Genomic DNA, 57,671 nt, shown 5'->3' with positions numbered 1-57,671 from the left:
CAACAACCCGGCCCTGTTCGAGAAGTTCAAGAAGGCTGACAGCACCGCCGACATGGCGGAGCGGGTCGCGCTCTACAAGGAGCTGAACGCCGACATCATGAACTTCCTGCCCGGTGTGCCGATCTCGCACTCGCCGCCGGCCATCGTGTTCGGCAAGGACGTGACCGGGGTCAAGGCGAGCCCGCTCACCGACGAGCGGTTCTCCACCGCCGAGTTCAAGTCCTGACCTGAAGCACCGACCGCGGGCGGGCGCTGTTACCCACAGCGTCCGCCCGCGATCCTCAGCACCCCTCCGAGGCCGCCGTGTTCCGGTTCATCATCAGACGCCTGCTACAGCTGATACCCACGCTGTTCGGGCTCTCCATTCTGTTGTTCATCTGGCTCCGGCGGCTGCCGGGCGGCCCTGAGACCGCCATCCTCGGCGAGCGGGGTACGCCTGAGATGCGGGCCGCCATTCGCCGTAACCTCGGCCTCGACGAGCCGATCCTGATCCAGTACGGCCGGTTCGTGAAGCGGATGATCCGCCTCGATCTCGGCACGTCCATCTCCACCAAGCGCGAGGTCACCACCGAGTTCCTCCAGCGCTTCCCCGGCACCATCGAGCTGACCATCACCGCCATGGTGATCGCGATCGGCATCGGCATCCCGCTGGGCTACCTGGCCGCCCGCAAGCGCGGCCGGTTCCTCGACTACGCGTCCGTCGGTGGATCGCTGATCGGCATCTGCATCCCGGTCTTCTTCCTGGCGTACGTGCTCAAGGCGATCTTCTCGGAGAACCTTGGCTGGTTCCCGTCGAGCGGTCGCCAGGACCCGATTCTCGGCGCCACCCGGATCACCAATTTCTTCGTCCTGGACGGGCTGATGACCCGGGAATGGGACGCCGCCGCCGACGCCCTCTGGCATCTGGTCCTGCCGGGCATGGCACTGGCCAGCATCCCGTTGGCGATCATCGTCCGGATCACCCGGGCCAGTGTGCTCGAAGTGCTGGGCGAGGACTTCGTCCGCACCGCCGAGGCCAAGGGCCTGACCGAGAACGTCGTACGCCGCCGGCACGTGCTGCGCAACGCGATGCTGCCGGTGGCCACCTCGATCGGTCTGCTCACCGGCGGACTGCTCTCCGGCGCGGTGCTCACCGAGACGGTCTTCGCCTTCAGCGGGATCGGGGCCTTCCTCGCCGAGTCCATCAGTAACCGTGACTATCCCGTACTGATGGGCTTCATCATGATCATCGCAGTGGTCTACGTCATGGTGAACCTGATCGTGGACCTCTCGTACAGCCTGATCGACCCGAGGGTGAGGGTCCGATGACGATCATCAGCGGGAAGAAGCGCGAGAAGATCGACCGGCTCGCCGAACTGGCCGCCCGGGAGGACGAGCGCGGGGTCAGCCTCTGGCAGGACGCGTTCCGTCGGCTGCGACGTAACCCCGCCGCCATCGTCGGCGCGGTCATCCTGGCCATCTTCGTCCTGGTCGCCATCTTCGGGCCGTTCTTCGTGCCGTACGGACCGAAGGACACGATGGGCATCCGCGAGGGTGTGGTCAAGGTGGGGCAGGGCCTCATCCCCGGCCCCTCCTCCGAACACTGGCTCGGCTACGACCACCAGGGTCGGGACGTGTTCAGCCGGATGATCATCGGAGCCCGGCAGACCCTGCTGGTCGGCGTGGTCGCCACCCTGATCGGTCTGGCGCTCGGCGCGCTGATCGGTGGTGTGGCGGGTGCCGCCGCCGGGCTCGGTGGCCGCTGGGGCCGCATGGTGGACGCCGTCCTGATGCGCTTCATCGACATGCTGCTGGCGCTGCCCAGCCTGCTGCTCGCGGTGAGCATCGCGGCGCTGCTCGGGCCGAGCCTGATCACCGTCATGATCGCCGTCGGTATGGTCTCGGTGCCGATCTTCGCCCGGCTGCTGCGCGGCTCGATGATCGTCCAGTCCAACAAGGAATACGTGCTGGCGTCCACCTCGCTCGGCGTCAGCAAGTCGAGGATCGCGCTGGCGCACGTGCTGCCGAACTCGCTGGCCCCGGTCATCGTGCAGGCCACGCTGACGCTCGCCACCGCGATCATCGAGGCCGCCGCCCTGTCGTACCTCGGCCTCGGTAACCCGGACTCCTCCGTACCCGAGTGGGGCGTCATGCTTGCCGACGCGCAGCCGTGGCTCGGCATCCGGCCCGCACTGGCCATCTACCCGGCGGTCGCCATCATCATCACCGCGCTGGGCTTCACCCTGCTCGGTGAGGCGATGCGTGAGGCCCTCGACCCGAAGCTGCGGAAGTAGAAAAATGGCACTACTTGAAGTGGAAGACCTCTCGGTCAGCTTCGCCCGGCGTGGTCAACGCACCGTACGCGCCGTCGACGGGGTTTCCTTCACGGTCGACACCGGTGAGGTGGTCGGCCTGGTCGGTGAGTCCGGCTGCGGCAAGTCGGTGACCTCGCTGGCCATCATGGGGCTGCTGCCCAAGCAACCCGGCCTGACGGTGGGCGGCAAGGCCGTCTTCGACGGCACCGACCTGCTCCAGCTCGACGACCGGTCCCGGCGCGACATCCGGGGTCGGGACATCGCGATGATCTTCCAGGACCCGCTGTCGTCGCTGAACCCGGTCATCCCGATCGGCCTCCAGGTCACCGAGGTGCTGACCCGGCACCGCGGGATGAAGGGTGACGCGGCGGCGAAGGAAGCCGCTCAACTGCTGGACCGGGTGGGCATCCCGGATCCGAAGCGGCGACTGAAGGAATATCCGCACCAGCTCTCCGGTGGGATGCGGCAGCGGGCCCTGATCGCCATGGCGGTGGCCTGCCAGCCGCGCCTGCTGATCGCCGACGAGCCGACGACCGCCCTCGACGTCACCATCCAGGCGCAGATCCTGGAACTGCTCAAGGACCTGGTCCGCGACTCCGGCACCGCGCTGGTGATGATCACCCACGATCTCGGTGTGGTGGCCGGCATGTGCGACACGATCAACGTCCTGTACGGCGGCCGGGTGGTGGAGACCGCCCGACGCCGTCCGCTGTTCCGCGAGCCCAGGCACCCGTACACCGTGGGGTTGCTCGGGTCGGTGCCGCGTCTGGACGCCGGACGTGGCGAGCGGCTCACCCCCATCCCGGGCTCGGTACGGGATCTGCTGCCCTGGGCGGAGGGTTGTGCCTTCGCCCCGCGCTGCACCCGGCGGGTGGATGCCTGTGTGGGTCAGCCGCCGGAGCTGGTGACGGCGCACGACGGCCGCAGCTACCGTTGCGTCAACCCGGCTCCGCCGGCGGGCGCGACCCCGGCAGCGGCACCCGTCGACCCGGCGGCATCGGCCGATTCAGCGGCTACCGGCGAGGCGGCCTCGGCCGGTGGCCAGGTGCCGGCGCCGCGCGAGGAGGAGAAGCCATGACCGACAGCGACATCCTCGTCGAGGTACGGGACCTGAAGGTGCACTTCCCGATCAAGCGGGGAGTGCTGTTCGACCGGACGGTCGGCTACGTCAAGGCGGTCGACGGCGTCGACCTGCGCATCGCTCGGGGCAAGACCTACGGGCTGGTCGGCGAGTCGGGTTGCGGCAAGTCCACCCTCGGGCGGGCGCTGCTCCAGCTCAATCCGCCGACCGCCGGTCAGGTCAGCTTCGACGGTGTCGAGCTGACCACCCTCGCCCCGAACAAGCTGCGCGCCATGCGCAAGCGGATGCAGATGATCTTCCAGGATCCGATGTCCAGCCTGGACCCCCGGCAGAACATCGAATCGATCTTGACCGAGGGTCTGCAGACGCACGGCATCGGCGGCAACCGGGAGGAACGCCGGAAGATCATCTCGGAGACGCTGGACAAGGTCGGGTTGCCCCGCTGGGCCCTGTCCCGCTACCCGCACGAGTTCTCCGGCGGGCAGCGGCAGCGCATCGGCATCGCCCGTGCCCTGGTGCTGGGGCCGGAGCTGATCGTCGCCGACGAGCCGGTCTCCGCGCTTGACGTGTCGATCCAGGCACAGGTGGTCAACCTGCTCGACGAGTTGCAGGACAGCCTCGGCCTGACCTATTTGGTGATCGCACACGACCTGGCGGTGGTCCGGCACATCTCCGACACGGTCGGCGTGATGTACCTGGGCGCGCTTGTGGAGGAGGCGCCCGGTGACCGGCTCTACACCGAGCCGCTGCACCCGTACACCCGGGCGTTGATGTCGGCGGTGCCGGTGCCGGACCCCGACGTCGAGGACCGGCGCGAGCGCATCCTGCTCGCCGGTGACCTGCCCTCACCTGCCAATCCGCCGGCGGGCTGCCGCTTCCACACCCGGTGCCCCTGGGCCCAGCCGACCCGCTGTGCGGACGAGCGTCCCGTGCTGCGGGAGATCGGCGAGAGTCGGGTCGCCTGCCACTTCGCGGAGCGGATCGCCAGCGGTGAGCTGCGTCCGCACAAGGTGAGCGTGGAGATCGTCCGGCCGGCGGGTGAGGGCGAGGAGCCCGGCACCGTCTCCGCTCCCACCGAACCCGGCTCCTTCGTGTAAGGAAGGGCCCCTTCCTAACGCCTGGCGTATAGGAAGGGGCCCTTTCTAACGTCTGCGGCCCTGCGCTGGCACGCTCCAGCGGGCCCGGGCGGGCTCGGCGCTCGGGCAGGCTGAGCGTCCGGGACGGGCTCAGCCCTCGGGACGGTTCAGCAGGCCGACCGCGATGCTGTGCACGGCGTCCAGCCCGGCGGCGTCGTCCAGCGGGGCCTTGCCGCCGCTGACCACGTACCACTCGTCCGCGTCCTTGTACTGGACGTGCAGCGTGACCTGGCCGTCGGCGAACTCGGTGCGCAGGGTCAGCTCACCGGTGACCACGCCGACCTCGTCGGTCATCACCCCGCCCGGCCCGGGCACGATGTCCGTCGTGCGGCTCTGCGGGCCGCTCGCGCCCCCGGCGTCGGCGATCATGCCCGCGCCCGGCACCTCGACCTCGCTCGCGGCAGCGCCGTCGGCGGTCATCCCGGCCGTGGTCGGGCCCGGGCCGCCGGTCGCCGCCGCCTCCGCTGCGTCGGCGTCCGGCGTACGCTCGGACGTCGGGTCGTCGGCCGCTCCGGTTACGGCTTGCTCTCCCATGTGCAGCCCTCCAACATGTCGGTCAGTGCGGCCTTCTCGGCACTGGTCACCGTCAGCTGCCAGTGGTGCTTGACCGCCACCCAGTCGTGGGCGTATTGGCACCAATATGACTGGCTTGGCGGCTTCCACTGGGACGGATCCTGGTCACCCTTTGCCCGGTTGGAAGAGGCGGAAACCGCGAAAAGCTGCGGCCGGTCCAGATCGTTTGCGAAATCGCCCCGCTTGGTGTCGTCCCACTCGTCGGCTCCGGAACGCCAGGCGTTGGCCAGCGGAACCATGTGGTCGATGTCGACCTGCAGGGGATCGGTGAAGCTGCGGCCGTCGTACACGCTCTCCCACTGGCCGCCGACGACGTTGCAGCCGGAGCGCTGGATGCCCTTGCCATCGCGCTCCAGCACCGTGTCGCGGACGTCGCAGTTCTGGCCGGTCTTACGCCAGTGCGGGAAACGCTTGCGGCTGTAGCCGCGCATCGGGTTGGCCTCGGCGACGGTCAGCTCGGAGAGCATCTGGTTGGCGGTGCCACCGCCGCTGCTCGACGAGGTGTCCGGCACCTCGTCGAGCGGAACACACCCGGCCGCGCCGAGGGTCAGCGCCGCGACGAGCGCGAGCGCCCCCAGGGCGCGGGGTCCTGATCTGGTACGCACAGACGACACCTCTCCAGCTTGCGGGTATTCGCCGATCCCGCACAGTACCCGTACGGTGTTTTGGCGTTTCGTAGTGTCTGGCAGATGGTGCACGGCAGATTGGTAGGCATGCCTGAATCAGCACCCGCCCTACGGATGAGTACGGCAGCCGGCCGGGGCACCCTCGCCGCCGCCGTACTCGCCTCCGGCATGGCCTTTCTGGACACCACCGTGGTCAACGTGGCTCTGCCCAGGCTCGGCGCCGACCTCGACGCCTCGGTCTCCGGCCTACAGTGGACGGTCAACGGGTACCTGCTGACCCTGGCCGCGTTCGTCCTGCTCGGAGGCGCGCTCGGCGACCGCTTCGGCAGGCGACGGGTCTTCCTGCTCGGCGTCCTGTGGTTCACCGGCGCATCGGTGCTCTGCGGTCTGGCCCTGCGGACCGACTGGCTGATCGCCGCCCGCCTGCTGCAAGGGGCCGGCGCGGCCCTGCTGACACCCGGCTCGCTGTCGTTGCTGCAGGCCAGCTTCCACCCCGACGAACGGGCGAAGGCGATCGGCGTCTGGTCGGGCCTGTCGGGGGTCTCCACGGCACTCGGCCCGCTCCTCGGCGGCTGGCTGATCGACGCCCTCTCCTGGCGGTGGATCTTCTTCCTGAACGTGCCGTTGGCGGTGCTGGTGGTGCTGGCCGCCCTGCGCTGGGTGCCGGAGAGCCGGGACGAGTGCACCTCGCGGACCCGTGGGACCGGCGAGCGGGGCCGACGCTTCGACGTCGCCGGTGCGCTGCTGGGTGCGGTCGCGCTGGCCGGTGTCACGTACGCCCTGGTCGACGCGCCGGGTCGGGGCCTGCAGTCGCCGCCGGTGGCCGGGGCGGCCGTGGTCGCGGTGCTCGCCGCGGTGGCGTTCGTGCTGGTGGAGCGGCGACGCGGCGAGACGGCGATGCTGCCGACCGGGCTGTTCGGCAGCCGGCTGTTCTCGGTGCTGAACGTCTTCACCGTGCTGGTCTACGCCGCGCTCGGCGGGTTCACCTTCTTCATCGCCGTCTACCTGCAGAACGTGGTCGGCTGGTCGGCGTTCGTGACCGGGCTGGCGCTGGTGCCGATGACCCTGCTGCTGCTGGTCGGCTCACCGGTGGCGGGTGCGCTGTCGGCGAAGATCGGACCACGGCTGCTGCTGACCGTGGGGCCGGCGCTGGCCGCTGTCGGTCTGCTGCTGCTGCGCGAGGTCGGTCCGGGCGCGTCCTACTGGCGGCAGGTGCTGCCCGGAGTGGCGGTGTTCGGGCTCGGGTTGACCATGGTGGTGGCGCCGCTGACCGCGTCGGTCCTGGCCGCGGTCGCCGACCGGTTCGCCGGGGTGGCCAGCGGCTTCAACAACGCCGCGTCCCGGGTGGGCGGGCTGCTCGCGGTCGCCGCCCTGCCGCTGCTGGTCGGGCTCTCCGGCACCGGGTACGCGCAGCCGACCGAACTGACCGCAGCCTATCGAGGGGCCCTGCTCTGGTGCGCCGGGCTGCTGCTGGCCGGGGCGGCCATCGCCGCGGTGTTCGTGCACCGTCCACCCCGCGAGGGGTAGGGGAGGGCTCGGCGGCCCTCCCCCTGGACCTCAGCGGTGGGCGCGGTTGACGGCGCTGGTGACCGCCTTGATGGAGGCGGTGACGATGTTGGCGTCCATGCCGACGCCCCAGACCGTACGACCGTCGACCTCACACTCGACGTACGCCGCGGCCTGCGCGTCGCCGCCGGAGGAGAGCGCGTGCTCGTGGTAGTCGAGCACCCGTACCGCCACTCCGGTCGAGGCCAGCGCGTTGACGTACGCGTCGATCGGGCCGTTGCCGATCGCGGTCAGCGCCTGGGGCTTCCCGGCGACGTCGACCTGCGCGGTGATCTCGACCTTGCCGTCGGCGGTGCCGATGGCGTACTCGGTCAGGGTCACTCTCGGGTCGCTCTGGTGGTCGAGCAGGTACTGCGCGGCGAAGATCTGCCACATGGTCTCCGGGGCGACCTCGCCACCGTCGTGGTCGGTGACCTGCTGCACCACGCCGGAGAACTCGATCTGGAGCCGGCGGGGCAGGTCCAGCTGGTGCTCGGTCTTCATGATGTACGCGACGCCGCCCTTGCCGGACTGCGAGTTGACCCGGATGACCGCCTCGTAGCTGCGGCCCAGATCCTTCGGGTCGATCGGCAGGTAGGGCACCGCCCAGGTGAACTCGTCGACAGGTACGCCGGCCGCCGCCGCGTCGGCGTTCAGCGCGGCGAAGCCCTTGTTGATGGCGTCCTGGTGGGAGCCGGAGAAGGCGGTGTAGACCAGGTCACCGGCGTACGGGTGCCGCTCGTGCACGGGCAACTGGTTGCAGTACTCGACGGCCCGCTTGACCTCGTCGATGTCGGAGAAGTCGATCATCGGGTCGATGCCCTGGGAGAACAGGTTCAGGCCCAGCGTGACCAGGTCGACGTTGCCGGTGCGCTCGCCGTTGCCGAACAGGCAGCCCTCGATCCGGTCCGCCCCGGCCAGCAGGCCCAGCTCGGCGGCGGCGACCCCGGTGCCCCGGTCGTTGTGCGGGTGCAGGCTGAGCACCAGGCTGTCGCGGCGGGGCAGGTGCCGGTGCATCCACTCGATCGAGTCGGCGTACACGTTCGGCATGGCCATCTCGACGGTGGCCGGCAGGTTGATGATCAGCTTGTGGTCCGGCGTCGGGTCGATCACCTCGATGACCTTCGCGCAGACCTCCAGCGCGTACTCCAGCTCCGTGCCGGTGTACGACTCGGGCGAGTACTCGTAGTGGATGTCGGTGTCCGGGGTGTGGATCTCGGCGTACTTCTGGCAGAGCCGGGCGCCGGTGGTGGCGATGTCGGCGATGCCGTCGCGGTCCAGCCCGAAGACCACCCGCCGCTGGAGCGTGGAGGTGGAGTTGTAGAAGTGCACGATCGCCCGGCGCGCGCCGCGCAGGGATTCGAAGGTCCGGTCGATCAGGTGCTCCCGGCACTGGGTCAGCACCTGGATCGTCACGTCCTCGGGGATCAGATCCTGCTCGATCAGCTGCCGGACGAAGTCGTAGTCGGTCTGGCTGGCCGACGGGAAGCCGACCTCGATCTCCTTGTAGCCCATCTGGACCAGCAGTTGGAACATCCGGCGCTTGCGCTCCGGCGACATCGGGTCGATCAGAGCCTGGTTGCCGTCGCGCAGGTCGACCGCGCACCAGCGGGGGGCGGCCTCGACGTGCCGGGTGGGCCAGGTGCGGTCGGGCAGGTCGATCCGGAACTGCTGCCGGTACGGCTCGTAACGGCGGTACGGCATCCCGCTGGGACGCTGCCGGGCGATGGGATCGATGTCGGTGGTGCTGGCTTGGTGAGCCATGGCGAAAGTCTCCTGGGTCATGTGACGTCAGCAGTGGCTGTCGGCAGCGGTGCCGAGAGGGAAGGATCCGGGGCAGTGCTGGCGGCGCGGTTCGACTCCGCGACGAGGTGCCGGCCGTCAGGCCTCGTCGCGGCGACCAAGGAGAAGGCTCGCCTGCCACATGACAGAGTCACCCTACGTGATGGGGATGAGAGTGGGAAGGTGCGTCCGCAATATGAGACGCAATTCGCATCTGTTGGTCACCGAGGCGCATCGTCGCAGGTCAGGACCATTTCGCCGAGCGGTCGGCGGTGGCGCAGACCCGTTTCGTCGGGCACCAGGTCGGCCGGCAGGCTCAGCGGATCACCCAACTTCCCGACCGCGACCACCACGTACGGTCGCAGGTCGTCGGCCAGGTCGAGGTCGGTCGCCAGGCCCGCCCGATCCAGGTCGGTGAGTTGGCGGACGTATAGGCCGAGCGCGGTCGCCTGCACGGTGAGGTGGGCCACCGCCTGACCCAGGTCGTACGCGGCCATCGGGTGTCCGGTGCGGGGGTGTGCGACGAGCAGCAGCAGACTGGCCCGTCCGGCCCAGCGCTGTTCGCCGGGCGGCAGGTTGACCAGGATTCGTTTGAAGGTGTCGTCGTCGCGGTGACCGACCGCGAACCGCCACGGCTGCCCGTTGTCGATCGAGGGTGCCCAGCGGGCCGCCTCCAGCAGCGTCGCCGCCTCGGCTCGGGTCAGTTCGGCGTACGGGTCGAATGCTCGGGGGCTCCACCGGAACGCCAGTAACGGGGTGAGGTCGGTCATGCGAACAGTGTCCCCTATGGGGGATTTGATCACTTTGGTCCGGGCGGGTGGATGTGGTGAAAAGCACCCGTAACGGATATGCTGTCAGGGCGTTCCTGTACCGGTCGGGTCGCCCTCCGCCGTCGGCGGTGCGTCGGGGGGAGCGGTCATGCCCAGCGGCTCGCCCTCCACCACCGGCCCGGCCAACTGCACCGAGGCCGGGGCCGGCTCCGGCGTCGCGGCAAGCGTCAGGGTGCCGAACGCCGCGCGTACCGCGGTGAGGGTGCCGTCCGCGTCGAAGCAGTAGATCCCCACGTCCAGCGGCGGATTGATCGACGCCGCGGTGGTCTCCACGGAGTAGCAGGAGCCGCTGGCCCCGGCGGGTGCCATGGCGGGGGAGACGGACAGCGGAGCGCGTCGGTCGGTCAGCACGTCCAGCCAGTCAGTGAACGGGTGCTGCACCCGGGGGTCGAGTCGGCGTGGCAGGGTGTCGTCCCGTTCGCCCAGGCGTACGCAACTGGCCGGCTCCGGGCGGGTCGGCGTGGGAAGCGCGCACTGGAACAGCCCGTCGGTGGTGGCCGCGAGCGAGATGTCGGCCGTGCCGCCGAGCGCACCTCCGGGCACGTCCACCCGCCAACTGCCGTCGTTCGCGCTGGTGACCAGGATCAACCGGTCCGCCTCGCCGTCGACCCGCAGTGTGTAGCGGGCGACCAGGTGCCGATCCTGGGCGGCGGCGGCGTGCGCGGCCAACTCGTCGCGGGCGGCGTCCATCCCCACCGGGCGAGGCGCCGAGGTCGGTGGCGGCGGATCGGCGGGCGGATCGGTCGAGCAGCCGGCGAGCAGCACGGACAGGGCAAACACGAACGGGGCGACCCGGTGGGCGTACACCCGGTCATTCTCGGCGTTGAGGGCGTCGCGCGGACACCCCCCCGGCATGCTCCCGTTTCCGGCGTGTCGCGCGCCACGTCGCCCGCGTACCCGGGCCGGATCGTGGGATCACCTGACCCGACGGTCAGAGCAGACCGATACGCTGACGTCGACCGACCCGCGCCGCCGGCCACCGGTGCCGGCGGCGTCGGCACGCTCAGCCTGAGTGCCGCCCGGCAGCGGCACGCTCAGGGCAACCGGGAGGGAGTGCGCCGTCGTGGCACTCGTGGTGCAGAAGTACGGCGGATCCTCCGTCGCCAACGCCGAGCGGATCAAGCGGGTGGCCGAGCGGATCGTCGCCGCCCGTAAGGCCGGCGACGACGTGGTGGTCGTGGTCTCCGCGATGGGTGACACCACCGACGAGCTGCTCGACCTGGCCAACCAGGTCAGCCCGCTGCCGCCCGGTCGCGAGCTGGACATGCTGCTCACCGCCGGTGAGCGGATCTCCATGGCGCTGCTCGCCATGGCCATCCACAACCTGGGCTACGAGGCCCGCTCGTTCACCGGTTCGCAGGCGGGCGTGATCACCACCTCGGTACACGGTCGGGCGCGGATCATCGACGTCACCCCGGGGCGGCTCAAGGGCGCGCTCGACGAGGGCGCCGTGGTGATCGTCGCGGGCTTCCAGGGCGTCTCCCAGGACACCAAGGACGTCACCACCCTGGGGCGGGGCGGCTCGGACACCACGGCGGTGGCGTTGGCCGCCGCGCTGAACGCCGACGTCTGTGAGATCTACACCGACGTGGACGGCGTCTTCACCGCCGACCCGCGGATCGTGCCGAACGCCCGGCACATCAAGCAGATCACCTACGAGGAGATGCTGGAGCTGGCCGCCTGCGGCGCCAAGGTCCTGCACCTGCGCAGCGTGGAGTACGCCCGCCGGGCGGGCCTGCCGATCCACGTTCGTTCGTCATACTCGACAAACACCGGCACGATGGTCACCGGATCGATAGAGGAGCTTCCAGTGGAGCAGGCACTGATCACCGGAGTGGCTCACGACCGCAGCGAAGCCAAGATCACGATCGTCGGGGTGCCCGACGAGCCGGGCGCTGCGGCGCGGATCTTCGACACCGCGGCGAGCGCCGAGATCAACATCGACATGATCGTGCAGAACGTCTCCACCGAGGGCACCGGTCGCACGGACATCTCCTTCACCCTGCCCAAGGCCGACGGCCCCACCGCGATGGCCGCGCTCAGCAAGATCCAGGAGTCGGTCAACTTCAAGGGCCTGCTCTACGACGACCACGTCGGCAAGGTCTCCCTGATCGGTGCCGGGATGCGCTCGCACCCCGGTGTCGCCGCCGGCTTCTTCGCCGCGCTGGGCCAGGCCGGCGTCAACATCGAGATGATCTCCACGTCGGAGATCCGGGTCTCCGTGGTCTGCCGGGACACCGACCTGGACGCTGCGGTCCGCGCCATCCACGAGGCCTTCGACCTCGGCGGCGACACCGAAGCCGTGGTGTACGCGGGGACGGGACGGTAGGGCGGGTGGCCGGGCTGCCCACCCTGGCCGTGGTCGGGGCGACGGGAGCCGTCGGCACGGTCCTGTGTGAGCTGCTCACCGGGCGTCGCAACGTCTGGGGCGAGATCCGGCTGCTGGCCTCGGAACGGTCCGCCGGGCGCAAGGTCCGCTGCCGGGGCGAGGAACTCACCGTCCAGGCGCTGACCGAGGAGGCGCTCGACGGCGTCGACGTCGCGATGTTCGACGTACCGGACGAGGTCGCCGCACACTGGGCGCCCATCGCCGTACGCCGGGGAGCGGTCGTGGTGGACAACTCCGGTGCCTTCCGGATGGACCCGCACGTCCCGTTGGTGGTGCCGGAGATCAATCCCGAGCAACTGCGGGACCGGCCACGAGGCATCGTCGCCAACGGGAACTGCACCACCCTCGCGATGATCATCGCGGTGGCGCCCCTGCATCGCGAGTACGGGCTGCGTGAGCTGGTGCTCGCCTCGTACCAGGCGGTTTCCGGGGCCGGTCAGGCCGGTGCGGACACCCTGCACGACCAGCTCATCAAGGTGGCCGGCGACCGCGCGCTGGGCTCCCGCGCCGGCGACGTACGGCAGGCGGTCGGTGACGACCTCGGTCCCTTCCCCGCGCCGTTGGCCCTCAACGTGGTGCCGTGGACCGGCCTGCTGGCCGACGAGGGGTGGTCCTCCGAGGAGATGAAGCTGCGCGACGAGTCGCGCAAGATCCTCGGCCTGCCCGACCTGAAGGTCTCCGCCACCTGCGTACGAGTACCGGTGGTGACCGGCCACTCGGTGGCGGTGCACGCGGTCTTCGCCACGGAGATCGACACCGACGGCGCCCGCGAGGTGCTGCGCAACGCGCCCGGGGTGATCGTGGTCGACGACCCGGCGGCCGGCGAGTTCCCCATGCCGATCGACGCCGTCGGCACCGACCCGTCCTGGGTCGGCCGGATCCGTCGCGCCCTCGACGACCCCCGTGCCCTCGATTTCTTCGTGACCGGCGACAACCTCCGCAAGGGCGCCGCCCTCAACACCGCCCAGATCGCCGAACTTCTAGCCAAAGACCTAACCCACCCCTGACCTCCCCTCCCGTGACCACGACCCCCTGGTCCGCGTCGATCTTGCACTTTTCGTCCCGTCATATCGGGGCAAAAGTGGCACAACGGCGACGGGAAGTGCATGATCGCTGGGGCTGGGGCTGGGGCTGGGGCTGGGGCTGGGGCTGGGGCTGGGGCTGGGGCTGGGGCTGGGGCTGGGGCTGGGGCTGGGGCTGGGGCTGGGTGGGTCAGGCGGCGGAGAGGCGGACGCCGTCGCGGCCCTGGCGTTTGACGGCGTAGAGGGCCTGGTCGGCGCGGCGGAGCGTCAGTTCGGGCGACTCGCCGGGGCGGGGGAGGGCGACACCGACGCTGATCGTACGGCCGATCCGGCGGGCGGCCTCGGTGAGTCGCTCGGCCACTCGGACCGCTTCCTCGGGGCGGCTCACCTCGATCACCGCGACGAACTCGTCGCCACCGATGCGGTACAGCTCGTCGCCCTGCCGCAGCGCGCCTTCCAGGGCTCGGGCCAGCCCGACCAGCACCCGGTCACCGGCCTGGTGGCCGTACGTGTCGTTGACGGTCTTGAAGCCGTCCACGTCGATCGCCAGCAGGGCGGTACGCCCCGGAGTGGCGGTGGCGATCCGCTGCCCGAACGGGCCGGTGTGCCGCAGCCCGGTGAGCGGGTCGGAGCTGGCCTGCTCCCGTAGCCGGTCGAGGGTGCGCAGCCGGTCCAGGCAGGTCCACGCCTGGCCGGCCAGCAACTCCAGGAGGTTGACCGTCCGAGGGTCCGGGCGCAGCAACCGCTCGCCGGCGACCAGCAGCACCCCGCCACCCTCGGGTGAGCCGAGCGGTACCGCCACCAGGGTGCGCACCCCGGCCCGTACCAGCGGGTCGTGTTCCTCGGTCGGTGGGTGGCCCGCCTCGCCGAGGGTGTGACCGGTGCCGTACCGGTGGGCTCGGGCGACGATGGCGCGCAGCGCCTGCGGGCCGGCCTCGGCCAGTTCGGCGCGGATCCGGGTCTCCAGCTCGCCGGGGGTGGCTGTCGGCTCGCTGAGTTGCGGACCGCTGCGGCCCGACAGCAGCAGCATCGCCGTGTCGAGGGCGGACACGTCTCGGGCGGCCCGGGTCGCGGTCGCCAGCAGGTCCCACTCGGTGGTGGCGGCGGTCATCGCGGCGGCGTGCCGGAGCAGTTTCTCGCTGCGGCTCTCCGCCGGGCCGCCGAGCGCCATGATCCGGGCACCCAGCCGTCCGGCGACCCGCTCGGCGGTCGCCCGCCACGCGGCGAGCTCGGCCGGGCCGGTCCACTGCACGTCGAGTACGCCGATGCGGCGGCCCGCCGGATCGCAGATGGGTACGCACACCTCGGCGGTGACGTCGGGGCGTACCGGGATGTGGTCGGGGTCGGTGCTGATGTCCGGGACGACGGCCGACCGACCACCGGTGAAGACCCGCCCGACGATGCCGGCGTCGGGGGCGACGGTGGCGAAGACCTGCCAGGAACCGGTGGCGGCGACGCAGCGGAGTCGACCGTTGACGTGCAGCAGGACGGCGATCGTCGCGGGGGTGTAGCGGGCCAGAGCGTCCACGGTCGCCTGGCAGACCTCGGCGACGGTCGACGCCATGGGTAGGCGGACCGTGACGTCGCGGATGACTTGCTGGTGATCCACTTGTGCGTCGTCCCAGGTCGGCTCGGGTCCCGGCCGGTTCCGGGACGCTGATCAAGCGTACTCATGGTGGCGGGGAGCGGATTTGTTCGTACACACGTGCTATCCACAGGCTGTGGATGCAGCCTGTGGGCCCACGCGCGGGCCGTCGCAGCGATAGCGTGAGGGTCCCGGTCGAGTGGAGGCGCCATGCTCATCGCCCACCTCAGCGATCCGCACCTCACCACCGGCGTACTCGGTGCCGAGCCGGCGGCCGGGCTGCATCACGCGCTCGGGCGGGTGCTGGCCCTCAATCCCCGGCCCGACTGCGTGGTGATCACCGGTGACCTCGCCGACCATGGTCGGCCCGACGAGTACGCCGCGCTGCGCGAGGTGATCGGTCGTTTCCCGCTGCCGCTGTATCTGACCACCGGCAACCACGACGATCGGGAATCGCTGCTGGATGCCTTCGGCGGTACGCCCTGGCTGGGGGGCAGCTTCTCGGCGTACTACCAGGTGGAGCAGCCCGGCTTGACCCTGGTGGTGCTCGACTCGTTGGTTCCGGGCTCGAACGGCGGTCGACTCGGTGCCGAGCAGCTCACCTGGCTCGACGGGGTGCTCGCCGCGCGGCCCGACGTGCCGGCCGTCCTCTGCCTGCACCATCCGCCGGTCGAGGTCGGCATCCCGGCCGCCGACGAGATCCGCCTCGCCGACGGTGACGCCTTCGCCGAGGTGCTGCTGCGACACCCCCAGGTGGTACGCGTCGCCGCCGGGCACCTGCACCGGCCGGTGACCACCATGTTCGCCGGCACGGTGCTGACCGTCGCGCCGAGCACCTGGCGGCAGGCCACCTTGACCATGAGCGACGACGAGCAGATCGGCTGGGTCACCGAGCCGACCGCCCTGCTGCTGCATCAGGTGAGCGACCGCGGCTGTGTCACGCACACCGTTCAGGTCAGCCACACCGCCGGCATGACCTGCGGCTACTGAGCTTCCTGTACGGGTGGGGCTGGCCAACGGGGCCCTTCCTGGGCCGCGCCGATGCCCAGAGCCGTCGAGGCACCGTCCACAACGGCCGACGAAGCACCCTTCGGTCGATGTGAATCTGGACCAGGGTCGGTCCTGATCATCCAGAACGGCTGATCGATTCGAGCCGGCCGGATGTCCGATCAACCCGCGCGGATCGTATTCGACGGCACGGCGTGCGCGGGTATTCACGTCGCCCGTTCCCGTCGCTAACCTCGCTGCCGTCACGCGCGTCGGTGTGACACGACCGCGCCGAATTCGGCGCTCTCAGTGGGGGAAAGACGCATGACGAGAAGGCTTCTCGGACTCATCACCGCGGTTGCCATGACGGTGGGTGGCTCGCTGGCCGCCGCCGCTCCGGCGCAGGCCGCCACTCCGGCCATCGAGATCACGAAGGTGTACTACGACTCGCCGGGGACGGACAACCGCTCGAACTCCAGCCTCAACGCCGAGTACGTGAAGCTGACCAACCGGCGGTCCAGCACCATCAACCTGAAGAACTGGACGCTGCGCGACAAGGCCAACCACGTCTACAAGTTCAGCGGCGACTTCAAGCTCGGCAAGGGCAAGAGCGTCATCATCCGTACCGGCAAGGGCAAGAACACCGCCAGCACCCGCTACTGGGGCTCGGGCAACTACATCTGGAACAACACCGGCGACACCGCCTACCTGCGTAACGCCAGCGGCAAGCAGATCGACAAGTGCTCGTGGAGCAAGAAGGGCAAGGGCTACACCAACTGCTGAGCTGCTCGGAGCGGGCGCCGTACGGAAACGGTTCTACACTGGCCGGCGTGCGGCGCCCACGTCTTCGACAGGTACTGCTCGGCCTCGGCTTCCTGCTGTGGCTGGTGGCCGGTCTCGGCCTGTGGTTCGACTGGCTCGGATGGCTCACGCCACCGTTGCTGCTGGTCGCGGGCGCCCTCGTGCACGGCCCGGACGTCGTCCGGGCGTGGCGGGAACGCACGTCGAAGCCGCCGGAACCAGCGGAACGGGTTCTGCGGCACTACCCCACCTGGTGGTGATCCACCAGCGGCAGCGGGCACAGCCGGTAGCTGGGGCAGGCAATCCGTCCCAGGTGAGATCTAATGATCCCGTGCCCAAGCTTTTCGACAGCTCACTCAGCCACCACCTGCGCTATCCACTCTGGGTGTACGCGGTGCCCGTGGTCCTCTTCGCCGCTCTGCCCGCCTGGATCCTGATCGACGGCGACAACCTGTTCGCCGCCGTCCTGGTCGTGCTCGGCAACGTGCAGGCGATCATTATGGGCCGGATCATCCTCGCCCGAAGCCTGATAGCGAAGGGAAAGCTCAGAGCCGAGGACCTGGACTGAGCCGCCTGACACGGCGGCTGCGCCCGCAGCCGGTCGTCAGCCGCCGAAGAGGGGCTGACGGTGCACCTTGTGTTGGGCGGCCTGGGCGACCGGACGCACGACGAGACGATCCACGTTGACGTGACTGGGCAGCCCCACCGTCAGGGCGATGCACTCGGCGATGTCCTCGGCGACCAGCGGCCGGTCCACACCCGCGTAGACGGCGGCGGCCTTGTCCGCGTCACCCTTGAACCGGTTCACCGCGAACTCGTCCGTACGGACCATCCCCGGCGCAATCTCCACGACCCGGATCGGTTCGCCGCACAACTCCAGCCGGAGCGTTTCGACAAGCGCGTGTTCCGCGTGCTTGGCCGCCGTGTAGGTGCCGCCGAACTCGTAGTTCACGTGGGCCGCCGTCGAGGTCACCGTCACGATGGTCGGCGCGTCGGAGGACCGCAGCAGCGGCAGTAGCGCCTGGGTGACGTGCAGCATGCCCAGCACGTTGACCTCGAAGCTCTGCATCAGGTCCGCCGGGGACGCGCTGGCCAGCGGGTCAGCCCCGACCGCCCCACCCGCGTTGTTGACCAGGACGTCGCAGCGTTCCAGCCCGGCGGCCAGAGCCTGGGCGGACGCCTGGTCGGTGACGTCGAGCGCGACCGCCTGACCACCGATCTCCGCCGCCAGAGCCTGGAGCCGGTCCAGTCGGCGGGCCGCCACCACGACGAAGAACCCGTCCTTGGCCAGCCGGCGCGCCGTCGCCGCTCCGATGCCGCTGCTGGCGCCCGTCACGACCGCGGTGCGCTTCATGGCGTTTCGTCTCCCGTTCCCACTGTTCCGGCAGGCGTGTGCCGTCCCGGAGGACGGCACTTCGCCCGATCGCAGCCGCGTGGCTGCATCAACCGATGGCGAATTCTATCTGTGCGTTGATCGCCTCGGCCTTGGCGATCGCGTCGAGCGCGTCGGTGCCGGAGGCCAGGATGTAGCCGTTGCTGCAGTCGGCGACCGTCAACAGCGGCGCGACCTCGTCCCCCGGGTTCTTGGTGATGACGACGGCGGTGTCCTCGGCGCCCAACTCGAACAGGTACGGCATGAACACCTTGGCCTGCTCACCCGGCGGGATCCGCAGTACCTTCGCCGGGATGTCCTCGTGCACGGTGATCGACTTGATCGGTCCCGGATCCGGGGTCAGGAACAGCGCGACCGCGCCGCCGATCGGTGCCGGAGACTCCAGCGGAAGCTCGTCGATGCCAAGCGGGACCGTGAGGAACATGCGGTTGAGGTCCAGACCGAAGGCCCGGCGGACCAGTTCCGGGGCGCCGCTGCCGGCGAGCCGGGCGTGCGATTCGAGGACCCGGGGACCGTCCGGGGTGAGGACGAACTCGCTGTGCGACGGCCCTTCGGTGACACCGACGGCGTCCAGCAGCTTGGCGGTGAGTTCCCGCAGCTCGGCGAGGTACGGCACGGCGACCCGACTCGGCGTGCTGACCTCCCACTCCACGAACCGGTCGTTCATCCGGTACTCCGAGTAGCCGATCGTGAGGTGCCGGCCCTCGAAGGAGAACGAGTCGACGCTTACCACCGGGCCGGACAGGAACTCCTCCGCCATCGGGTTGGTGATCCCCGCGGCGGCCAGCTCCGCCATGGCCTCGGCCACCTGCGCGGGGGTCTCGACCTCCTTGATGTGCAGGCTCGCCGCGCCGTCGAGCGGCTTGAGGACGATCTTGCCGCCGACCTGCGCCAGGAAGGCGACCGCCTCGTCCACCGAGCTGACCACCTGGTAGCGGACGTTCTCCACCCCGGCCTTGGCCAGGCACTCCCGGGTGAGCGCCTTGTCCTTGAGCGCACGGGCGGTGAACTCGGTGACGCCGGGCAGACCGAACTGGTCCACGACGTAGCCGGACGAGATCGCGGCGACCTCGGTCGTGGTCATCACCCGGTCGAACGGGCGCTCGGCATGCAGCGGGCTCAGCGCGGCATGGATCGCCGGGCCGTCGGCCAGCGGAGCGTGTACGACCCGCTCGGTGTGCTGCAGGATGGACTGCTCGTACTTGCCCTCCTCGTGCACCAGCACGACGTCGATGCCGAGTTCCTTGGCGCCGTGGATCGGCGCGGGCATACCACCGATGACGGCGACGCGATATTTGCCCATGGTCTTCCTCCGTGTACCCAGGTCAGCTTGCATAGCAACGACGCAACCAGCGGGCGGTCTCCGTCGGGCCGGGCTGGAAGGCCCGTCGGCGGTGCAGCACCCGGTAGTTGTCGAAGATCAGGAAATCTCCGGGGCTCAGCACGAACTCCTCGGCTCGCGCCTGCTCCAGGGCCTGCACCCAGCGGTCCAGGGCCGCGGCCGCCGCAGGGGTGGTCCCGGTGACCGTGCCCCGGTCGTACCGTGCCCGGGTGCCCTCGTAGCTCTGCTCCAACAGGGCGGCGTCGGGTAGCGGCGCGGTCTCGTCGTTGGACGCGGGCGGGCCGACGAGGAACTGGGCCGACTGGAGGGCCTGGACGGTGGCGTCGTCGAGGGCGGCCACGGCGTCCTCGATGGCGAGCACCTCGGTGGGCACCTGCTCGTCGTTGCGGACCGCATAGAAGCTGAGGTAGCGCGGGACGTACCGGCGCGGGTCGACGCCCTTGCCGCCGAACGGCAGGTGCGGGTTGTCGGTGTGCCAGAAGAACTCCGAATCGGCACCCCAGGAACTGGTGGTGCCGGCCGCCGCCGGATTCGGCGCGACATTGCGGATGTAGCGGCCGTTGTTCTCGTAGTCGACCGCGAACGGCGTCAGCGAGAGCAACTGGAGCAGACCGAAGTGCAGCGCGTTGGTCACGGCCATCGCGGTCTCGTCGGTGAAGCCGTTGCGCGGTGTGGCCGGGAACTCCTGCTGCGGCAGGTTACCGATGGTCAGGACGTGCGAGCCGGTCGCCGGGTAGAACGTCAACGCTTGGAGGATCTCGCCGGGAAGATGGGTCTGCAGGGCGTGTGCGCCGATTCGGGCGAGGATCGCCTCGTGCGCGTCCGAATCCAGCGTGATGTCGCAGAGGGCGGCCGTGAGCTCCTTGTCGAGCAGGTCACGGGTCCTGTCGTCCAGGTGGTGACGGGCCACCCGAAGTGCGCGGGACATGTCTGGCTCCGATCATGGGAGTCGCCGCGAATCCCCAACTCGCGGTCGTGTCGGGTGGAACGCCCAGTCGTTCGGACACCCGAGACCCCAAGATGCCGCACGGACACGATGGGTAACAACGCCGTCGCGGAGGCCAGAAGTGGCCAGGCACCTTGCTGCCTTCCCCGGCGGTGACGCGCGCTTCTTCGGCGGTGACGCGCGAGCGGTCGCCTACCGCACCGGTGCTTGCGGGGCCTGTCGCTCGTCGCCCGAGGCGGCCGGGGAGTGCACGGCACCCCACCGCACCGACAGTCGGGTCGCGGCCCGCTCGGCACGGATCTCCATGGCGTTGCCGACGATCACCGCCCGGTCGACCACCACTGCGGTGCCGTCGAGGGCCACTGTCGTCCGCTCGCTGACGAAGACGGGACTGCCGACCGGCTGGCGCAGGTGCCCGGCCACCGGCGCGGAGAGCACGCCCGGGACGATCCGCTCCGAGGCGCGCAGGATGGCGACTCCGCAGTCGGCCAGGGCGGCGTACAGCGACGTGGTGACGAAGTCGCGCTCCCGGATCGCCGCCCCCTGCGGCGACCGCACCCAGGAGACCTGGTGGATGGCGGGACGGCCGTTGAGCAGGCGCAGCCGTTCCAGGCGCAGGGTGCGCTCGCCGTCACCACCTGCGAGCCGGTCGGCCACCCAGGCCGGCGGGCGTCGCAGCCCGCTCGACAGGACCTGGGTGACCACCTCGTGGCCCTGCTCGCGCAGGTCCTCGGTGAAGCTGCGCAGCGTGTCCACCCGGTACGCCGCCTGAACCGGCGTGACGTACGTGCCCCGCCCTGCCTGCTGGACGATGAGTCCCTCGTCGGACAACTGTTGCAGGGCCTGACGCAGCGTCATCAGCGTGACGCCGTAGTGGGCGCTCAGCTCCCGCTGGGCGGGCAGCGCTTCGCCGGGCGCGTACTCGCCCTGGTGGATGCGGGACGCCAGGTCGACTGCGATCTGGCGGTACCGCGCGGGTGGCCGGCCACCGGATGCCGGCGCACCCGCTCCGGGCGTCGTCGTCGCATCACCCATGGGAGTCTCCCGTCCACCGCACCGCCGTACCGGTGCCCCAGTCTGGCGCACCGTGGGCGGCAGCGGCACAGGGCACCTGCCCAGGCCCGCGCTTACCCGCCGACTCCCACGACCACGCCGTCCAGCGCCGCCCGGAACTCCGCGATCGTGGCACCGATCTCCTCGGGGCCGGCACCGTCGAGCACCATCCGCATCAGCGCCGACGCCACCACGACACCGTCGGCGGCGTCGGCGGCCGCCACCGCATGGGCGGGCTGCGAGATGCCGAAGCCGAGCAGCACCGGCAGGTCGGTCATGGCCCGCAGCTCACGGGCGAGCCGGAGGGCGTCCTCGCCGAGCCGGTCACGCTCACCGGTGGTGCCCATGACGGACACGGCGTAGACGAAGCGTCGACTGCGCTGCGCGATGGCGGCCAGCCGCGACGGGGTGGTGGTGGGCGCGGCGAGCAGGACGAGGTCGACCCCGGCCGCCGTGGCCGTCGCCTCCAGCTCGTCCACCTCGTCGATCGGCACGTCGGGCACGATCAGCCCGCTGACGCCGGCCGCGGCGAGATCGGCGCAGAACGACGGGTTGTGGATCACCAGGTTGTAGTACGTCATCGCGATGAGCGGTACGTCGACGTTCAGGCCGGTGAGGTCGTCGAGGATGGAACGCACCGTGACGCCCTGTTGCAGGGCGTGGTGCGACGCCTGCTGGATCGTCGGCCCGTCGAGGATCGGGTCGGAGAACGGGAGCCCGATCTCGATCATGTCGGCGCCGTGGCGCGCGTACTCCTCGACGTACCGGGTCCAGTCGGGTCGGATGCCGCCGGTCACGTAGGGAACCAGGAGTTTGCCGCTCATGCCGCTTCCCGAATGGTGTGGATGTCCTTGTCGCCGCGCCCGGACAGGGTGACCAGCACGGTGCAGAAGGGGGGCAGTTCGCCGCTCTCGGCGGCCCGGATCACCCAGGCGATGGCGTGGGCCGATTCGAGGGCCGGCAGGATCCCCTCGGTGCGGGCCAGTCGCCGTACCGCCGGGATGACCTCCTCGTCGCTGACCGTGACGTAGCGGGCCCGCCCGGAGTCGTTGAGGAAGGCGTGCTCCGGGCCGATGCCCGGGTAGTCGAGCCCGGCCGCGATCGAGTGCGCCTCGCTGACCTGACCGTCCTCGTCCTGCAGAACGTACGAGCGGAAGCCGTGCAGCACACCGACCCGGCCGAAGGCGACCGCCGCCCCACCCTCGGCCTCCACGCCGATGAGCTGCGCCGGGGTGTCGACGAAGCCGGCGAAGGTGCCGGCGGCGTTCGAGCCGCCGCCGATGCAGGCCACCACGTAGTCGGGCACGCCGGTCCGCAGCTCGGCGGCGCACTGTGCGCGGGCCTCCTCACCCACGACCCGCTGCAACTCCCGCACGATCCACGGGTACGGGTGCGGGCCCATCACGGAGCCGATGCAGTAGTGGGTGTCGTCGACCCGGGTGACCCAGTGCCGCAGGGCCTCGCTTGTGGCGTCCTTGAGGGTGCGGCTGCCGCCGGTGACCGGAATGACCTCGGCGCCGAGCAGTTCCATCCGGAACACGTTGAGTGCCTGCCGCTCGACGTCCTTGGCCCCCATGTAGACGGTTGCTTCCAGGCCGAGCAGCGCGGCGGCGGTGGCCGTCGCGACGCCGTGCTGGCCGGCACCGGTCTCGGCGATCAACCGCGTCTTGCCCATCCGGCGCGCCAGCAGGGCCTGACCGAGCACGTTGTTGATTTTGTGCGAGCCGGTGTGGGCGAGGTCCTCCCGCTTGAGCAGCACGTTGATGCCGAGCTCGGCGGAGAGCCGCCAGGCCGGGGTGAGTGCGGTCGGGCGGCCGGCGTACACGGCGAGCAGTCGGTCGAGGTCGCGGCGGAAGCGCTGATCCGCCCACGCCTCCCGGAACGCCTCCTCCAGCTCGGCGCAGGCGGGGATCAGCGACTCGGGCACGAAGCGCCCACCGTGCCCACCGAACCTGCCGCGCTCGCCGGGATCGGCCATGAGGCTGCCGTTGGGCAGCACCGTCAGGTCCGTCACGTCGGCTCCATCTGTTCTAGAACTGTTGCCTGTCAGCATGGCACACCGACAGGTCGGGCGGAAGCCCGACCTGTCTAGAACTCTCGCCGTGGGCGTGACGGAAGGTCGCTCACCCCACCTTCTCCGGAGCAGCCTTCCGGTCGTCGGCATCCGGCTGGCCCCGCATCGTCCGCAGCGGCGAGAAGTAGACCGGCAGGACGGCGACCAGGCTCAGCACGGCACCCACCCACAGGGTCTCGCGCAGCCCGATCTGCTCACCGAGGAACCCGCCGAGGAACGAGCCGATCGGCATGGCCCCGAAGACGAGGAAGCGGATGGTGGCGTTCATCCGGCCCTGCAACTCCTGCGGACACAGCTGCTGGCGGATCGCCATGCTGTTCACGTTGTTGATCACCAGGCCGGTGGAGACCAGCGCGTTGCCCGCTCCCGCGAGCCAGAGTCGCCAGTCGGCGTCGGCGAGCGGTACGACCAGGCCGGCGACACCGGCCACGGCCATGCCGACCCAGACCGTCGGCCCCGGCCCGAGCCGTACGCTGATCCGCTGGACGACGAAGGCGCCGACCAACCCGCCCAGCCCGCCGATGGCGAACCACAGTCCCACCGTTCCGGGGGAGATGCGCAGCTGCTGGGCGAGCAGCACCACGACCACCGTCCCGGTGACGTACACCCCGAGGTTGAACAGCGCGCCCGAGACGGCGAGCGCCCGCAGGACGCGATGCCGGAAGACGTACGACAGCCCTTGTCGGATCTCCCCGACGAGATGGCTGCTGGCGCCCCGGACGGGAAGGGCCTCCCGCATGCGGATCCGGCTCACCGCCAGCGCCGAGGCCAGGTATCCACCGGCGACGGTGAGCACCGCGAGCGGGGGCCCGAACCACTGGACGAGGTAGCCGCCGAGCGTCGGGCCGCCGACCTGGGCGACCGACCGGGTGCTCTCCAGCTTCGCGTTGCCCTCGACCAGCTGTCCGCGTTCGAGCATCAGTGGCAGATAGCTCACGTACGCCGTCTCGAACAGCAGGGTGCCGACGCTCACCCCCAGCGCGACGATGTAGAGCTGGGTCAGCGTCAACACACCCAGGTAGGCCCCCACCGGAACCCACGCCAACAGCAGGCCGCGGCCCAGGTTCGCGGCGATCATGATGGGACGTTTGCGCCGCCGGTCCACCCACGCTCCGGCGGGAAGGCCGACCAGGAGAAACGCCACGGTCTGGAACGTCGCCAGCAGACCGGCCTCGAAGGCGGTCGCGTCCAGGGCCAGGATCGCCACCAGGGGCAGTCCGACACGGCTGAAATGCGTGCCGAACTGGCCCAGGGTCTGCGCGGTCCACAGCAGCCGGAAGTCGTGATGCCCCAGGAGTGTCACGTGTGGAAACGGATCTTCTCGTCGACCAGCACGCAGGTGTCGACCGCCGCATCCGCGTCCGCCCCGGTGGCCAGCACGTAACCGGAACTGCAGTCGGCAAGCGTGTGGATCGGGGTGATCACGTCGCCGGGGTTCTTGTGCACGACCGCGCCGACCGGAACGTCGACCAACTCGCCGAGCAAGGGGAGGTACACGTCGGCCAACTCGCCGGGCGGTACCCGCTTCACCACCGCCGGGATGTCCTCGGCCACCGTGATGTCGCGGATCTTCCCGGGCTCGGGCCGCAGGAACCGGATCGCTGCTCCCGCGCTGGGCTGCGGGGCTTCGGCAGGCAGTTCGTCGATGCCCAGTGGCACGGTCAGCCACATCCGCGCCAGATCCAGGCCGTACGCCCGGCGTACCAACTCGGGGATGGCGTGACCACCGAGCCGGGCGTGCGACTCCAGCACCCGGGGACCCCGGTCGGTCAGGACGAACTCGCTGTGCGACGGGCCCTCGGTCAACTCGACCGCGTCCAGCAGGCGCACGGTGAGATCACGAAGCTCCGTCAGGTGTGCCGCGGCGAGCCGGCTCGGCACGCTGACCTGCCACTCGACGTGGTGCGAGTTCACCAGGTACTCGGAGTATCCGACGGGCAGGTGCCGTCCGGCGAAGGAGAACGACTCCACGCTTACCACCGGGCCGGCGAGGAACTCCTCGGCGAGCACCGAGGTGTTGCCGGCCTCGGTGTGCCGGTGCCAGGCGTCCCGCAGCCCGGCGGCGTCGTCCACCCGCAGGATGTGCCGGCTGGCGGCACCGTCGATCGGCTTGAGGACGACCGGGCCGCCGATCTCCGTGAGGAAGTCGAGCGCCTCCTGCTCCGACCCCACCACCCGGTACCGGACGGGGCTCAGGTCGTACTTGGCGAGCCGCTCGCGCATCAGCGCCTTGTTCTTCAGCAGTCGCGCGGTCCGCTCCGAGGTCCCGGGCAGACCGAGGCCGTCCACCACGTGCCCGGTGGGTACGCCCCACGGCTCCGAGACGGTAAGCACCCGGTCGAAGGGCCGCTCCTCGTGCAGTGGTCGCAGCACCTCGAGCATCGCCGGACCATCGGCCAGCGGCGCGTGCACGATCCGCTCGCAGTGCTCACGGATCGACTCCTCGTACTGGCCGGGCTGGTGGACCAGCACGACGTCGACGCCCAATTCCCTGGCTCCCTTGATCGGGGCGGGTCGCCCCCCGATCACGGCTACTCTGAACATCAGTTGAGCACCTTTTCGTGGTGATTCGATGGCTTCCTGGTCATCGGCCGGGTCTCAGGACAGGCCGAGTTGCTCGGCGAGCAGCGCGGCGACGATGTCGTTGCCCTCGTCGGTCAGGTGGGCCCGGTCGACGTACAACCAGGTCTGGTCGGTCACGGCCGCGCGCAGCACCGGGTTGAGGTTCACGAACCGTACGCCCCGCTTCTCGCAGGCCGGTGCGAGCGCGTCGGCGTATCGCTGCCCGGCCTCCACCGAGGCGACGTCGCCGTACAGCGCCTCCCAGGTGCCCAGCTTGGAGATCCGGTCCAGCTCGTCGAAGATCAGCTTCTCCTGGGGTGCGGTTTCCTCCCGCAGCCAGGTGGCCAGCGGCTGCAGCACGAAGGAGACCCGGGCGCCGGTGGCCGCGGCGAGCACCTGCCAGCTGTCCAGGTGCCGGCCGACCAGGTCGACCGCGCTGGCGATCGCGTCGTCGAGCTCCGGGCGTACCTCGTCGGGTGAGGGCCAGGCCGGCACCGTCGGCTTGTTACGGCGACCGAAGCCACGGGACGACTTGCGGTGCCGGGACTTGACCTCCTCCATCTGCTCGAAGAACTCGCCGCAGAAGTAGAACGGGCCCTGGTCCGCGCGGTGCATCTCGACGAGTCGGGACATCACCAGGGTGTTGAAGCCGCTGAAGATGACGATCTCCTCGACCGGCGGCAGCAGGTGCCGGTAGAGCAGGAACAACAACAGCTCCTGAGTAGAGTTGTAGCAGTGCCCGGCGTACGTGAACCACGGACGCGACGGGGCGTGCTCGGTCCACAGTCGCGAGGCCATGGTGGCCGCGTCGCTGGTGGAGCCGTAGCCGAGCGGGACGGAGCCGCCGACCAGCAGACGGACCGGACCCTCAGGCATGCTGCTGCCGACCGACGCCTGCTCCGTGGCACCGTGCGAGATGCGGAAACCCAGCCGGTCGGTGTTGATCGCGTCCGACCGGTAGTTCGGCCGGTTGAAGTACATCAGGTACGGCACGTACTCGGTCTCGCCGCGCGACGAGAAGTCGTCGTACTGCAGCATCTGGGGCGTCAGGATCTCACGCTGGAGCTTCATCTCTGCTCGGCTCTCCTTGTCGGTACGGGGGAAGGGCGACCTGCACGGGTCACCACAGCGGGCTGATGTCGGTCCGGCCGGACTGCTCGGAATCGATCACCTCGTCGGTGAGAATCCCGAGCTGGGCGATCTTGATGCCGGCCTGGAACCGGCTGGACACATTGAGGCCCTTCAGGATCGAGGAGATGTGCCGCCGGCAGGTACGCAGGGCCATGCCCAGTCGATTGGCGATCGCCTCGTCCTTCAGCCCCGCGGACATCAGCCGGAGGATCGCCATCCTGGTGTCCAGGGAGACCTCGTCCATCTGGTCCTCGGGCAGTTCGAGCGGGACCGCGTTGGCCCAGAGGTGCACGAACGTGCGGTACAGGTACTCCACCACCAGCTCGTCGGAGATGACCGCCGCGCCCCGATCCGCTGCTGTCGGGGCGTCGACGGGGATGAACGCCAGCTTGCGATCGAAGATGACCAGGCGCTCGAAGCTCGCCGCGGTGGTACGGATGCCTCCACCGTGCTCCGCGACCGCCTTGGCCCGGGCGACCAGGCCCAGATTGGAGCGGGCCGTGTGGTGGTAGAGGAACTGGCACCGCAACCCACGTTCGAAGATCGAACTCGCCGACGTCGCGGAGGCGCTGAAGTGGTCCTGCGACCGCAGGCCGCCCGGACGCAGTGAGTGGATCTCCGTGGTGCAGCGCAGGATCGCGGCGTCAATCTCGTCGCGGAGGGCCTGCTCGCCACGGACGACCCGGACGCCGTCGCGCTGCCTGCCGTCCTTGGCCAGCTGGGCCAGCCGCCTGCTGATCGACTGGATCACCCGGCCGTTGGTGGCCATCGCCTCCTCGCGCTGCCGGATCTCATCGCTGAGCGGCGCGTTGAGAATGCTCAACGCGATCTCGGGATGCACCGCCGTCAGGCCACCGTCGTCGGCACGGGACAGCAACCGGCGTCGCAGCAGACTCTCGCAGGCGTGGGCCCAGTCGCTCCGGCTGATGCCGACCTCCGGCGGCGGGCAGTCGGCGTCGATCCGGTTTCCCAGCACCGCGAACTCGTACGCCCTGGACTCGATGCTGCTCAACGGGCCGCGCGGATGGCTGAGGAAGGACAACGAGGCGGTCATCACGGGTCAGCCCGCGACCGGCAGGTCCGACTGGCTGGGCACGCACTCCAACCAGAGCTGGCCGGCCGTACGGCGGATGGCCTTCTCCACGTCGTCGGTCGCCGCCCCGGAGAACCGGAACCGGGCCCCGACGTGCTCGTAGCCGCCGGCCTTCGGAATCACGGTGCCCACGTCCGGGATCACCCGGGCGTAGGGCCACTCGGCCGGTGGCAGGTCGAGTTCCGCCACGGTGATCCGGCAGGGCGCGGGCACCGGGGTCGGCACCAGGAGCCAGCCGCCGACCCGCTGACCGCTGATCGACCGTACGATCGGGCGGCGGCCGAGTTGGATGTGCACCGCGGCCTCCACCAGATCCACGCCGTGCACCTCGCGCCAGACGAACGGGATCTCCGCGCCGCCGACCCGGGAACCGGCTTCCAGGAAGTTGATCCGGATGCTGCCGTCGGCCCGGTGTCCGACGAACGCCTCCATGTGGAACACCCACGGCTCGTCACCGAAGGCGGCGCAGGCCCTGGCGAGGAACTCGCCAAGCGGGCCGAGCAGCTCGGGGTCGTCCACCTCCACCGAGCCGAGCACATCCCCGGCGGCGAACTCCATGCAGGTGTTCACGTAGCGCGAAGCCCGCCAGGCACCCAGTTCGGAGCCGGTCCAGAGGCCGTCGATGTGGAAAACCTGATCCGGGCAGAAGGTCTGCACCATCCGTGGTTCGGGCGCGAGCCGGTCGAGTTGGACCAGATCATCGACCGAGTTCAGGCGCAACACGTCCCGGCTCGCCGTGCCGCGTCGTGGTTTGACGATCACCGGCCAGCCGTGCAGGTCCGCGAAGCGCACGACGGCCTCGGTGTCGGGCGCGTCGGCGAACTCCGGGATGGCGACGCCGCCCGCCACCACGGTCTGCGCCATCACCAGCTTGTCGCGGAACGGAGCGAGCCGGTCGGGATGATCACCGGCCACCGCCAGGTGGGCGCGCAGCTCGGCCGCCGTGTCGAGATCGCCCTCGTTCAGGGCGATGATCCGTTCGGGCCGGCCGAATCGCTCGATCAGTCCGTCGGCAGCGGCACTCACCAGGTCCAGGCGGTCGGTGGCCGCGACGATCGACACGGCGGAGGCCGCGGCAGGTACCGAAGCGGTGGCCAGTTCGGTGCATATGTAGGTGACGTGGTGGAGGTCGTGGTCGAGGTAGTCCGCGTACCCGGCGTGGTGGTCACGCCAGCGGTGAATGATCAGAATGTGCGGCTTCATCAGGACGGCCTCCTCGCGTCTGCGTCGATGTCCCGATTCGAACGGGTGAATCACTGTCGGGGTGCTGCTGCTTCCGTTCGGTCGAAGGCCATGCTCACGGCGAGGCCGATGAGCACCGTCCCCATGGCGTAGCGCTGTGCCCGCAACCAGGTCGGCTTGCGGGCGAGGAAGGAGGAAACCGAGCCTGCGGTGAGCACGATCAGGCAGTTGACGGTGAGCGCCACCGTGATCTGGATCAATCCCAGGGAGAGGCTCTGCGCCGCGATGTCACCCTTCGCCGGATCGACGAACTGCGGGAGCAACGACACGTACAGAACGGCGATCTTGGGATTCAGCAGGTTGGTCATCAGGCCCATCGTGAACAGCTTCCGGGGCCTGTCGATGGGCAGATCCTTGGGCGAGAACGCCGACTGGCCGCCGGGTTTGATGGCGTTCCAGGCGAGCCACAGCAGGTAGCACGCACCGGCGATCTTGATTGCCGTGTACATGGTCGGTACCAGCGCGAACACCGCGGAGACGCCGGTCACCGCGGCGAGCAGGTAGGCGAAGAACCCGACCGCGACGCCGAGCAGGGAGATCAGGCCGGCGGCCCGGCCCTGGGTGATCGACCGGGAGACCAGGTAGATCATATTTGGACCTGGGGTGAGTACCATCGCCAGCGCCACCGCGGCGATGCCCAACCCTGCGTCGATACCGATCACGTGCTGCTCTCCTGGTTCTGCCGACCGGTGGCCGGTGTCAACGCGGTCTCTCGTCGAAAATCCAGTACGTGCTCAGCTCCGGCTGCCACTTGCGACGGAGCGGATCGCGGAACAGTCGAAAGAAGATGCCGACCGGCACGAATACCAGAAAGTAGATCAACGACCATAAGATTTTCATGATCAATCCTTGTGGGCGAAGTGGTGGTCGGTCAGTCCAGGGCGATCTCCTTGCGCCAGTCGCCCTGCTCTCGCCACGCGGGTTGGTCGGCCTTGTTCAGCAGGAAGTTGCCAAGCGCAAGCAGGTCGATGTTGGTGCGCATGAAGCACTGGTACGCGTCGTACGGCGTGGCCACGATCGGCTCACCACGGACGTTGAACGAGGTGTTCACCAGCACCGGGCAGCCCGTCACCTGCTTGAACGCGGTCAACAGGCGGTGATAGGTCGGGTTCGACGACGCGGTCACCGTCTGGACCCGCGCCGAATGGTCGACGTGGGTGACCGCCGGGATGGTCGAACGGTGGACCTTCAGCCGGTCCAGCCCGGTGGCCTGCGCCGACTCTTCGGCGTCCAGTCGCCGCTGCTTCGCGACCGGTGCCACGACCAGCATGTACGGGCTCTCCTGGTGCAGGTCGAAGTACTCCTCGACCTCCTCGGCCAGCACCGATGGCGCGAACGGCCGGAACGACTCCCGGAACTTGATCTTCAGGTTCATCGTCGACTGCATGTCGACGTCACGGGGGTCACCGATGATCGACCTCGCCCCGAGCGCACGCGGACCGAACTCCATCCGGCCCTGGAACCAGCCGACGATCTTGCCGGTGGCCAGCTCCTCCGCCACCTGCTTGGCGATGGACTCCTCGTCCAATCGGGTGTACGGCACACCCAGGTCGTCCAGGAAACGCGCGATCTCCTCGTCGCTGAACCCAGGACCGAGCAGCGAGGAGGACATCCCGTCGCCGCCCTCGGCGAGATGTGCGCGCGGCGCACCGAGTTCCGCGGCCACCATCAGCGCGGCACCCAGGGCCCCACCGGCGTCACCGGCGGCAGGCTGCACCCACACCGAGTCGAAGACCTTCTCCTGGATGACCTTGCCATTGGCCACGCAGTTCAGCGCCACGCCACCGGCCAGGCAGAGGTTGGCCTCACCGGTCAACTCGCGGGCGGTCCGGGCCAGCTTGAGCACCACCTCCTCGGTGACCAGCTGCACCGACGCGGCCAGATCGAACTCCCGCTCGGTCAGCGGGCTCTCCGGCTCGCGGCGCGGCCCGCCGAACAACTGCTCGAACCCGCGACCGGTCATGACCTGACCGCGCAGGAACTCGAAGTTGCTCATGTTGAGCCGGAACGAGCCGTCGTCCTTGACGTCGATCAGATGCTGCCGGATCACGTCCGCGTAGCGCGGCACGCCGTACGGGGCCAGGCCCATGAGCTTGTACTCGCCGGAGTCGACCTTGAATCCGCAGAAGTAGGTGAACGCCGAGTAGAGCATGCCCAGTGAGTGCGGGTACCTGATCTCCGCCAGGTGGCGGATCCGACTGCCCTGGCCGTGCCAGAGCGTGGTGGTGGCCCACTCACCGACGCCGTCGATGCACAACACCGCTGCCGACTCGTACGGGCTCGGCAGGAAGGCGGAGGCCGCGTGGGATTCGTGATGCCGCCGGACGTTGATCTCCGGGACCGCGCCCTGCCCCAGCTCGGCAAGCGAACGGCGCACCCGCCCGACCGTGTCGCGCTTCCAGGACGTCCATTCCGGTAGGACCCGGGTGAAGGCCTCCAGGGAGAAGGGCGACGAGGCGGCAAAGCTCGTCAGCACCCGGCCGAACTTCAGCTTCGGATCCTCGTAGTAGGCGACCGCATCCACATCGTCGAGTCCGACACCGCCTTCAGCCAGGCAGTACTTGACCGCCTCCGCCGGAAAGGCCGGGTCGTGGCGCTTACGGGTGAAGCGCTCCTCTTGAGCGGCTGCGATGGGCCTTCCGTCCCGCACCAGCACGGCCGCGCTGTCGTGGTAGTAAGCGGACAGGCCCAGAACCAGCTTTCCCACGATCGATCTCCTCAGTGTGGGTGTGGTGCGTCGGTCGATCAGATGGCGGCGAGCGATCTGCTGGCCTTGCGGGCGCGACGAAACGCCCGCCGGGCCAGCAGGCCGGACGGTGGGTTGAGCGATCGGAACCCGGTGCGTACCCGTTCCCAGACCTCGGCGACCGCACCGGCGCCATGGGACACGGGCAGCGAGGCGAGGTAGGTGTCGACCGCGTCGGCGGCCCAGGCGGAGTGCCCGGTGGCGACGTTGTCGATGGTGTTGTGGATGTCGACGAACTTCGTGGAGAAGCCGTACTTCTTCAGCGCCTGGCGCGCCCGCCGGTAGGTGCCACCGACCCCGGACAGCTCCATGGCCAGGTTCAACCCGAGGATCTCCGGCATGAACGTACGCGGAAAACGTCCGATGCTCAGCCAGTACACCGGCAGCTCGAAGGACTCGTCCCGGAATCCGTCCCACATGGCGAATTCCCGCGACGCGGTCGGCGGCACCTTGATGTCCATCTCGGCGAGCACCTGCCGGTAGATCAGCGGATGGTTCAGCCGAGGCACCCCGTTGCCGAGCTCGTCCCAGTAGGTCTCGAACAGGAAGTAGCCCTGTTCCGAAGCCGCGTGTTCGTAGTCGGTGAACCCCTGCAGCCAGGCGCCGTCGATAAGCGTCAACGGTGCCAGCTGCACGGTGGAGTCGATGAGTTCTTCCCGGGTCGGCATCGGGGTGGTGGCGGACGCCTCGAAGTCACGTCCCTGCCGGTCGTGCTGCTCGACCAGCCAGGGGCGCAGACCTTCGCGTCCCCAGACCTCGGGCAGGCGCTGCGGATCCGACGCCATCCTGTGCCGGGACCGAGCCAGCCAGCCCCGCACATAGTCCAAGGCGAACCGGCGGATCGCCGGGGTGTCCGTCCGCTGCTGGAGCAGGTGGTACGCCTCCCGGATGTCACCGGGCTCCCGGCCCTCGTCGACCGGGCCGGCCATGACGGTCGCCAGCAGCTTCGCCGACACGGCATCTGCCTCAGTTGCCGCTTTCGGCGGCTCGGGCTCGGGCTGCCGGGTGGGCAGTGAGTCGATCCATCGGCGGATGACAAGCAGGTCGGCCGGAGAGAAGACCCGGAACATCGGGCCACGCTCACTGACCAGGCCATTGACAAGCGGACTGTCCGCGGATCGGCCCGGCTTGACCAGGCGGCTCTTCGCCAGCTCGGTCAGCAGCTCGCTGGGGTCGGTCCGGGCGTCGTGGAGCCAGTCGGACAGCGATCGACCGGCGATGGCGAAAACCTGGTGGTACACCGCGCCCTCGCGGGCCCGGTGACGCAACAGCTCGGCCATCTCGTACGCCGGGTCGCGGGCGTTGTCGAGCTCGGCGAACAGGCTTGCGCTCCACCGCTTCAGCACCGTGAACGCCCACCGGAAACCGGTACGCACCCGAGCCAGCTCACCGTCATCGAACCCGTGCTCGACGATCGCCAGGCAGAGCTGGAGCCCCGAGGGCTCATCGTCGGCCCGGGCGGCGGACGGGTCGATCGCGGTCCAGTCCACGAGCTGCGGATGCACCTGACGCACCAGTCTCAACGCCGGCAGCAATCCGACCGTACGCAGGCACAGGTCAGCGCCGACGAGTTCGGGCCGGAAGTCCTCCGGTCGCCTGCTCATCGCCAGCAGAGTCGCGGCCAGGTGGAAGTGGTGGTCCGCCACTCGAGGGTCGTGCACCAGCCGGGCCACCGGAGCGGCGTGCTCGGACAGGTGCAGTTGACGGAGCAGGGACAGATAGACACTGCCTCGGGAATCCTGCGGCCGACCGACACCGACATCCGAGGCATAAAGGGCCAGGATGCGCAACACGGTCTCGTCGTCGGCATTGCCCGGTGCGCTCTGCCACTGCAACCAGGCGCCCGACCGCAGCGCGAGTGGTGCCGCCGCCAGCGCGGCGCGGCGGACGAGGGAATCCGTGGTCAGTGGGTCCGCAGAACTGCTGACCAGTCCCTCGAAGCGACCGGCCTCGGCGGCACACCACCGCACCGCCTCGTTCCGCAGCTCATCCAGTGGGGTCGGCATGGGCTCACGACCGGCGATATCACCGATCTCCGCCTGGATCTGTTCGATGAATGGAGTTCCGGGAAATGAGGTCTCGGGATCAACCGCGATGACATAGAGCCGGCGAGAGTGATCCTGTTGACCAAGCTGTCGGGCGGCATTCCGACCCGACTCGTGGACCGCATTCGTTGACACTGTCAATCCCTCGACTAGTCCGCACACACGCCCGTAACCGGGCGTTTACACCTTGCGTCGTCGCGAGGAGTTCGGAGCGGAGGTATCGTCCGTTCACTCCAAAAGGGTCGTCCCGAGACGCTTCGGCTCAACTGGCTTCCGACTGCGCCTGAAGCGATTCGGTCCGGCACGGAAAGCACGGCAGAACCCTGCTCTCCATTACTGGTACGAAAGGTGAGGCGCCGCTGTTGCGGGGCAAGCTAGAACATCGGATAGATCGAGGCGTCGTTCTTCGGCTTCTTCTTGCGACCGAAGATCTTCCCGAAGATCCTGCGCAGCAGGTTCATGTTCCCGTCCTCACTTCTGATGATGAACCGATGGTCTAGCGCGACAGATCCAGCTCCCTGGCCAGCAACTGCGCCACCAGGTCGAGTCCGTAATCGGTCATGTGCGCTCGATTGACATAGAGCCAGCTGTCGTCCGCGGCGCTGCTCGCGAGGAGAGGATTGATGTCCAGGAAGTTGACATCAATTTTCTCGCAACCCAACTGCAGTAGTTCGGCGTACCTTCGGGCCGTCTCCCTGGTGGCGATGTCACCGAACAACTCCCAGAAGTTCGAGATCTTGTCCAGCTCGTCGAAGAGTCGTCTCTCCTGGGGTGCGGCCGTCTCGCGTACCCAGGTGGCCAGGGGTTGCAGCACGAAGGTGATCCTGGTGTCGGTGCCGGCGCAGAGCTGCTTCCAGGACTCCAGGTGCCGGATCGTCAGCGCTGCGGCGTCCGCGATCCGCACCTGGAGCGGGCGGACCGGTTCGTCGCCGCCGGTCTGCTGACCGCCTGACCCGAAGTGGTGCGTCCGGAACTGGGACTTGAGTTTGTCCATCTGGCCGAAGTAGTCGCCGCAGTTGAAGAATGCGCCGTCATCACCGCGTTGGCTGGCGGGAAGTCGCGCCAGGGCCAGGTTGTTCAGCCCGGAGAGGATGACAATTTCCTCCACCGGCGGCAACAGGTGCCGATAGAAGAGGAAGAGCAGCAGTTCCTGAGCGGAGGAATGACTGCGCCCGGCGAAGTTCAACCAGGGTCGTGACGGCGCATGGGTGGTCCACAGTCGCGAGGCGAGCGTCGCCTGATCACAGGTCGCTCCGATGCCCATTGCCATCGAACTGCCCGCCAGCAACCGGACCGGACCGTTTGCCGGCTCACCACCCGCCGAGGTCTGACTGTCGGTGCCGTGAGAAATGCGAAAGCCCAAGCGATCGGTGTTAATTACGGGAGATCGGTAGTTGACCCGGTGGAAATACATCACATAGGACATCCAGCGGGCCTGGCTGCGATGGTCGAAATCGTCATATACGAGCATCTGCGGCGTCAACTCGGAGCGCGCCGAGCTAGGACAACGCACTGTTCCCCCCATTGAAAATTCCCAGCCAGGGCTCACAACCCGTACGATCGCTGTTTCGGTCAGTACGGTAACACGATGAGTGGTGGGGAGACAGTGGTGAACGTCAAAGAACCGACACCTGTCTGGTTTATCCTGAGTTGAGCGGAGGATTCCTAAACAAGCAAATATTGAGCGGATCTCAGTACGTTTGCGGTAGCAATTTGTATTAGCAACGAGCTGCCCTGGTTGAGACGGGCGGCAGTGTCACCCGGAATCGGGCGACTTGCGGCAGTGTGATCGGACTCTAGTGCACCGTCTCGCACTCCGGGGGGCGGGTCCTGTGTCCCGAGCCGTGGATAGAACACGAGGCCCCGATCAGCGTGTTGCTGATCAGGGCCTCGCATCTGTCGGGGTGGCCGGATTCGAACCGACGACCTCTTCGTCCCGAACGAAGCGCGCTACCAAGCTGCGCCACACCCCGAGGCGTGCCGACAAATAGTAGCCCACCCGTCCCGAGGGTCAAACTCGGTACCCCCGGGGGCGGGACGGTCAGCGGGGAATCAGGGTGAGCAGGCTGGCCTCGGGGCGGCAGGCGAACCGGACCGGCGCGGTCGGGTGGGTGCCGAGACCGGCGGAGACGTGCAGCCAGGCGTCCGAGCCGGGCCAACGGTGCAGGCCCTTCGCCATCGACCGGGGCAGCCCGCAGTTGGTCACCAGCGCCCCCACGCCCGGTACGCAGACCTGGCCGCCGTGCGTGTGACCGGCGAGCAGCAACGCGAAGCCGTCGGCGGCCATCTCGTCGAGCAGCGCCGGCTCGGGGGAGTGGGTCAGTGCGATGGAGAGATCCGCCGAGGCGGAGACCGGGCCGGCCACGGCGGTGTAGTCGTCCCGCTCGACGTGCGGGTCGTCCACACCGGCCATGTCGATCGCCCGACCGCCGGCCTTGACGGTGCTCCGCCGGTTGTTCAGATCGGCCCAGCCGGCCCCGATGAGGACGTCTCGCAGCTCCTCGGAGGGCAGCTCGACCCCCTCGGTGTACTCCCGGTCCGGCAGGAAGTAGCTGAACGGGTTCTTCCAGACCGGCCCGGTGTAGTCGTTGGAGCCGAAGACGAAGGCACCGGGGTAGTCGAGCAGCGGTTGCAGCGCCCGGAGCACCCCCGGCACCGCCTCCGGATGGGCCATGTTGTCGCCGGTCACCACGACCAGATCGGGATCGAGGGCAGCCAGCGAGGCCACCCAGTGCTGTTTGCGTACCTGGTTGGGGGTCATGTGCAGATCGGACAGGTGCAGGACGCGCAGCGGCTCGGTGCCGGCGGGCAGCACCGGGACGTCGAAGCGCCGCAGCGTGAACATGTTGCGCTCGACCAGGGACGCGTACGCCAGGGCAGCGGCGCCCGTCGCGACGGTGGCCGTCGCGAGCCGGAATAGTGTGCGCTTTCGCATGGCGATCAGGGTAGTTTGGGCGTCCATGAGCACGCTGAAGGACCGCCTCACCGCCGACATGCGCGCCGCCCTCAAGGCCCGCGACGAGTTGACCACCTCCACCCTGCGGATGGCCCTGGCGGCCGTCGGCACGGCTGAGGTCGCCGGCAAGGCCAAGCGCGAGCTCAGCGACGACGAGGTGCTGGCCGTGCTGACCAAGGAGGCCAAGAAGCGTCGGGAGGCCGCGACGGCGTTCTCCGACGCGGGGCGTACCGAGCAGGCCGCCAAGGAGACCGCCGAGGGTGAGGTGCTGGAGCGTTACCTGCCGCAGCAGCTCTCCGACGCCGAACTGACCGATCTGGTCGCGGGGGCGCTCGCCGCGGGCGGCTTCACCGGCAAGGCCCAGATGGGCCCGGCGATGAAGGCGGCCCAGGCGGCCGTGGCCGGCCGGGCCGAGGGAGGCCGGGTGGCCGCCGAGGTACGCCGCCAGCTCGGTCTCTGAGCTGTCGAAGAAAACGGGCGGGCACTCCGTGAGGAGTGCCCGCCCGTTCGGCGTTACAGGTCGCGGTCAGCCGCCAGGACGGTCTGTCCCCGGCCGGGTGGGCGGCCCGTTGCCCGGTCGACCATTGCCGGGTCGACCGTTGTCGTCGTCGTCATCGTCGTTGTTGCCTCCGCCGCCGGCGCTGACCGTGATGGTCACGATGCCGCCCTTGATGGTGCGGCCCTCCGGGCTGGTGCCGGCGGCGCTGCCGGCCGGGCAGTCCGAGGTGACCCGAGCGCTCGACACGATGGGCGTGAAGCCGGCACCGGAGAGGCGGGACTTCGCCTGGTCGATGCTGAGGCACCGGACCCCGGGGATGCTCCGCTGGTCGCCCAACGCGATCTTCTGGCCCGGCGGGTCGAAGTTGATCGCCTTCTTGCCTGCCATGGCGGCCTTGAGCGTCTGGAAGACCGGCGGGTTGATGCCGTCGGCCGGCTTGTGCTTCATCTTCACGTTGGTCTGCGGCCAGTCCGGGTCGGCCAGGATGCCGGCCACCGCGTACTGCTTGGTCATCGCGACCAGGGAGGCGGACTTCTCCGCGTCGGTGGTGCCGGACTTGCCGGCGATCGGCTTGCCGACGATCCAGCGGCCCTCGGCGGCCGTACGGCTGCCGCCGCACTTGCTGGTGGAGGAGTTGTCACCGACCGGGCAGCGGGCTGCGTCGACGGCCGCGCGGGCCACCTCCGTGCTGATCCGTTTCTCGCAGCGCGGGTTGGCCACGTCCAGCTTGTTGCCGTTCAGGTCGCGGATCTCCTGCACCGGGGTCGGCTCGCAGTACTTGCCGTCAGCGGCCAGTGTGGCGTACGCGTTCGCCAACTCCAGCGGCGTGGTGTCCGTGACGCCGAGGGTGAACGCGCCCCACTGGTTGGCGGCCGTCTTGTCGTTGGCCCAGTCGTTCTCCTTGGTGACCCGGAACTGGATGCCCAGCCGCTTGGCCGCGTCGACCACGTTCGCCGCGCCGATCTGCTGTTGCAGCGGCACGAAGTAGGTGTTGGTCGAGGCCGAGAAGGCGCTCCACATGTCCTTCACGCCGCCCGGCTGCTTGTTCGAGTTGGTCGGGCAGTAGAAGTGCGTGCCCGGGCAGGTGGCCGGGGCGCCCTGGCGGAGGATGTACTCGGACTTGAACTGCTGCGGCGCGTTGATGGTGTAGCTGAGGGGGATGCCCTTCTCCAGCGCGGCCACGATGGTGAAGATCTTGAACACCGAGCCGGCCTGGTAACCGGTGATGCCGTCACCACCGGTCAGCAGCGGGTTCACCGTGTTCGGGTAGTTGCCGAGCTTGCCCTTGGCGCGCTGGACCGGGTCGCTGTGCGGGCGGTTCTTCGGGTTCTTCGGGTTGTCGAGCTTGAAGTTCCGGTTGACCGACAGGGCGCGTACCCGACCGGTGCCGGGCTCGATCACGGCGATCATCACGGCTTCCTTGGCGGTCACCGGCTTGGCGGCGCGGACCGCCTTGTCGGCACCGTCCTGGGCCTGCTTGTCCAGCGTGGTGACGATCGTGTAGCCGCCGCTCTTGAGCCGCCGCTCCCGGTCGTACGAGGTGGCGCCGAACGTCTCCTGCGACATCCACCAGCGGTAGAAGTAGTCGCAGAAGAAGCCCCAGGCGTTCTTGTTGGTGGCGACGCAGCCGTTCGGCGCGCGCTTGCCCTTCACCACCAGCTTGACGGCCTTGGCCTTCTCGGCCTGCTCCTTGGTGATCGCCCCGGTGGTGACCATGTGGTCGATCACGTAGTCGCGCCGGGCGACCGCCTGCGGGTAGCCGCTCTTGGTGGTCGGGTCGAACGAGGTGGGGGCCTTGACCAGGCCGGCCAGCATGGCGGCCTCGTCGATCGTCAGGTCCTTGGGCTTCTTGTTGAAGTAGACCTGGCTGGCGGCGAAGACGCCGTACGCGCCGTTGCCGAAGGCGGCGAGGTTCAGGTAGCGCTCCAGGATCTCGTCCTTCGACATCTCCTTGTCGAGCTGGATCGCGTAGCGCATCTCGCGCAGCTTCCGCGCGCTGGTGTCCTCGGTCGCGGCGAGCACGTCGGCGGGGTGCGTCGCCGTGTAGGCGATGCTCATCCGGACGAACTGCATGGTCAGCGTCGAGGCGCCCTGCCGGTCGTTGGTGGCGGAGCTGTTGTTGACGAAGGCGCGGGCCACGCCGTTGAGGTCGACTCCGTTGTGCTTGTAGAAGTCGTGGTCCTCGGCGGCGATGATCGCTGCGCGCATGTACGGCGAGATGTCCTCGAACTTGACGTCGCGTCGATTCTCGTCGTACATCGTGGCCAGCGGCGTCTTGCCGTCAGAAGCGAGCAGATAACTGATTTGGGGGGCGCGGGCCATGGTTAGTTCCCCCGGCAGCGCACCGAAGGTGTCTGCACCCGCCTTCGCGGCCAAACCCGACATCGCCACCGCGGGAAAGGCCGCGGCGGCGACGACCACGCCGGCCAGCAGCCCACAGATGAGCAGCGATGCGGCATTGGTCAGGACGTTATGGTCACGTTTCCGCATCCAGGTCACCTCGACAGGGTACGCGAACAGGTAACGAGCGGCGCTGGGGCGTCTTTTCCCCATTTCCTGCGCGCGCCGGTCTCGTTGTGCTAGACGCGTGGCACCGGGTGTCCGGTTGCGTGATTCCGTGCTGAGTTTCCTCCACGCGGGGGCGGCTCGCAGCGTTTTCGCGGACTCCGGTGGGGTAAGCGGCGGACCCTGGCCCGAGAAGCCGGGGTTGTCCGGAATGATGGATTTGGCCGACAACGTTGCGTAATCGGGCAACTACAGAGCATGATGGGGGCGGCGAAAGCGCCACATGAGTCGTCCGTGCCGCCTTGGGGTGAGGCGTGCCGGTCGATCGGGGGGAATTGCCGGCTGGCCCGCGACGGCGTCGGTAGTACTGCAAGGGGGGACGAGTACAGATGGGCATGATCACTGACTGGCCGTCGCTGGCGGCGTGTCAGAACGGGGACCCGGACGCGTTGTTCGTACAGGGCGCCGAACAGAACGTGGCGAAGCGGATCTGCCGTAGCTGCCCAGTCCGGTACGAGTGCCTGGCCGACGCGCTGGACAATCGGATCGAGTTCGGCGTGTGGGGCGGCATGACCGAACGCGAACGCCGGGCGCTGCTGCGCCGCCATCCGCAGGTCGCCAGTTGGCGCAAGATGTTCGAAGCGGCGATGAAGAAGAACGCCAAGGACAAGAGTGGCAAGGACAAGATCCTCGTCACCACCGGCGCGGTCGGCAACGACTGATCGCCGCACCGACCGCCGTTCAGGAGCGGCTGATCGCCGCTGCGATCGTGCGTAGCCCGTCGACGTCGTGCACGTCGGCGGGCTGCGCTGTCACCGACACGGTCGGCACCTGCGGGAACTCCTCGGTGAACCGCGCGGCAACCTGCTGTTCGCGGACCGCCTGTTCGGCCAGGGCGGCGTGCGCGAGCAGCACCTCGACCGTGCCCTCGTGGCCACCGACCGACCGCAGCCGGTCAGCGGCGGCCCGGCTGGCCTGAGCGTCCAACTCGGGCACCGCCGGACGGTGCACCCGGTTGAGCACCAGACCGACGAGCGGCATCTTCTCCTCGCGTAGCCGCCCGGCAAAGTAGGCGGCCTCCCGGACCGCGTCCGGCTCGGGCGCCGCGACCAGCAGAAACGCGGTCTCGCGGGCCTGCAGGATGCGGTACGTCTGCTCCGCGCGCTGCCGGAAGCCGCCGAACATCGAGTCGAACGCGGCGACGAAGCCGGACAGGTCGGTCAACAGCTGCGTGCCGAGCACCTTCTGCACGACCCGGGAGAACATCCCGAAGGACGCGGTGACCAGGCTGAACATGCTCCGACCACCGGTACGCGCCGGGGCGAGCAGCAGCCGCAGCATCCGGCCGTCGAGAAACCGGGACAGCCGGGCCGGTGCGTCGAGGAAATCCAACGCCGAGCGGGACGGCGGGGTGTCCACCACGATCAGATCCCACTCGCCCCGGGCGTGCAGCTGACCCAGCTTCTCCATGGCCATGTATTCCTGGGTGCCGGAGAAGGTGGAACTCATCGCCTGGTAGAAGGGGTTCGCGAAGATCTCCGCTGCCTTCGCCGGGTCGGTGTGCGCGAGCACCACATCGTCGAAGGTGCGCTTCATGTCCAGCATCATGGCGTGCAACTCGCCGCCGCTGGCCTCGACGTCGATCCCCTTGACCTGCCGGGGCGTGTTGTCCAGCTCGGTCAGGCCGAGCGACTGGGCCAGCCGCCGGGCCGGGTCGATGGTGAGCACCACCGTACGCCGGCCGTGCTGTTCGGCCGCACGGAGCGCGAGCGCTGCGGCCGTGGTCGTCTTGCCCACTCCGCCGGCCCCGCAGCAGACCACGATCCGTACGCCGGGGTCGGCCAGGATCTGGTCGACGTCCAGCGGTGGCGCGGCGTTGTCGGAAGGCACCAATCGAGCGTATCGGGCCAACCCCGCTGACGTGTCAGCCCGACGTCAAGGTGTGAGTCAATCGCCCCTCAACAGGGCTGCGGCGAGGACGTCGAGGCCGGCTCGGTCCATCCCACCGGGCAGCAGGGGCAACTCCACAAGCGGTATGCCCAACTCCACCAGGTCAGCGCGGAGCGAATCCTCCAGTTCCCGGCGGATCACCTGGTCACGTGCCTCGTCGTGCAGGCCGGCGACGAGCCGCTGCTCGACCGGCAGGCCGGCGGCGCGCAGCCCGTGCTCCAGCTCCGCCTCGGTGACCAGCTGTCCCGTCGGCAGCGGCGGTCGGGCCGCGTTGATGATCACTTTGCCCACGCCGAAGCCGAGCGAGGTCAGCTCTCCGATCGCGTCGATCGTCTCCTGCACCGGCATCTCTTCGAGCAGGGTCACCACGTGCACGGCGGTCATCGGCGAACGCAGCAACGCCGCGACCCCCTCGCTCTGGGTCTTGATCGGGCCGACCTTGGCCAGCCGGGCGGTCTCGGCGGTCACGTTCAGGAATCGGCCGATCCGACCGGTGGGTGGGGCGTCCAGCACCACGGCGTCGTACACCCGTCGCCCGTCGGCGGTGCGGGTGGTGGCCTCCTTGACCTTGCCGGTGAGCAGCACATCGCGCAGCCCGGGGGCGATGGTGGTGGCGAAGTCGATCGCACCCAGCTTGCGTAGCGCCCGGCCGGCCGCGCCGAGCTTGTAGAACATGTCCAGGTATTCCAGCAGCGCCTCTTCGGCGTCCACCGCCAGCGCGTACACCTCGCCGCCGTCGCGTGCGTCCACCAGGTGCCGCTCGGCGTACGGCAACGGCTGCGTGCCGAAGAGTTGCGCGATGCCCTGACGCCCCTCCACCTCGACCAGCAGGGTGCGACGCCCACCGGCGGCCAGGCCCAGGGCCAGCGCGGCAGCCACGCTGGTCTTGCCCGTGCCGCCCTTGCCGGTCACCACGTGCAGGCGGGCGGGCCAATCGGTGCCGGCCCGGTCGGCCGGTCGCTGCGTTGCTCCCACCTGTCGAGCCTATCCATCCGGCGGGCTCAGGCGACCTCGCAGACCCACCAGCCCGTCTTGCGGATCACGGTGAAGCGCAGATCCTGGTTGGCGATCTTCTCGTCGGCCGTGGTCACCGTCACCGTGGTGGTGACCGTGGCACGGTCACCGGTCTCGTTGTCCACCTTCGGCGTGTCCCAGCGGAACCGGGGGCTCTGGTGAGCCGACAGGTATTCCTCGACCTCGGCGACCTTGGCGCGGATCTTCTGCTGGTCCCGGGCGGAGCTGCACACCAGGCGGGACGCCTTCGCCGCATCCCGTTCCTGGTAGATCGCGGTGAGGAACTCGTCCACCGCCACGGAGGGCTCGGGTGCGCCCTCGCCGGACTCGGCGTTACGCACCGTCAGGAACGCGGCCACGCCGCCGCCGGCGCAGAGCACCAACACCACCGCGAGCGCGAGCGCGGCCAGCAGGGCACCGCGCTTGCGGGGCGGCCGGCCGGCCGGTGCCGCGTGCGGCGGGTAACCGGTCGGCGGGTAGCCGGGCGGGGGATAACCGGGCGGGGGTGGCGAGGTGGGCGGGGGCGGCGGTAGTTCCGTGGGGCCGGTCGGGCCGCTGGTGGGTGGCTGGGTCATCGCGTCCCCCCGGTATGGGCGCATCGCCGCGGGGCGTCGGCGAGCGATGGGATCGGGCGGCCGGGCAGGGTGCCCGTCCAGACGGGAAGGGTAGCGGTCCGGGTGGGGACTGCGGGGGGCGTGGTGTCTGTCGGGCGCGGGCGCGATCACCGTACTGCTGGACAGGTGTCACAAATGCGACCGAACGCCCCTGGCGCGCGCGTCTTGGTTGATGGGACCTGCGGGCCGTCCTACGGTCGCTCCGGCACGTCCGGGGCCGGGGTCGGAGGCAGCGGCTCCGGATCGTCGGGGGTGCCGTGACCAGGTACGACGCCCGGAGGAAGCGCATGCGCGACACGGAAAACACCCCCCGAGCCCAGTTCCCGTCCGGGGCACGCGGGGGCGGCCGGCCGGTCGGGGTCGGTGCCCTGGGCCGGCTGCCGGTCAACGAGCGGTCCTATCGGCGTCCGGTCGATCCGCCGGGCCTGGAGCCGGCCGGTGGGCGGGACGAGGAGAGCCCCGGGTACGTCATCCATCTGCCGATCAAGGTGACCGACCTGGCCGCCGCGACCACCCTGGCCGGCCGGGTGGCCACCTCCCTGAACTTCCTGCCCGAGCTGGACGCGGGGGAGACCGAGGTGTCGACCGCCGACGACCAGAACAACCGCCACCGCGTCTTCTGCGATCTGCTGCTGGCCGACCGCACGCGTTGCCCCCAGCCGTACGACCATCGGGGCCCCTGCGGGGACCTGCCGACCACACCCGAACCGCGTCCCGCCTCCGAGCCGAGCGGTGGACCGTAGGCTGTGGCCCGAAGTGTCCATGCCACCGAGGGAGTTCTCCGACGATGCAGAAGTGGGAATACGCCACCGTCCCGCTGCTGGTCCACGCGACCAAGCAGATCCTCGACAACTGGGGTGAGGACGGATGGGAACTCGTCTCCGTCGTACCCGGACCGAATCCCGAGCAGCTCGTCGCGTACCTGAAGCGGCCGAAGGCGTGAGCGGGCCGCACGCCAAGCTGGCGGAGCTCGGGCTGGCGGTGCCGGAGGTGGTGCCGCCGGTGGCCAGCTATCTGCCGGCGGTGCAGTCCGGCCAGCACGTCTACGTCTCCGGGCAGCTGCCGATCTCGGCCGGCAAGTTGCTGGCCACCGGCAAGGTCGGCGCCGGCGTCTCCGCCGATCAGGCCAAGCAGCTCGCCCAGCAGTGTGCGCTCAACGCGCTCGGCGCGATCGACGCGCTGGTCGGCCTGGAGAACGTCGTCAAGGTGGTCAAGCTGACCGGCTTCGTCGCGAGCGCGTCCGGCTTCACCGGCCAGCCCGCCGTCATCAACGGCGCATCCGACCTCTTCGGTGCCGTCTTCGGCGAAGCCGGCCGCCACGCCCGCAGCGCCGTCGGCGTCGCCGAACTCCCCCTCGACGCCCCCGTCGAGGTCGAAGTAATCGTCGAGGTCGCCTGACCCCGCTCCCTCTCCCGCGATCTTGCACTTTCGGTCGGGACGAAACGCGCTAATCAGGGGCGAATCGGGGACTGAAAGTGCAAGATCGCGGGGGCGGGTTGGCGGGGTCGTACGATCGCAGCCATGGGAGGGCATGTGACGGGGGCGGTGACCGCCCTCGCCAGCGAACTGCCGGAGTGGGTGACGTTGCTACGCGCGCCCAATCCGGGCGTGATGACGCTGGATGGCACCAACACCTGGCTGCTGCGGGCTCCCGGTGCGGCGTACGGCGTCCTGGTCGATCCGGGGCCGGCTGACGAGGGGCACCTGGCAGCGATCGCCGCGCTCGGGCCGATCGGGCTGGTCCTGATCACCCACGGGCATCCCGACCACACCGAGGGCTCCCCGCGGCTGCACGAACTGCTCGACGGGGTGCCGGTCCGGGCCGTCGACCCCGCGTACAGCATCGCCGCCCCGCCCCTGGCCGGCGACGAACCGGCCTTCGGCGGGCTGACCGGCGACGAACCGGCCGGCGTCGAACTGGGCGGCGACGGGTGCGGGCTGTCCATCCGGCTGGTGCCGACCCCGGGACACACCGCCGACTCGATCTGCCTGCTGGTCGAGCGGGAAGGCCGGCAGGTGGTGCTGACCGGCGACACCATCCTGGGCCGAGGCACCACCGTCGTCGCCCACCCGGACGGCCACCTCGGCGACTACCTGGCCAGCCTGGAACTGCTCTCGACGTACCGGGGGATCCCGGCGTTGCCGGGACACGGCCCGGCGCTTGCCGACTGCGGTGCCGCCGCCGAGTTCTACCTCGCCCACCGGCGGGCCCGGCTCGACCAGGTCCGGGCGGCCCTCGACGAGGGTGCGCAGACCGCGGCGGAGGTGGTCGCGAAGGTCTACGCCGACGTGGACCGGTCGTTGTGGTGGGCGGCGGAGTGGTCGGTCCGCGCCCAACTGGAGTATCTGGGCCGGGACACCGGCGCTGACGGCGTGGGGTTGGACACGCCGTGACCTGCCCGGTCTGTGGAACCGTCGCCGTACCCGGTGGCCGGTTCTGCCACAACTGTGGTGCCGCGCTGCCGGCCGCCGCGACCCTGCCGGCCGCCGAGCGCCGGGTGGTGACCGTGCTCTTCGGCGACCTGTCCGACTTCACCAGTTGGTCGGAGGATCTCGACCCGGAGCGGGTCGGCGCGGTCACCGACCGGGTGCTGGCCTCCCTCGCCGGGGCGGTGAAGACCTTCGGTGGGCACGTCGACAAGCTGACCGGCGACGGGATCATGGCGGTCTTCGGTGCGCCCGTGGCCCACGAGGACGACGCCGAGCGGGCCGTGCGCGCCGCGTTGTCCATGCAGCGGGCGGTGCGCCGGGTGCTCGACGACGAGCGCGGTGGTGGCGCACCGCTGGGCCTGCGGGTCGGCCTGAACACCGGCGACGTGATCGCCGGCATCCAGGCCGCCATCGAGTACACCGTCATCGGCGACACCGTGAACACCGCCGCCCGGCTGGCCGACGCCGCCGCCGTCGGCGCGGTCTACGCCGGGGCGCGCACCGCCGCGGCCACCCGGCACGTGGCCAGCTGGCGGGCGCTGCGGCCGTTGCGGCTCAAGGGCAAGCGCGAGCCGGTCGAGGCGTACGAGTTGCTCGGCCTGCTGGACGCCCCGGGCACCCGCTCCGGTCTCGGTGACGAGGCACCCTACGTGGGTCGGGAGACCGAGATCGGTCGGGTCGCCGGGCGACTGGCCGAGGTGATCGACCGGGGTGAGCCCCGCGTGCTGCTGATGACCGCCGAGGCGGGCATCGGCAAGTCCCGGTTCGCCGCCGAGGTGGAACGTCTCGCCGCCGGCTACGACGTGGGGGCCGGACGGTACGCGGCCCACACCGGCGCCCGGGTGCTGTCGGTACGGTGTGCCGCGTTCGGCGAGCGCCGCCGGCTCGCTCCCCTCGCCGACCTGGTACGCGCCGCTGCCGGCCTGCCCAACGACACGGCCACCGCGGTCACCCGGGCGGCGGTGGAGGAGCGGCTGCGGCGGCTCGGACAGCGACTCAGCCGGTTCCGCCCCGATCCCGCCCCGGTCGCCGTCGACCAGCTGCTGGCCCTGCTCGGGTACGCGGAACTGCCCACCGGCACCGACCAGGTCGACTGGAGCAACTCTCCGCCGCCCGACGCCGAGGCGGTGCCCAACGCGGTGGCGGATCTGCTCAGCGCGCTCGCCGCCGAGGCGCCGCTGATGGTGGTGGTGGACGACCTGCACGACGCCACCAGCGAGACGATCCGGGCGCTGGAGGTCACCCTCTCCCGGCTCAACGGTTCGATCCTGGTGCTGCTGCTCGGCCGGCCCGAACTGGTGCGTACCGCCGGCACCTTGACCCGGGTCGCGGACGCCGAGGTGCACGCGCTGCCGCCGCTGCGCGGCGCCGACGCGGCCCGCCTGCTCACCAGCTATCTCAACGGCGGACGGCTGCCCCAGGCCGACGCCGACCGACTGCTCGCCACCGCCCAGGGAAACCCCTTCTACCTGGCGGAACTGGTCACCCTGCTGATGGAACGCGGCGCGTTGACCGCCGGGGCGGGCAACAGTTGGCGGTTGGTGCCCGGCTCGCTCGGCAGCCGGCTGCTCTCCCGCGACCTGGCGGCCGTGCTCGCGGCTCGGATCGACGCCCTGCCGCCGGAGGCCCGCGCGGTGCTGCGGGACGCGGCGGTGGTCGGTGACACGGTGCCCGACGGGGCGCTGGAGGCGCTGTGGGAGCAACGCGCCGGTCGGGCCGGCCGGCCGGCCGCGGTGGTCGCGGTCGAGCAGGAGCGGGCGGTGGAGGAGTTGCTGCAACGCCGCATGCTGCACCGCACCCGGACCGGCTACGCGTTCGCCACACCGCTGATGCGGGAGGCGGCGTACTCCGGGATAAGCAAGGCTGAGCTGGCCGAACGGCACGCCGCGTTGGCCCGTTGGGCGGCGCCGCCGGAGAGCGGATCGGGTGGTCCGGGCGGCTTCGCCGATGCCGCCCGGGACGACTTCGTGGCAGGTCACGTCGAACGGGCGACCGCGCTGGCCGACGCGGTCACTCTGCGTCCGGACGCGCCGGCCCGGGCGGTCGCGCCGCTGGGCGTCGCCGCGCTCGGCCGCGCCGCGCGTCGGTCGCTGCAGGAGGGTGAGCCGGCGCTGGCCGTCGAGTACGCCGAGCGTGCCGCCGCACTGGCCCGGGGCGAGGTGCCGGGTGCCGACCGGGTGGTCCACGCCCGGGCGCTGCTGCAGGTCGGGCAGGCCGCCGACGCGCTGGCCTACGCCGAGAAGATCGCGGCGAACGCCGGGGACCAGGCGGCGACCCGGGTCAGCGCGCTGCTGCTCGCCGGGCAGGCCCAGCAGGTGATGGGTGACCTGCAGCGGGCGGAGACCTACTGGCGGGAGGCGTTGCAGGTGGCCACCGACGCCGACCTGGCCGCCCTGCGGGCGTCGGCGATGCGGCGACTGGGCATGGCGGACTTCCTCGCCGGCCGGTTGGGTCAGGCGAGCAGTCGGCTGGCCGCCGCGTACCAGGTCAGCCTGGCGGCACAGGACCGCCGGGGGCAGGCCTGGTCGTTGCAGAACCTGGCCTGGGTGACCACCACCCGAGGGGACTTCGCCGGTACGGACGCCGTCCTCGGACGGGCGGCTCGACTCTTCGCCGAGCTCAAGGACCCGTACGGCCGGGCCTGGCTGCGCGGCACCACCGCCTTCGCGCGGCTGCTCGCCGGCCGGTTACGGGAGGCGCACCGGCTGGCCCGGATCTTCCTGCCGTTCGGTGAGCGGGTCGGCGAGTCGTGGGCGGTGGGCACCCTGCGGGCCGTCGACGCGTACGCCAAGGCCGAACTCGGTGACCTTGCCGATGCGGATCGGGAGGCCCGGCGGGCGTACCGGGAGTTCGCCGCCGCCTCCGACGAGTGGGGGCAGGGCTTCGCCCTGGTCGTACGCGGGGTGGTCGCCCGCGGGCTGGGCGAGCCGGAGCACGCCGCCGACCTGCTCACCGACGCGATGGCCTACGCCCACCGCACGGGCCACCCGTTGCTCACCGGGATGGCCGGCACCCTGCGGGGCTTCGTGGCGCTGGACATGGGCGACGTCAGCGCTGCCGAACGCGACGCCCGGGCCGTGCTCACCAGCGTCGAGCCGCACAACCCGCAGGCGCCCGCACAGGTGGCGCCCCGGGTGCTGCTGGCGACCGCCCGGCTGGCGGCCGGCGACTCCGGTACCGCGGTCGGGCTGCTCGCGCCGGTCGCCACCGCTGCGGCGGGTACGCCCTCGTTGCTGTTCGCCCGCCGGCAGTCGATGGCGCGGTACGCCTCGGCGCTGCTCGCGCACGAACAGCGGGAGCAGGCGTTGGACTGGGCCCGGCGGGCGGTGCAGGTGCCCGCGGAGGACGTCCGCAGTCAGGTGATCGCGGTGAGCGTGCTCGCCGAGGCGTTGGCCGCGTGTGGTCGCCCGGCCGAGGCGACGGCCCGTGCCGAGGAGGCGGTCCGCCTGGCGTACGCCACCGAGCAGCGCAGCGAGCGCGCCGCCGCCGAGTCCCTGCTGGCCCGGCTACGCGCCGCCGGCTGACCCGTCCCTGCTGCGGCGGGTTGGTACGGCAGCTGCAGGTGTGTCGGTTTCGGTGATGTGATTCGTAACGCCGACGGTTACCGTGCAGTTGCCCGCGTTTGTCGACGTGGTCGCTGGGCCGTCAAGGGGGAGGGCTGAAGATGAGGCTGCCGCGCTCGGTTGCCGGCTGGACGATCGCCGTGTTCGGCGTGTTGGCACTGCTGATGGGCGCGGTCGGGCTGATCTGGCCGGAGACGCTGCTGGGGATGCTCGGCTTCGAGATTCCGCAGACCCGTACGGCCGGCGACTACACGGGTGTCTTCGTGACCGCCTCGTCGATGGCCTCGTTCAACATGGGCGTCTACTACCTGCTCGCCACCGCCACCGAGTGGCGGGCGTTCTACCGCTTCACGGTGGTCTTCCGGCTTGTCACGTTCACGGTGTTCACGCTCGCGGTGCTGGCCGACGTGGCGCCGGGCGCGTTCTTCGGCGTGGCGGCCTGGGAAGGCGTGGGCGCGTTGGCCACCGCCGCGGGCCTCTGGTGGGATGCCCGGCGGGCTGGCGAAGCTGCGGATGCGGGCGGGCGCGGCGGGGCGGGAACGTCGAACGTGGAGCCGTCTGCCGATGCGGTTCATTGAGCGGACGGTGCGGTTGGGTATTTTCGATACCGTGACCGACACGCCGCCCGGCTCCTTGCCGATGCCCATTGTGCCTGGTCTGACTGATTTGCAGGTATTTGCCCGGGGTGGTTACGCGACGGTCTACCGGGCCACTCAGATCTCGGTAGGTCGTGAGGTCGCGGTCAAGGTGGAGAATCGGACCCTGGCCAGCGAGCGGGACCAGGCGCGTTTCCTGCGCGAGGCGCGGGCGGCCGGTCGGATGTCGTCACACCCGCACGTGGTGGATCTGTTCGACGTCGGCGTCACCATCGACCAGCACCCCTACCTGATCATGGAACTCTGCGACGGGTCGTACGCCGAGCGGATGCGTACCTCGCCGCTGGATGCCGTCGAGGCCCGTGACCTCGGTGTCAAGATCGCCGACGCGATCGCCCACTCGCACGGCGCGGGCGTGCTGCATCGCGACGTGAAACCCGCAAACATCCTCTACTCGCACTTCAACAGCGCGGTGCTGGCCGACTTCGGTCTGGCGGTGGTCGCCGAGATGCGGGACGCCTCGGTCGCCCTGGAGGTGCTCACCCCGGCGTACGCGCCACCGGAGATGTTCAATCACAGTCCGCCGTCGCCGGCCGTCGACGTGTACGCGCTCTGCGCCACGCTCTATGCGGTCATGCACGGTCGGCCGCCCCGCTGGCAGGCCGAGCGGAACCCGAGCCTGGTGACCGTGCTGGAGATGTTCCATCAGCCGATTCCCAGCCTGCCCGGGGTGCCGGAGGACCTGATGGACGTGCTCCGCGTGGGCATGGCCAACGATCCGGGGGAGCGGCCGTCCGCCGCGGAGTTGCGCGACCTGCTGGCCAGTCTCTCCCTGGGTGCTCCCGGCAGATACGCCCAGGACAGCTCGATCGGATTCGGTGGCGGTCGGTACGCCGCCGCCGGTCCGCCCCACCCGCCGCCCACCGCCGCGGTCTCCGGCGACTCCGGCCGGCAGCGTCGGCGACGCTGGTTCTTCGGCATGGCGGGCGTTGCCGCGTTGGCCGCGTCGGCCGGGGTCGGCGCCTGGGCCGCCGGTGGTCTGCCGTCGACGCAGCCGACCCTGCCCGCTCGCCCCTCGGCGACCGGCGTACTTCGGCCGGGTTGTGCCGCCGTGCCGCAGGCGCTGCCCAGCGGGGCCCGCTGTGCAGAGGAGTTGGAGTGCTTCGGGCCGGTGCAGGTGCGGGGTCAACGGGCCGAGGCGAGCCGGGTGCCGTGCGACAGCCGACACACCTGGGAGAGCTACGCCCAGGGTGAGTTGCCTGCCGCGCTGGTCGACGCCGACCACGACGAGATCGTGGCCGATCCGGCTGTCCGGCGGGTCTGCAACGAGGAGACGTTCCGGCTGATCAGCGGGGGGCGTACGACGACCGGCTGGAACCTGGAGGTGCTGCCTCCGGCCGATGCGCAGGTCGACCCCACGTATCGCTGCCTGGCCGGACGTGGGCTGGACGGACTGGCCTCGCCCACGCTCACCGGCAACTGACCGGGCGGCGCGACCGGTGTGCGGGCGGATGCCCGGTCACTGGTCGCCGTCGGTTCGGTAGCGGGCCCGCATCGCGCGGACTGCGTCGCGGTCGCCCAACGTCTCCAGCGTGTCGGCGTCCACGCCCGGCGGCGCGGCGTTGGCGGGCCCGAGTGGAGGCGCGGGATCGGACGCAACGGCGGCATCCTGTTGACGGGCGGCAGCGACAGCCACTCCGGCGACGGTGGCGAGCAGGACGCAGAGCAGCGCCATCGCCACGCCGAGTAGATCCTGTCGGCGTCCGGCGACCAGCGACGCCAGTAACCAGCAGGCCGCGATGGCGGCGACCACCGCGACGGTTCGGGCGTCGGAGAAGCGTTTCACTCGTCCAGAATGTCGGGGATCGCCGGTCTGTCAACTACGGACTTCCCATGATTGGGAAAACTCTCGGCATCGTGCCGCTGAATACAGCTCATCTGATGAACAGGTTGTTACATTCGTCCGAATGAATGCCAGGACGGGCCGCCTTTGTCCGGTAAAGCAATGAGTTCTGAGTATCTAAAGTGGTCGTGGGTCGAGCATCGACTCGACGTGTCCCTCACCCCACCGGAAGGCGTCCCTATGCCACGACCAGCCCGGACACTGGCCGCAGCGGCTATCACCGGCGTACTGCTCGCCGGGATGGCGGTCGCACCCGCCGCTGCCGCCCCGATCGCCATCGGTGCGACCGTCTCGCACCGCACAAGCATCAAGGAGAGCCTGCGCGTCGACCGGGTACCCACTCCCAAGATGAACTGGGCGGAGTGCGACGAGGGCGCCGAGTGCGCCACGGTCGACCTGCCCTTGGACTACGACGACCCGAAGGGCCCCACCACCCAGGTGGCAGTCGTGCGGGTCAAGGCACGCGACCAGAAGCGCAAGATCGGCAGCCTCTTCATCAACCCGGGTGGCCCCGGAGTCCCGGCCATCGCCACCGTCCTGGCCTCGCCGTACTTCCTCAGTGACGTGCTGCTGGAGCGGTTCGACATCGTCGGGATGGACCCACGTGGGGTGGGTGCCAGCAACCCGATCAGGTGCTTCAGGTCGGTCGAGGAACAGACCCGGGCGTACGAGGGGTTGAACGTCGCCTTCCCGTACACCAAGGCGGAGGAGAAGGCGTACGTGGCGTCCTCGGTCGCCGTCGGCAAGGCCTGCTCCATCACGGGCAAGCCGATCAGTGGCGCGATGTCCACCGCCCAGGTGGCCCGGGACATGGACGTGCTGCGCCGGGCCGTCGGCGACAAGAAGCTGACCTACCTGGGATACAGCTACGGCAGCATCCTCGGGCAGTACTACGCGAACATGTTCCCCGACCGGGTTCGCGCTGTGGCGATCGACGGGGTGCTGGACGCGACCGCCTGGATCGGTGGCGCAAACTACGGCGACGTCGACCAGGAGTCGCGGATGCGCAGCGCGCAGGGCGCGTACAAGGCGCTCGGCGAGATCCTCAAGCGGTGCAAGAGCGTCGGCGCCGACCTCTGCCCGCTGGCCCCCGGCGACCCGGCGGCCAAGTTCGAGCTGGCGATGCAACGGCTGAAGGCCGGGCCGGTGGTCCTCGAAGTCCCGTACCTCGGCCCGCGAACCTTCACCTACACCAGCTTCATCGGCTCCGTCCTCAGGTTGCTGTACTACCCCTGGAACGACGGCGACATCGTGTGGTTGACCGCCGAGGTGCTGCGGCTGACCGACCCGACAGCATCCGCGGCGGACCGCGAACAGGCACGGGCCGCGCTGGGCCGGTGGCTGGCTCAGGCCCGCTTCGACGACATCCCGTACGACAACATGATGGAGGCCTTCCTCGGGGTGGACTGCACCGACGCCAACCACCCGAAGGACATCGCCTCCTGGCCGGCCCGAGCGGCCAGGGCCGACAAGCGGGACCCGTACTTCGGTCGGCTCTGGACCTGGACCAGCGCGCCCTGCGCCCGGGGCAGTTGGACGGTGCGCGACGAAGACCGCTTCACCGGTCCGTTCGACCGGCGGACCGCCAACCCGGTGCTGGTGGTCGGCAACTACTGGGACCCCTCCACCAACTACAACGGGGCGGTGTCCACCTCGAAGCTGCTGCCGAACAGCCGGCTGCTGTCCAGCGACAGCTGGGGGCACACCGCGTACGGGACGTCGGCCTGCGTCACCGATGCCATGGACGCGTACCTGCTGCGGCTGACGCTGCCCAGGAAGGGCACGGTCTGCAAGGGTGACATTCAGCCCTTCCAGGAGGTGCCGGAGTTCGCGGCGACCATCCGGGCCCAGGTGTCCGGCAGCGACATGGCCGCGCGGAGCGCGCCGGTTCGCGGCGCCCGGAAGCAGCTACCGCCGGTAGTGGCACCGCTGCCGGTAGCGACACTGAGCGGCCGCTGAGTTACGTTCAATTCACCGGGGTACGACAGGCGTTCGGGTCGCCCGCCGTACCCCGGCCCTTCTTCCCGGTCTCAGTAGGACTTGTCCTGGCCGAGGATGTGTTGGGCGACGAAGTTGAGGATCATCTCGCGGCTGACCGGGGCGATCCGGCTGGCGCGTACCGCACCGAGCAGGGTGGCCACGCCGTACTCGGTGGTCATGCCGGCACCACCGAGGGCCTGGACGGCGGTGTCGACGGCCAGCGCAGCCGCCTCGCTGGAGGCGTACTTGGCCATGTTGCCGGCCACGCCCGCCTCCAGATCCCGTCCGGCGTCGTAGAGCGCCGCCGCCTTCTGGATCATCAGCCGGGCCAGCTCCACCTGCACGGCGGCGTGTGCCAGCGGGTGCGACACCCCCTGGTGGGTGCCGATGGTCCGGCCACCCCAGACCGCCCGGGTGGCGGTGTACTCCGTGGCCCGCTCGATGGCGTACCGACCGGTGCCGGCACCCATCGCGGCGACCGTGATCCGTTCCGGATTCAGCCCGGCGAACAGGGCCGGAAGACCGGCGTCGAGGGATTCACCGACCAGCGCGTCGGCGGGCAGCCGGACGTCGTCGAGGTAGAGCAGGAACTGGTTCTCCGGGGACACGATCTCCATGTCGAGCTTGGAGCGGGTCATTCCGGGCGCATCGGTGGGTACGAGGAACAGCGCGGGCTTGAGCTTGCCGGTCGCCGCGTCCTCGGTACGGGCCACCACCAGCACGTGCTGCGCCTCGTCGACGCCGGAGATGTAGCACTTGCGTCCGGACAGCAGCCAGTCGTCGCCGTCGCGACGGGCCACGGTGGCCAGGCGGTGGAAGTTCGAGCCCGCGTCCGGCTCGGTGATCGCGAAGACGATCTTCTGGGAGCCGTCGGCCAACCCGGGCAGGTGGCGTTTGCGCTGCTCCTCGGTGCCGTGTCGGTGGATGACGGTGGCGGCGATCGCGGGGGAGACCACGAGCAGCAGCAACGGGCAGCCGGCGGCGGCCAGCTCCTCGCAGACGATGGCCAGTTCGGTGATCCCACCGCCACCGCCGCCGTACTCGGTGGGGATGTTGACGCCGAGGTAGCCGAGCCGACCCGCCTCGTGCCACAGCTCGGTGGTGTGCTCGCCGGCTTTGGCCTTCTCCACGAAGTAGCGGTGACCGTATCGGCGGCCCAGCGCGCGCACCGCCTCGCGTAACTGGTCCTGTTCCGGGCTGAGGTCGAAGTTCGTCACGTTGTCTCCTCAAGCGGGTTGACCACGGCGAGCACGGCACCCGTGTCGACCTGCCCGCCGGGCGGGACCGGCAGTTCGGTGACCACGCCGTCGGTCGGGGCGAAAACGGGGTGTTCCAGCTTCATCGCTTCCAGGGTCAGCAGCAGGTCACCGGCGGCGACCTGCTGGCCGACCTCGACGTGCACCCGGGTCACCGCGCCGGGCAGCGGGGCCAGCAGCGACCCGGCGGCCAGCGCCGCGCCGGGCAACGGGAACCGCGGCGACTCGACCAGCCGCGCCGCGGAGTCCGGGCCGTCCACGAAGACCTCCGACCCGACCCGGTGTACGCGGTACGCCCGCCGCACCCCGGCCACCTCCAGCACGACCCGCTCGGGGCCCGCCTCGACCAGGGTGACCGCCTCGCGCTTCTCCGCACTGGCCTCGTCGGATTCGGTCGACGTGGCTGGGGTCGAGTCGGCAGCCACCGGGGACGTCGACCAGTGCGCGAGCCAGCCCGCCCGGTCCAGCCGGTAGCGGACCTCGATCTCGCCGCCGTCGCCGCTGGTGAACCGGGTGACCTGCGGGACTGCGGGCACGTTGCGCCAGCCCGACGGCAGCCCGGCCAGCACCGGTGCGGCGGCGCGACGGGCGGCGGCCGAGGCGAGCGCGGCGGCCAGCGCGACAAGCGGAAGCTCGGTGGGCGGCAGCAGCGGCGCGAGGACCTCCGGGTGCCGGTCCAGGAAACCGGTGTCGACCTGCGTCGCACCGAACTCCGGGCTGCGCAGCACCCGGACCAGCAGGTCCCGGTTGGTGGTGACGCCGTGCAACTCGGCGCGGGCGAGCGCACCGGCCAGGGCGCGGGCCGCCTCGGCGCGGGTGGGTGCCCAGGCGATCAGCTTGGCGAGCATCGAGTCGTAGTGCACGCTCACCACCGAGCCGTCGACCACCCCGGAGTCCAGCCGCAACCCCTGGTGCGGGGTGAACTCGGCGGCCACTCCGGGCACTGCGAACCGGTGCAGGGTGCCGGTCGCCGGGCGGTACCCCTGGGCGGGGTCCTCGGCGCAGAGGCGTACCTCGATGGCATGGCCCTGGGCCGGCGGGGTCGCCGACAGCGGCAGGGGCGCACCCTCGGCGACAAGCAGTTGCAGCCGGACCAGGTCCAGGCCGGTGACCGCCTCGGTGACCGGATGCTCGACCTGGAGCCGGGTGTTCATCTCCAGGAAGAAGAACTCGCCCTCCTCGGTGAACAGGAACTCCACAGTGCCCGCCCCGACATAGTCGACGGCCTGGCCGGCGGCCACCGCCGCCCGGTGCAGTCGGGCCCGCACCTCGGTGGCGAGCAGCGCCGGTGCCTCCTCGACGATTTTCTGGTGGCGGCGCTGGATCGAGCAGTCCCGCTCGCCGAGGGCGAGCACCGTACCGTGCCGGTCGCCGACGATCTGCACCTCGACGTGCCGGCCCCGTTCGACGTACCGCTCGATGAAGACCGTGCCGTCGCCGAACGCCGACGCCGCCTCGCGGCGCGCACCGGCGACGGCCTCGGCGAGGCCCGCCGGGTCGCGGACGATCCGCATCCCGCGCCCGCCGCCCCCGGCGGACGCCTTGACCAGCACCGGGAAGTCGGTGACCTGGTCCGCCTCGGTCCAACTGGGCAGCATGGGTACCCCGGCCTCGGCCAGCAGCGTCTTGGCGGCCAGCTTGTCGCCCATCGCGGCGATCGCCTTGGCGGGCGGGCCGACCCAGGTCAGGCCGGCGTCGGCCACCGCCGTGGCGAAGTCGGCGTTCTCGGCGAGGAAGCCGTAGCCGGGATGGACCGCGTCCGCCCCGCAGCGGCGGGCCGCGCCCAGGATCAGGTCGATCCGCAGGTACGTCTCGGCGGAGCTGTTGCCGGGCAGGCGTACCGCCTGGTCGGCCTCGGCGACAAAGGGCGCGTCGGCGTCCGCGTCGGAGTGCACGGCCACCGTCTCGATGCCGAGCGCTCGGCAGGTGGCGAAGATCCGGCGGGCGATCTCCCCCCGGTTGGCGACCAACAACCTGTTAATCATGATTCGCCCGCTCACATTCGGAAGACGCCGAAGCCGTCGGCGCCCTTCACCGGTCCGTTGTGGATGGCCGACAGGCAGAGCCCGAGGACGGTACGGGTGTCCCGAGGGTCGATCACCCCGTCGTCGTAGAGCCGACCGGAGA

The 57,671-nt window shown here is 70.0% G+C and carries 53 protein-coding genes and 1 tRNA gene (2 of these 54 running past the window's edge); 22 read left to right on the top strand and 32 right to left on the bottom strand.

From position 1 onward, the window contains the following. From EG812_RS10265 to EG812_RS10245, 5 genes are all read left to right on the top strand, one after another. A protein-coding gene (locus EG812_RS10265) for an ABC transporter substrate-binding protein (RefSeq protein ID WP_043722246.1) crosses the window boundary here: on the top strand, positions 1-226 show its end. Its footprint begins 1,439 nt before the window's first position; only the last 226 of its 1,665 coding nucleotides appear in the window; its start codon lies off the left edge, out of view; it ends in the stop codon at positions 224-226. Positions 227-303: 77 nt separating this feature from the next. Then, positions 304-1,308, top strand: a complete 1,005-nt coding sequence (locus tag EG812_RS10260) for an ABC transporter permease (RefSeq protein WP_013736360.1) — start codon at positions 304-306, stop codon at positions 1,306-1,308. After that, positions 1,305-2,273: an ABC transporter permease gene (locus tag EG812_RS10255; RefSeq protein WP_013736359.1), complete on the top strand. Its 969-nt coding sequence runs from the start codon at positions 1,305-1,307 to the stop codon at positions 2,271-2,273. The genes EG812_RS10260 and EG812_RS10255 overlap by 4 nt, the downstream gene beginning before the upstream one ends. Positions 2,274-2,277: 4 nt before the next feature. Next, a complete protein-coding gene (locus tag EG812_RS10250) occupies positions 2,278-3,372 on the top strand; it encodes an ABC transporter ATP-binding protein (RefSeq protein ID WP_043722242.1) in 1,095 nt (364 codons plus the stop codon). Then, positions 3,369-4,472: an ABC transporter ATP-binding protein gene (locus EG812_RS10245; protein ID WP_013736357.1), complete on the top strand. Its 1,104-nt coding sequence runs from the start codon at positions 3,369-3,371 to the stop codon at positions 4,470-4,472. The genes EG812_RS10250 and EG812_RS10245 overlap by 4 nt, the downstream gene beginning before the upstream one ends. Before the next feature lie 129 nt (positions 4,473-4,601). On the opposite strand, the gene EG812_RS10240 is transcribed toward EG812_RS10245, so the two are convergent. Continuing rightward, on the bottom strand, positions 4,602-5,045 hold the full coding sequence (locus tag EG812_RS10240; protein ID WP_013736356.1) for a hypothetical protein: 444 nt from the start codon (positions 5,043-5,045) through the stop codon (positions 4,602-4,604). Then, positions 5,027-5,689, bottom strand: a complete 663-nt coding sequence (locus EG812_RS10235; RefSeq protein ID WP_013736355.1) for an HNH endonuclease family protein — start codon at positions 5,687-5,689, stop codon at positions 5,027-5,029. The genes EG812_RS10240 and EG812_RS10235 overlap by 19 nt, the downstream gene beginning before the upstream one ends. 108 nt (positions 5,690-5,797) lie before the next feature. Here EG812_RS10235 and EG812_RS10230 point away from each other — a divergent pair, with 108 nt between their 5' ends. Continuing rightward, positions 5,798-7,237, top strand: a complete 1,440-nt coding sequence (locus tag EG812_RS10230) for an MFS transporter (protein WP_126711407.1) — start codon at positions 5,798-5,800, stop codon at positions 7,235-7,237. 30 nt (positions 7,238-7,267) lie between these two features. On the opposite strand, the gene leuA is transcribed toward EG812_RS10230, so the two are convergent. The 3 genes from leuA to EG812_RS10215 all read right to left on the bottom strand — a co-directional run bounded on the left by leuA (position 7,268) and on the right by EG812_RS10215 (position 10,722). Further along, positions 7,268-9,040 carry a 2-isopropylmalate synthase gene (gene leuA, locus EG812_RS10225; RefSeq protein WP_199743839.1) on the bottom strand — a complete coding sequence of 591 codons (1,773 nt, stop codon included), beginning with the start codon at positions 9,038-9,040 and terminating at the stop codon, positions 7,268-7,270. Between the two features lie 218 nt (positions 9,041-9,258). After that, entirely contained in the window at positions 9,259-9,807 is a 549-nt protein-coding gene (locus tag EG812_RS10220; RefSeq protein WP_126711405.1) for a nitroreductase family protein, read from the bottom strand. An 84-nt stretch (positions 9,808-9,891) separates the two neighbouring features. Continuing rightward, a complete protein-coding gene (locus EG812_RS10215) occupies positions 9,892-10,722 on the bottom strand; it encodes a hypothetical protein (RefSeq protein ID WP_233579435.1) in 831 nt (276 codons plus the stop codon). A gap of 208 nt (positions 10,723-10,930) precedes the next feature. Here EG812_RS10215 and EG812_RS10210 point away from each other — a divergent pair, with 208 nt between their 5' ends. Together EG812_RS10210 and EG812_RS10205 are read left to right on the top strand one after the other, a co-directional pair. After that, a complete protein-coding gene (locus tag EG812_RS10210; RefSeq protein ID WP_013736350.1) occupies positions 10,931-12,196 on the top strand; it encodes an aspartate kinase in 1,266 nt (421 codons plus the stop codon). 5 nt (positions 12,197-12,201) lie between these two features. Next, on the top strand, positions 12,202-13,263 hold the full coding sequence (locus tag EG812_RS10205) for an aspartate-semialdehyde dehydrogenase (protein ID WP_013736349.1): 1,062 nt from the start codon (positions 12,202-12,204) through the stop codon (positions 13,261-13,263). 205 nt (positions 13,264-13,468) lie between these two features. Here EG812_RS10205 and EG812_RS10200 read toward each other — a convergent pair whose 3' ends face one another. Next, on the bottom strand, positions 13,469-14,887 hold the full coding sequence (locus EG812_RS10200) for a sensor domain-containing diguanylate cyclase (protein ID WP_013736348.1): 1,419 nt from the start codon (positions 14,885-14,887) through the stop codon (positions 13,469-13,471). Between the two features lie 186 nt (positions 14,888-15,073). On the opposite strand from EG812_RS10200, the gene EG812_RS10195 reads away from it, so the two are divergent. From EG812_RS10195 to EG812_RS10180, 4 genes are all read left to right on the top strand, one after another. After that, a complete protein-coding gene (locus EG812_RS10195) occupies positions 15,074-15,853 on the top strand; it encodes a phosphodiesterase (RefSeq protein WP_013736347.1) in 780 nt (259 codons plus the stop codon). Between the two features lie 321 nt (positions 15,854-16,174). Then, positions 16,175-16,633, top strand: coding sequence for a lamin tail domain-containing protein (locus tag EG812_RS10190; protein WP_126711404.1), 459 nt, complete (start codon positions 16,175-16,177; stop codon positions 16,631-16,633). A 47-nt stretch (positions 16,634-16,680) separates the two neighbouring features. Continuing rightward, entirely contained in the window at positions 16,681-16,911 is a 231-nt protein-coding gene (locus tag EG812_RS10185) for a hypothetical protein (protein WP_126711403.1), read from the top strand. Between the two features lie 71 nt (positions 16,912-16,982). Further along, a complete protein-coding gene (locus EG812_RS10180; RefSeq protein ID WP_126711402.1) occupies positions 16,983-17,219 on the top strand; it encodes a hypothetical protein in 237 nt (78 codons plus the stop codon). 36 nt (positions 17,220-17,255) lie between these two features. Here the strand turns inward: EG812_RS10180 and EG812_RS10175 are convergent, their stop codons facing one another. The 18 genes from EG812_RS10175 to EG812_RS10095 all read right to left on the bottom strand — a co-directional run bounded on the left by EG812_RS10175 (position 17,256) and on the right by EG812_RS10095 (position 37,213). Next, the gene (locus EG812_RS10175; RefSeq protein ID WP_013736343.1) at positions 17,256-18,005 is read right to left on the bottom strand and encodes an SDR family oxidoreductase; all 750 of its coding nucleotides are present in this window, start codon (positions 18,003-18,005) and stop codon (positions 17,256-17,258) included. 88 nt (positions 18,006-18,093) lie between these two features. After that, complete coding sequence (locus tag EG812_RS10170) at positions 18,094-19,347, bottom strand: ATP-grasp domain-containing protein (protein ID WP_013736342.1); 1,254 nt, start codon at positions 19,345-19,347, stop codon at positions 18,094-18,096. 22 nt (positions 19,348-19,369) lie between these two features. After that, the gene (locus EG812_RS10165) at positions 19,370-20,314 is read right to left on the bottom strand and encodes a TauD/TfdA family dioxygenase (RefSeq protein ID WP_126711401.1); all 945 of its coding nucleotides are present in this window, start codon (positions 20,312-20,314) and stop codon (positions 19,370-19,372) included. A gap of 210 nt (positions 20,315-20,524) precedes the next feature. Then, positions 20,525-21,367: a GntR family transcriptional regulator gene (locus EG812_RS10160; protein ID WP_126711400.1), complete on the bottom strand. Its 843-nt coding sequence runs from the start codon at positions 21,365-21,367 to the stop codon at positions 20,525-20,527. A gap of 92 nt (positions 21,368-21,459) precedes the next feature. Then, positions 21,460-22,209 (bottom strand): tryptophan synthase subunit alpha, encoded by a 750-nt coding sequence (gene trpA / locus EG812_RS10155; protein ID WP_013736339.1) that lies wholly within the window; start codon positions 22,207-22,209, stop codon positions 21,460-21,462. After that, positions 22,206-23,399 carry a tryptophan synthase subunit beta gene (gene trpB / locus EG812_RS10150; RefSeq protein WP_013736338.1) on the bottom strand — a complete coding sequence of 398 codons (1,194 nt, stop codon included), beginning with the start codon at positions 23,397-23,399 and terminating at the stop codon, positions 22,206-22,208. The genes trpA and trpB overlap by 4 nt, the downstream gene beginning before the upstream one ends. 109 nt (positions 23,400-23,508) lie before the next feature. Next, positions 23,509-24,762, bottom strand: a complete 1,254-nt coding sequence (locus EG812_RS10145) for an MFS transporter (RefSeq protein WP_126711399.1) — start codon at positions 24,760-24,762, stop codon at positions 23,509-23,511. Beyond that, positions 24,759-26,003: an ATP-grasp domain-containing protein gene (locus EG812_RS10140; protein ID WP_126711398.1), complete on the bottom strand. Its 1,245-nt coding sequence runs from the start codon at positions 26,001-26,003 to the stop codon at positions 24,759-24,761. The genes EG812_RS10145 and EG812_RS10140 overlap by 4 nt, the downstream gene beginning before the upstream one ends. A gap of 54 nt (positions 26,004-26,057) precedes the next feature. After that, positions 26,058-27,092, bottom strand: coding sequence for an SGNH/GDSL hydrolase family protein (locus EG812_RS10135; RefSeq protein WP_126711397.1), 1,035 nt, complete (start codon positions 27,090-27,092; stop codon positions 26,058-26,060). 49 nt (positions 27,093-27,141) lie between these two features. Next, on the bottom strand, positions 27,142-28,206 hold the full coding sequence (locus tag EG812_RS10130; RefSeq protein WP_126711396.1) for a helix-turn-helix transcriptional regulator: 1,065 nt from the start codon (positions 28,204-28,206) through the stop codon (positions 27,142-27,144). Positions 28,207-28,212: 6 nt separating this feature from the next. Continuing rightward, positions 28,213-29,448 (bottom strand): ATP-grasp domain-containing protein, encoded by a 1,236-nt coding sequence (locus tag EG812_RS10125; protein ID WP_126711395.1) that lies wholly within the window; start codon positions 29,446-29,448, stop codon positions 28,213-28,215. Between the two features lie 50 nt (positions 29,449-29,498). Beyond that, positions 29,499-30,149 (bottom strand): LysE family translocator, encoded by a 651-nt coding sequence (locus EG812_RS10120; RefSeq protein WP_013736332.1) that lies wholly within the window; start codon positions 30,147-30,149, stop codon positions 29,499-29,501. A gap of 37 nt (positions 30,150-30,186) precedes the next feature. Beyond that, complete coding sequence (locus EG812_RS29075) at positions 30,187-30,327, bottom strand: hypothetical protein (protein ID WP_013736331.1); 141 nt, start codon at positions 30,325-30,327, stop codon at positions 30,187-30,189. A 31-nt stretch (positions 30,328-30,358) separates the two neighbouring features. Continuing rightward, on the bottom strand, positions 30,359-32,194 hold the full coding sequence (locus EG812_RS10115) for a carbamoyltransferase family protein (RefSeq protein WP_126711394.1): 1,836 nt from the start codon (positions 32,192-32,194) through the stop codon (positions 30,359-30,361). Positions 32,195-32,232: 38 nt separating this feature from the next. Further along, a complete protein-coding gene (locus tag EG812_RS10110; RefSeq protein ID WP_126711393.1) occupies positions 32,233-34,239 on the bottom strand; it encodes an iron-containing redox enzyme family protein in 2,007 nt (668 codons plus the stop codon). 535 nt (positions 34,240-34,774) lie between these two features. Beyond that, positions 34,775-35,749 (bottom strand): SGNH/GDSL hydrolase family protein, encoded by a 975-nt coding sequence (locus tag EG812_RS10105; protein WP_126711392.1) that lies wholly within the window; start codon positions 35,747-35,749, stop codon positions 34,775-34,777. 428 nt (positions 35,750-36,177) lie between these two features. After that, positions 36,178-36,251: transfer RNA gene (locus EG812_RS10100), tRNA-Pro, on the bottom strand. 68 nt (positions 36,252-36,319) lie between these two features. After that, positions 36,320-37,213 carry a metallophosphoesterase gene (locus tag EG812_RS10095; protein WP_043722212.1) on the bottom strand — a complete coding sequence of 298 codons (894 nt, stop codon included), beginning with the start codon at positions 37,211-37,213 and terminating at the stop codon, positions 36,320-36,322. A 25-nt stretch (positions 37,214-37,238) separates the two neighbouring features. Here EG812_RS10095 and EG812_RS10090 point away from each other — a divergent pair, with 25 nt between their 5' ends. Next, on the top strand, positions 37,239-37,694 hold the full coding sequence (locus EG812_RS10090; protein WP_013736326.1) for a GatB/YqeY domain-containing protein: 456 nt from the start codon (positions 37,239-37,241) through the stop codon (positions 37,692-37,694). A 66-nt stretch (positions 37,695-37,760) separates the two neighbouring features. On the opposite strand, the gene EG812_RS10085 is transcribed toward EG812_RS10090, so the two are convergent. After that, a complete protein-coding gene (locus EG812_RS10085; protein WP_013736325.1) occupies positions 37,761-40,223 on the bottom strand; it encodes a penicillin-binding protein in 2,463 nt (820 codons plus the stop codon). Between the two features lie 404 nt (positions 40,224-40,627). Between EG812_RS10085 and EG812_RS10080 the strand changes: the two genes are divergently transcribed. Then, positions 40,628-40,960 (top strand): WhiB family transcriptional regulator, encoded by a 333-nt coding sequence (locus tag EG812_RS10080; RefSeq protein WP_013736324.1) that lies wholly within the window; start codon positions 40,628-40,630, stop codon positions 40,958-40,960. 19 nt (positions 40,961-40,979) lie between these two features. Here the strand turns inward: EG812_RS10080 and bagB are convergent, their stop codons facing one another. The 3 genes from bagB to EG812_RS10065 are packed head-to-tail and all read right to left on the bottom strand — an operon-like array spanning position 40,980 to position 43,777. Continuing rightward, on the bottom strand, positions 40,980-42,131 hold the full coding sequence (gene bagB / locus EG812_RS10075) for an ArsA family ATPase (protein WP_199743838.1): 1,152 nt from the start codon (positions 42,129-42,131) through the stop codon (positions 40,980-40,982). A 54-nt stretch (positions 42,132-42,185) separates the two neighbouring features. Continuing rightward, on the bottom strand, positions 42,186-43,163 hold the full coding sequence (gene bagA / locus EG812_RS10070) for an ATPase BagA (protein WP_013736322.1): 978 nt from the start codon (positions 43,161-43,163) through the stop codon (positions 42,186-42,188). A gap of 26 nt (positions 43,164-43,189) precedes the next feature. Next, positions 43,190-43,777, bottom strand: coding sequence for an Rv0361 family membrane protein (locus EG812_RS10065; RefSeq protein WP_013736321.1), 588 nt, complete (start codon positions 43,775-43,777; stop codon positions 43,190-43,192). A 326-nt stretch (positions 43,778-44,103) separates the two neighbouring features. Here EG812_RS10065 and EG812_RS10060 point away from each other — a divergent pair, with 326 nt between their 5' ends. From EG812_RS10060 to EG812_RS10030, 7 genes are all read left to right on the top strand, one after another. Continuing rightward, positions 44,104-44,559, top strand: a complete 456-nt coding sequence (locus tag EG812_RS10060; protein ID WP_013736320.1) for a hypothetical protein — start codon at positions 44,104-44,106, stop codon at positions 44,557-44,559. Between the two features lie 44 nt (positions 44,560-44,603). Next, positions 44,604-44,759 (top strand): Sp36 family protein, encoded by a 156-nt coding sequence (gene sp36 / locus EG812_RS10055; protein ID WP_013736319.1) that lies wholly within the window; start codon positions 44,604-44,606, stop codon positions 44,757-44,759. Further along, positions 44,756-45,214, top strand: coding sequence for a RidA family protein (locus tag EG812_RS10050; protein ID WP_013736318.1), 459 nt, complete (start codon positions 44,756-44,758; stop codon positions 45,212-45,214). Before sp36 ends, EG812_RS10050 begins: the two co-directional genes overlap by 4 nt. 123 nt (positions 45,215-45,337) lie before the next feature. After that, positions 45,338-46,210, top strand: a complete 873-nt coding sequence (locus EG812_RS10045) for an MBL fold metallo-hydrolase (RefSeq protein WP_126711390.1) — start codon at positions 45,338-45,340, stop codon at positions 46,208-46,210. Further along, the gene (locus tag EG812_RS10040) at positions 46,207-49,770 is read left to right on the top strand and encodes an adenylate/guanylate cyclase domain-containing protein (protein WP_013736316.1); all 3,564 of its coding nucleotides are present in this window, start codon (positions 46,207-46,209) and stop codon (positions 49,768-49,770) included. The genes EG812_RS10045 and EG812_RS10040 overlap by 4 nt, the downstream gene beginning before the upstream one ends. Positions 49,771-49,910: 140 nt before the next feature. Continuing rightward, on the top strand, positions 49,911-50,387 hold the full coding sequence (locus tag EG812_RS10035; RefSeq protein ID WP_126711389.1) for a hypothetical protein: 477 nt from the start codon (positions 49,911-49,913) through the stop codon (positions 50,385-50,387). A gap of 31 nt (positions 50,388-50,418) precedes the next feature. Further along, positions 50,419-51,888, top strand: coding sequence for a serine/threonine-protein kinase (locus EG812_RS10030; protein ID WP_043722197.1), 1,470 nt, complete (start codon positions 50,419-50,421; stop codon positions 51,886-51,888). 36 nt (positions 51,889-51,924) lie between these two features. Here EG812_RS10030 and EG812_RS10025 read toward each other — a convergent pair whose 3' ends face one another. Further along, a complete protein-coding gene (locus EG812_RS10025; RefSeq protein WP_013736313.1) occupies positions 51,925-52,251 on the bottom strand; it encodes a hypothetical protein in 327 nt (108 codons plus the stop codon). Between the two features lie 237 nt (positions 52,252-52,488). Between EG812_RS10025 and EG812_RS10020 the strand changes: the two genes are divergently transcribed. Next, positions 52,489-54,267, top strand: coding sequence for an alpha/beta hydrolase (locus EG812_RS10020; protein ID WP_126711388.1), 1,779 nt, complete (start codon positions 52,489-52,491; stop codon positions 54,265-54,267). A gap of 71 nt (positions 54,268-54,338) precedes the next feature. Here the strand turns inward: EG812_RS10020 and EG812_RS10015 are convergent, their stop codons facing one another. The 3 genes in view from EG812_RS10015 to EG812_RS10005 are tightly spaced (at most 11 nt apart) and all read right to left on the bottom strand, a layout consistent with a single transcriptional unit that may run on beyond the window. After that, a complete protein-coding gene (locus EG812_RS10015) occupies positions 54,339-55,505 on the bottom strand; it encodes an acyl-CoA dehydrogenase family protein (RefSeq protein WP_126711387.1) in 1,167 nt (388 codons plus the stop codon). After that, complete coding sequence (locus EG812_RS10010) at positions 55,502-57,529, bottom strand: ATP-binding protein (protein WP_126711386.1); 2,028 nt, start codon at positions 57,527-57,529, stop codon at positions 55,502-55,504. Before EG812_RS10010 ends, EG812_RS10015 begins: the two co-directional genes overlap by 4 nt. Before the next feature lie 11 nt (positions 57,530-57,540). Beyond that, positions 57,541-57,671: the final stretch of an acyl-CoA carboxylase subunit beta gene (locus EG812_RS10005; protein ID WP_126711385.1), read on the bottom strand. It continues 1,471 nt past the right edge of the window; only the last 131 of its 1,602 coding nucleotides appear in the window; the start codon falls outside the window, past its right edge; its stop codon occupies positions 57,541-57,543.

This window comes from Verrucosispora sp. FIM060022, assembly GCF_003977705.1.
Lineage (GTDB): Bacteria > Actinomycetota > Actinomycetes > Mycobacteriales > Micromonosporaceae > Micromonospora > Micromonospora gifhornensis.
The sequence above is the reverse complement of the archived record's forward strand: the minus strand, read 5'-3'. Positions and strand labels throughout refer to the sequence as shown.

Bases quoted from the DNA above. Each gene is read 5' to 3' on its own strand.
- EG812_RS10255 (WP_013736359.1), top strand. From the start codon at position 1,305: ATGACGATCATCAGCGGGAAGAAGCGCGAGAAGATCGACCGGCTCGCC.
- EG812_RS10250 (WP_043722242.1), top strand. From the start codon at position 2,278: ATGGCACTACTTGAAGTGGAAGACCTCTCGGTCAGCTTCGCCCGGCGT.
- EG812_RS10245 (WP_013736357.1), top strand. From the start codon at position 3,369: ATGACCGACAGCGACATCCTCGTCGAGGTACGGGACCTGAAGGTGCAC.
- EG812_RS10240 (WP_013736356.1), bottom strand. From the start codon at position 5,045: ATGGGAGAGCAAGCCGTAACCGGAGCGGCCGACGACCCGACGTCCGAG.
- EG812_RS10230 (WP_126711407.1), top strand. From the start codon at position 5,798: ATGCCTGAATCAGCACCCGCCCTACGGATGAGTACGGCAGCCGGCCGG.
- leuA (WP_199743839.1), bottom strand. From the start codon at position 9,040: ATGACCCAGGAGACTTTCGCCATGGCTCACCAAGCCAGCACCACCGAC.
- EG812_RS10220 (WP_126711405.1), bottom strand. From the start codon at position 9,807: ATGACCGACCTCACCCCGTTACTGGCGTTCCGGTGGAGCCCCCGAGCA.
- EG812_RS10215 (WP_233579435.1), bottom strand. From the start codon at position 10,722: ATGCCGGGGGGGTGTCCGCGCGACGCCCTCAACGCCGAGAATGACCGG.
- EG812_RS10195 (WP_013736347.1), top strand. From the start codon at position 15,074: ATGCTCATCGCCCACCTCAGCGATCCGCACCTCACCACCGGCGTACTC.
- EG812_RS10190 (WP_126711404.1), top strand. From the start codon at position 16,175: ATGACGAGAAGGCTTCTCGGACTCATCACCGCGGTTGCCATGACGGTG.
- EG812_RS10175 (WP_013736343.1), bottom strand. From the start codon at position 18,005: ATGAAGCGCACCGCGGTCGTGACGGGCGCCAGCAGCGGCATCGGAGCG.
- EG812_RS10170 (WP_013736342.1), bottom strand. From the start codon at position 19,347: ATGGGCAAATATCGCGTCGCCGTCATCGGTGGTATGCCCGCGCCGATC.
- EG812_RS10165 (WP_126711401.1), bottom strand. From the start codon at position 20,314: ATGTCCCGCGCACTTCGGGTGGCCCGTCACCACCTGGACGACAGGACC.
- EG812_RS10160 (WP_126711400.1), bottom strand. From the start codon at position 21,367: ATGGGTGATGCGACGACGACGCCCGGAGCGGGTGCGCCGGCATCCGGT.
- trpA (WP_013736339.1), bottom strand. From the start codon at position 22,209: ATGAGCGGCAAACTCCTGGTTCCCTACGTGACCGGCGGCATCCGACCC.
- EG812_RS10140 (WP_126711398.1), bottom strand. From the start codon at position 26,003: ATGTTCAGAGTAGCCGTGATCGGGGGGCGACCCGCCCCGATCAAGGGA.
- EG812_RS10135 (WP_126711397.1), bottom strand. From the start codon at position 27,092: ATGAAGCTCCAGCGTGAGATCCTGACGCCCCAGATGCTGCAGTACGAC.
- EG812_RS10130 (WP_126711396.1), bottom strand. From the start codon at position 28,206: ATGACCGCCTCGTTGTCCTTCCTCAGCCATCCGCGCGGCCCGTTGAGC.
- EG812_RS10125 (WP_126711395.1), bottom strand. From the start codon at position 29,448: ATGAAGCCGCACATTCTGATCATTCACCGCTGGCGTGACCACCACGCC.
- EG812_RS29075 (WP_013736331.1), bottom strand. From the start codon at position 30,327: ATGAAAATCTTATGGTCGTTGATCTACTTTCTGGTATTCGTGCCGGTC.
- EG812_RS10110 (WP_126711393.1), bottom strand. From the start codon at position 34,239: ATGCCGACCCCACTGGATGAGCTGCGGAACGAGGCGGTGCGGTGGTGT.
- EG812_RS10105 (WP_126711392.1), bottom strand. From the start codon at position 35,749: ATGCTCGTATATGACGATTTCGACCATCGCAGCCAGGCCCGCTGGATG.
- EG812_RS10095 (WP_043722212.1), bottom strand. From the start codon at position 37,213: ATGCGAAAGCGCACACTATTCCGGCTCGCGACGGCCACCGTCGCGACG.
- EG812_RS10090 (WP_013736326.1), top strand. From the start codon at position 37,239: ATGAGCACGCTGAAGGACCGCCTCACCGCCGACATGCGCGCCGCCCTC.
- EG812_RS10085 (WP_013736325.1), bottom strand. From the start codon at position 40,223: ATGCGGAAACGTGACCATAACGTCCTGACCAATGCCGCATCGCTGCTC.
- EG812_RS10080 (WP_013736324.1), top strand. From the start codon at position 40,628: ATGGGCATGATCACTGACTGGCCGTCGCTGGCGGCGTGTCAGAACGGG.
- EG812_RS10065 (WP_013736321.1), bottom strand. From the start codon at position 43,777: ATGACCCAGCCACCCACCAGCGGCCCGACCGGCCCCACGGAACTACCG.
- EG812_RS10060 (WP_013736320.1), top strand. From the start codon at position 44,104: ATGCGCGACACGGAAAACACCCCCCGAGCCCAGTTCCCGTCCGGGGCA.
- sp36 (WP_013736319.1), top strand. From the start codon at position 44,604: ATGCAGAAGTGGGAATACGCCACCGTCCCGCTGCTGGTCCACGCGACC.
- EG812_RS10045 (WP_126711390.1), top strand. From the start codon at position 45,338: ATGGGAGGGCATGTGACGGGGGCGGTGACCGCCCTCGCCAGCGAACTG.
- EG812_RS10035 (WP_126711389.1), top strand. From the start codon at position 49,911: ATGAGGCTGCCGCGCTCGGTTGCCGGCTGGACGATCGCCGTGTTCGGC.
- EG812_RS10020 (WP_126711388.1), top strand. From the start codon at position 52,489: ATGCCACGACCAGCCCGGACACTGGCCGCAGCGGCTATCACCGGCGTA.
- EG812_RS10010 (WP_126711386.1), bottom strand. From the start codon at position 57,529: ATGATTAACAGGTTGTTGGTCGCCAACCGGGGGGAGATCGCCCGCCGG.